This window comes from Enterobacillus tribolii (genome assembly GCF_003363015.1).
Taxonomy (GTDB): Bacteria; Pseudomonadota; Gammaproteobacteria; order Enterobacterales; family Enterobacteriaceae; genus Enterobacillus; species Enterobacillus tribolii.
In genome coordinates this window covers 459519-516158 of record NZ_QRAP01000001.1, presented here as the reverse complement: position 1 = coordinate 516158, position 56640 = coordinate 459519, and the positions used below count along the sequence as shown (strand labels likewise).

53 protein-coding genes and 2 tRNA genes (2 of these 55 running past the window's edge) are annotated in these 56640 nt (G+C 57.2%); 27 read left to right on the top strand and 28 right to left on the bottom strand.

Annotated elements, in window-relative coordinates; all coding sequences use genetic code 11:
- The 4 genes in view from C8D90_RS02225 to C8D90_RS02210 are tightly spaced (each overlapping or abutting the next) and all read left to right on the top strand, a layout consistent with a single transcriptional unit that may run on beyond the window.
- Positions 1 to 486, top strand: the 3' portion of a protein-coding gene (locus C8D90_RS02225; protein ID WP_115456778.1) for an ABC transporter permease. Its footprint begins 495 nt before the window's first position; the window shows 486 of its 981 coding nt (coding positions 496-981); its start codon lies off the left edge, out of view; it ends in the stop codon at positions 484 to 486.
- Entirely contained in the window at positions 486 to 1292 is an 807-nt protein-coding gene (locus C8D90_RS02220; protein WP_115456777.1) for an ABC transporter permease, read from the top strand. The genes C8D90_RS02225 and C8D90_RS02220 overlap by 1 nt, the downstream gene beginning before the upstream one ends.
- Entirely contained in the window at positions 1292 to 2083 is a 792-nt protein-coding gene (locus C8D90_RS02215) for an ATP-binding cassette domain-containing protein (RefSeq protein ID WP_115456776.1), read from the top strand. Before C8D90_RS02220 ends, C8D90_RS02215 begins: the two co-directional genes overlap by 1 nt.
- Positions 2077 to 2682 carry an ATP-binding cassette domain-containing protein gene (locus tag C8D90_RS02210; protein WP_115456775.1) on the top strand — a complete coding sequence of 202 codons (606 nt, stop codon included), beginning with the start codon at positions 2077 to 2079 and terminating at the stop codon, positions 2680 to 2682. The genes C8D90_RS02215 and C8D90_RS02210 overlap by 7 nt, the downstream gene beginning before the upstream one ends.
- 103 nt (positions 2683 to 2785) lie before the next feature.
- Here C8D90_RS02210 and C8D90_RS02205 read toward each other — a convergent pair whose 3' ends face one another.
- Complete coding sequence (locus C8D90_RS02205) at positions 2786 to 3430, bottom strand: transglycosylase SLT domain-containing protein (protein ID WP_162844345.1); 645 nt, start codon at positions 3428 to 3430, stop codon at positions 2786 to 2788.
- 165 nt (positions 3431 to 3595) lie between these two features.
- On the opposite strand from C8D90_RS02205, the gene ghoS reads away from it, so the two are divergent.
- Both ghoS and C8D90_RS02195 read left to right on the top strand, forming a co-directional pair.
- Positions 3596 to 3895 carry a type V toxin-antitoxin system endoribonuclease antitoxin GhoS gene (ghoS, locus tag C8D90_RS02200; protein ID WP_115456773.1) on the top strand — a complete coding sequence of 100 codons (300 nt, stop codon included), beginning with the start codon at positions 3596 to 3598 and terminating at the stop codon, positions 3893 to 3895.
- A 551-nt stretch (positions 3896 to 4446) separates the two neighbouring features.
- Complete coding sequence (locus tag C8D90_RS02195; protein WP_115456772.1) at positions 4447 to 5310, top strand: fructosamine kinase family protein; 864 nt, start codon at positions 4447 to 4449, stop codon at positions 5308 to 5310.
- 39 nt (positions 5311 to 5349) lie between these two features.
- Here C8D90_RS02195 and C8D90_RS02190 read toward each other — a convergent pair whose 3' ends face one another.
- Positions 5350 to 5895, bottom strand: a complete 546-nt coding sequence (locus C8D90_RS02190; protein ID WP_115456771.1) for a YniB family protein — start codon at positions 5893 to 5895, stop codon at positions 5350 to 5352.
- Positions 5896 to 6092: 197 nt separating this feature from the next.
- On the opposite strand from C8D90_RS02190, the gene hxpB reads away from it, so the two are divergent.
- The 3 genes from hxpB (at position 6093) to C8D90_RS02175 (ending at position 9057) form a co-directional block, all read left to right on the top strand.
- Entirely contained in the window at positions 6093 to 6755 is a 663-nt protein-coding gene (hxpB, locus tag C8D90_RS02185; protein WP_115456770.1) for a hexitol phosphatase HxpB, read from the top strand.
- 150 nt (positions 6756 to 6905) lie between these two features.
- Positions 6906 to 7451 carry a metal-dependent hydrolase gene (locus tag C8D90_RS02180; RefSeq protein WP_115457233.1) on the top strand — a complete coding sequence of 182 codons (546 nt, stop codon included), beginning with the start codon at positions 6906 to 6908 and terminating at the stop codon, positions 7449 to 7451.
- Between the two features lie 214 nt (positions 7452 to 7665).
- Positions 7666 to 9057, top strand: coding sequence for an L-cystine transporter (locus C8D90_RS02175; protein ID WP_162844344.1), 1392 nt, complete (start codon positions 7666 to 7668; stop codon positions 9055 to 9057).
- Between the two features lie 30 nt (positions 9058 to 9087).
- On the opposite strand, the gene C8D90_RS02170 is transcribed toward C8D90_RS02175, so the two are convergent.
- The 6 genes from C8D90_RS02170 to kdgR all read right to left on the bottom strand — a co-directional run bounded on the left by C8D90_RS02170 (position 9088) and on the right by kdgR (position 15485).
- Positions 9088 to 10068, bottom strand: coding sequence for a CfaE/CblD family pilus tip adhesin (locus tag C8D90_RS02170; protein WP_115456768.1), 981 nt, complete (start codon positions 10066 to 10068; stop codon positions 9088 to 9090).
- 6 nt (positions 10069 to 10074) lie between these two features.
- On the bottom strand, positions 10075 to 10212 hold the full coding sequence (locus C8D90_RS22075; RefSeq protein ID WP_162844343.1) for a hypothetical protein: 138 nt from the start codon (positions 10210 to 10212) through the stop codon (positions 10075 to 10077).
- Position 10213: 1 nt separating this feature from the next.
- A complete protein-coding gene (locus tag C8D90_RS02165; protein ID WP_115456767.1) occupies positions 10214 to 12895 on the bottom strand; it encodes a TcfC E-set like domain-containing protein in 2682 nt (893 codons plus the stop codon).
- Between the two features lie 69 nt (positions 12896 to 12964).
- Positions 12965 to 13492, bottom strand: coding sequence for a CS1 type fimbrial major subunit (locus C8D90_RS02160; RefSeq protein WP_115456766.1), 528 nt, complete (start codon positions 13490 to 13492; stop codon positions 12965 to 12967).
- A gap of 120 nt (positions 13493 to 13612) precedes the next feature.
- On the bottom strand, positions 13613 to 14332 hold the full coding sequence (locus C8D90_RS02155; protein WP_162844342.1) for a fimbria/pilus periplasmic chaperone: 720 nt from the start codon (positions 14330 to 14332) through the stop codon (positions 13613 to 13615).
- Between the two features lie 364 nt (positions 14333 to 14696).
- Entirely contained in the window at positions 14697 to 15485 is a 789-nt protein-coding gene (gene kdgR, locus C8D90_RS02150) for a DNA-binding transcriptional regulator KdgR (protein ID WP_115456765.1), read from the bottom strand.
- A 193-nt stretch (positions 15486 to 15678) separates the two neighbouring features.
- Here kdgR and C8D90_RS02145 point away from each other — a divergent pair, with 193 nt between their 5' ends.
- Positions 15679 to 17058 (top strand): MFS transporter, encoded by a 1380-nt coding sequence (locus tag C8D90_RS02145; RefSeq protein WP_115456764.1) that lies wholly within the window; start codon positions 15679 to 15681, stop codon positions 17056 to 17058.
- Here C8D90_RS02145 and C8D90_RS02140 read toward each other — a convergent pair.
- Entirely contained in the window at positions 17049 to 17705 is a 657-nt protein-coding gene (locus C8D90_RS02140) for a riboflavin synthase subunit alpha (protein ID WP_115456763.1), read from the bottom strand. The genes C8D90_RS02145 and C8D90_RS02140 overlap by 10 nt on opposite strands.
- Before the next feature lie 220 nt (positions 17706 to 17925).
- Here C8D90_RS02140 and C8D90_RS02135 point away from each other — a divergent pair, with 220 nt between their 5' ends.
- The 3 genes from C8D90_RS02135 to C8D90_RS02125 all read left to right on the top strand — a co-directional run bounded on the left by C8D90_RS02135 (position 17926) and on the right by C8D90_RS02125 (position 19607).
- Entirely contained in the window at positions 17926 to 19299 is a 1374-nt protein-coding gene (locus tag C8D90_RS02135) for an MATE family efflux transporter (RefSeq protein ID WP_115456762.1), read from the top strand.
- A 144-nt stretch (positions 19300 to 19443) separates the two neighbouring features.
- Positions 19444 to 19520, top strand: a tRNA-Val gene (locus C8D90_RS02130).
- 10 nt (positions 19521 to 19530) lie between these two features.
- Positions 19531 to 19607: transfer RNA gene (locus C8D90_RS02125), tRNA-Val, on the top strand.
- Between the two features lie 130 nt (positions 19608 to 19737).
- Here C8D90_RS02125 and mhpE read toward each other — a convergent pair.
- The 6 genes from mhpE to C8D90_RS02095 are packed head-to-tail and all read right to left on the bottom strand — an operon-like array spanning position 19738 to position 26010.
- Positions 19738 to 20748 (bottom strand): 4-hydroxy-2-oxovalerate aldolase, encoded by a 1011-nt coding sequence (gene mhpE, locus C8D90_RS02120; protein WP_115456761.1) that lies wholly within the window; start codon positions 20746 to 20748, stop codon positions 19738 to 19740.
- Positions 20745 to 21695, bottom strand: a complete 951-nt coding sequence (gene mhpF, locus C8D90_RS02115; protein ID WP_115457231.1) for an acetaldehyde dehydrogenase — start codon at positions 21693 to 21695, stop codon at positions 20745 to 20747. The genes mhpE and mhpF overlap by 4 nt, the downstream gene beginning before the upstream one ends.
- A gap of 13 nt (positions 21696 to 21708) precedes the next feature.
- Positions 21709 to 22503, bottom strand: a complete 795-nt coding sequence (gene mhpD / locus C8D90_RS02110) for a 2-keto-4-pentenoate hydratase (RefSeq protein WP_115456760.1) — start codon at positions 22501 to 22503, stop codon at positions 21709 to 21711.
- Between the two features lie 14 nt (positions 22504 to 22517).
- A complete protein-coding gene (gene mhpC, locus C8D90_RS02105) occupies positions 22518 to 23381 on the bottom strand; it encodes a 2-hydroxy-6-oxonona-2,4-dienedioate hydrolase (protein WP_115456759.1) in 864 nt (287 codons plus the stop codon).
- Positions 23382 to 23399: 18 nt separating this feature from the next.
- A complete protein-coding gene (gene mhpB / locus C8D90_RS02100) occupies positions 23400 to 24344 on the bottom strand; it encodes a 2,3-dihydroxyphenylpropionate/2,3-dihydroxicinnamic acid 1,2-dioxygenase (RefSeq protein WP_115456758.1) in 945 nt (314 codons plus the stop codon).
- A gap of 1 nt (position 24345) precedes the next feature.
- Positions 24346 to 26010, bottom strand: coding sequence for a bifunctional 3-(3-hydroxy-phenyl)propionate/3-hydroxycinnamic acid hydroxylase (locus C8D90_RS02095; protein WP_115456757.1), 1665 nt, complete (start codon positions 26008 to 26010; stop codon positions 24346 to 24348).
- 288 nt (positions 26011 to 26298) lie between these two features.
- On the opposite strand from C8D90_RS02095, the gene C8D90_RS02090 reads away from it, so the two are divergent.
- The 4 genes from C8D90_RS02090 to C8D90_RS02075 all read left to right on the top strand — a co-directional run bounded on the left by C8D90_RS02090 (position 26299) and on the right by C8D90_RS02075 (position 31051).
- The gene (locus C8D90_RS02090) at positions 26299 to 27108 is read left to right on the top strand and encodes a DNA-binding transcriptional regulator (protein WP_115456756.1); all 810 of its coding nucleotides are present in this window, start codon (positions 26299 to 26301) and stop codon (positions 27106 to 27108) included.
- 112 nt (positions 27109 to 27220) lie between these two features.
- Complete coding sequence (locus tag C8D90_RS02085) at positions 27221 to 28663, top strand: EmmdR/YeeO family multidrug/toxin efflux MATE transporter (protein ID WP_115457230.1); 1443 nt, start codon at positions 27221 to 27223, stop codon at positions 28661 to 28663.
- 435 nt (positions 28664 to 29098) lie between these two features.
- Positions 29099 to 30511 (top strand): pyruvate kinase PykF, encoded by a 1413-nt coding sequence (gene pykF / locus C8D90_RS02080; protein ID WP_115456755.1) that lies wholly within the window; start codon positions 29099 to 29101, stop codon positions 30509 to 30511.
- A 303-nt stretch (positions 30512 to 30814) separates the two neighbouring features.
- A complete protein-coding gene (locus tag C8D90_RS02075; protein WP_115456754.1) occupies positions 30815 to 31051 on the top strand; it encodes a major outer membrane lipoprotein in 237 nt (78 codons plus the stop codon).
- Between the two features lie 122 nt (positions 31052 to 31173).
- Here the strand turns inward: C8D90_RS02075 and C8D90_RS02070 are convergent, their stop codons facing one another.
- The 3 genes from C8D90_RS02070 to C8D90_RS02055 all read right to left on the bottom strand — a co-directional run bounded on the left by C8D90_RS02070 (position 31174) and on the right by C8D90_RS02055 (position 37172).
- Positions 31174 to 32205 carry a L,D-transpeptidase family protein gene (locus tag C8D90_RS02070; RefSeq protein WP_115456753.1) on the bottom strand — a complete coding sequence of 344 codons (1032 nt, stop codon included), beginning with the start codon at positions 32203 to 32205 and terminating at the stop codon, positions 31174 to 31176.
- 446 nt (positions 32206 to 32651) lie between these two features.
- Positions 32652 to 34268 carry a peptide ABC transporter substrate-binding protein gene (locus tag C8D90_RS02060; RefSeq protein ID WP_115456751.1) on the bottom strand — a complete coding sequence of 539 codons (1617 nt, stop codon included), beginning with the start codon at positions 34266 to 34268 and terminating at the stop codon, positions 32652 to 32654.
- Positions 34269 to 34535: 267 nt separating this feature from the next.
- Positions 34536 to 37172: a hypothetical protein gene (locus tag C8D90_RS02055; RefSeq protein ID WP_115456750.1), complete on the bottom strand. Its 2637-nt coding sequence runs from the start codon at positions 37170 to 37172 to the stop codon at positions 34536 to 34538.
- Positions 37173 to 37659: 487 nt separating this feature from the next.
- Here C8D90_RS02055 and mpaA point away from each other — a divergent pair, with 487 nt between their 5' ends.
- Entirely contained in the window at positions 37660 to 38361 is a 702-nt protein-coding gene (gene mpaA, locus C8D90_RS02050; protein WP_115456749.1) for a murein tripeptide amidase MpaA, read from the top strand.
- Here the strand turns inward: mpaA and ycjG are convergent.
- Positions 38352 to 39326 (bottom strand): L-Ala-D/L-Glu epimerase, encoded by a 975-nt coding sequence (gene ycjG, locus C8D90_RS02045; protein ID WP_115456748.1) that lies wholly within the window; start codon positions 39324 to 39326, stop codon positions 38352 to 38354. The genes mpaA and ycjG overlap by 10 nt on opposite strands.
- Positions 39327 to 39483: 157 nt before the next feature.
- Between ycjG and tpx the strand changes: the two genes are divergently transcribed.
- Positions 39484 to 39987, top strand: coding sequence for a thiol peroxidase (tpx, locus tag C8D90_RS02040; protein ID WP_115456747.1), 504 nt, complete (start codon positions 39484 to 39486; stop codon positions 39985 to 39987).
- A gap of 94 nt (positions 39988 to 40081) precedes the next feature.
- Here the strand turns inward: tpx and ompW are convergent, their stop codons facing one another.
- Positions 40082 to 40735, bottom strand: a complete 654-nt coding sequence (gene ompW / locus C8D90_RS02035; protein WP_115456746.1) for an outer membrane protein OmpW — start codon at positions 40733 to 40735, stop codon at positions 40082 to 40084.
- A 405-nt stretch (positions 40736 to 41140) separates the two neighbouring features.
- On the opposite strand from ompW, the gene C8D90_RS02030 reads away from it, so the two are divergent.
- On the top strand, positions 41141 to 41887 hold the full coding sequence (locus tag C8D90_RS02030; RefSeq protein WP_115456745.1) for a YciC family protein: 747 nt from the start codon (positions 41141 to 41143) through the stop codon (positions 41885 to 41887).
- A gap of 15 nt (positions 41888 to 41902) precedes the next feature.
- Here the strand turns inward: C8D90_RS02030 and C8D90_RS02025 are convergent, their stop codons facing one another.
- Positions 41903 to 43654, bottom strand: a complete 1752-nt coding sequence (locus tag C8D90_RS02025; RefSeq protein ID WP_115456744.1) for a SulP family inorganic anion transporter — start codon at positions 43652 to 43654, stop codon at positions 41903 to 41905.
- Between the two features lie 248 nt (positions 43655 to 43902).
- On the opposite strand from C8D90_RS02025, the gene C8D90_RS02020 reads away from it, so the two are divergent.
- The gene (locus C8D90_RS02020) at positions 43903 to 44490 is read left to right on the top strand and encodes a septation protein A (protein ID WP_115456743.1); all 588 of its coding nucleotides are present in this window, start codon (positions 43903 to 43905) and stop codon (positions 44488 to 44490) included.
- Between the two features lie 37 nt (positions 44491 to 44527).
- The gene (gene yciA / locus C8D90_RS02015) at positions 44528 to 44956 is read left to right on the top strand and encodes an acyl-CoA thioester hydrolase YciA (protein WP_115456742.1); all 429 of its coding nucleotides are present in this window, start codon (positions 44528 to 44530) and stop codon (positions 44954 to 44956) included.
- Between the two features lie 39 nt (positions 44957 to 44995).
- Here yciA and tyrR read toward each other — a convergent pair whose 3' ends face one another.
- Positions 44996 to 46582, bottom strand: coding sequence for a transcriptional regulator TyrR (gene tyrR, locus C8D90_RS02010; RefSeq protein WP_115456741.1), 1587 nt, complete (start codon positions 46580 to 46582; stop codon positions 44996 to 44998).
- Positions 46583 to 46826: 244 nt separating this feature from the next.
- On the opposite strand from tyrR, the gene C8D90_RS02005 reads away from it, so the two are divergent.
- Positions 46827 to 47387 (top strand): GNAT family N-acetyltransferase, encoded by a 561-nt coding sequence (locus C8D90_RS02005; protein ID WP_115456740.1) that lies wholly within the window; start codon positions 46827 to 46829, stop codon positions 47385 to 47387.
- 58 nt (positions 47388 to 47445) lie between these two features.
- Positions 47446 to 48297: a 3-mercaptopyruvate sulfurtransferase gene (gene sseA / locus C8D90_RS02000; RefSeq protein WP_115456739.1), complete on the top strand. Its 852-nt coding sequence runs from the start codon at positions 47446 to 47448 to the stop codon at positions 48295 to 48297.
- A 63-nt stretch (positions 48298 to 48360) separates the two neighbouring features.
- Here sseA and C8D90_RS01995 read toward each other — a convergent pair whose 3' ends face one another.
- The 6 genes from C8D90_RS01995 to pspA all read right to left on the bottom strand — a co-directional run bounded on the left by C8D90_RS01995 (position 48361) and on the right by pspA (position 52641).
- A complete protein-coding gene (locus C8D90_RS01995) occupies positions 48361 to 49425 on the bottom strand; it encodes a YcjF family protein (protein ID WP_115456738.1) in 1065 nt (354 codons plus the stop codon).
- Positions 49422 to 50819, bottom strand: coding sequence for a YcjX family GTP-binding protein (locus C8D90_RS01990; RefSeq protein WP_115456737.1), 1398 nt, complete (start codon positions 50817 to 50819; stop codon positions 49422 to 49424). The genes C8D90_RS01995 and C8D90_RS01990 overlap by 4 nt, the downstream gene beginning before the upstream one ends.
- Positions 50820 to 50895: 76 nt before the next feature.
- A complete protein-coding gene (locus C8D90_RS01985) occupies positions 50896 to 51126 on the bottom strand; it encodes a phage shock protein PspD (RefSeq protein WP_230472929.1) in 231 nt (76 codons plus the stop codon).
- A 31-nt stretch (positions 51127 to 51157) separates the two neighbouring features.
- Positions 51158 to 51505, bottom strand: a complete 348-nt coding sequence (gene pspC / locus C8D90_RS01980) for an envelope stress response membrane protein PspC (RefSeq protein ID WP_115456735.1) — start codon at positions 51503 to 51505, stop codon at positions 51158 to 51160.
- A gap of 131 nt (positions 51506 to 51636) precedes the next feature.
- Positions 51637 to 51864, bottom strand: a complete 228-nt coding sequence (pspB, locus tag C8D90_RS01975; protein WP_115456734.1) for an envelope stress response membrane protein PspB — start codon at positions 51862 to 51864, stop codon at positions 51637 to 51639.
- 111 nt (positions 51865 to 51975) lie between these two features.
- The gene (gene pspA, locus C8D90_RS01970) at positions 51976 to 52641 is read right to left on the bottom strand and encodes a phage shock protein PspA (RefSeq protein ID WP_115456733.1); all 666 of its coding nucleotides are present in this window, start codon (positions 52639 to 52641) and stop codon (positions 51976 to 51978) included.
- Between the two features lie 226 nt (positions 52642 to 52867).
- Here pspA and pspF point away from each other — a divergent pair, with 226 nt between their 5' ends.
- The 3 genes from pspF to sapB form a co-directional block, all read left to right on the top strand.
- Positions 52868 to 53866 carry a phage shock protein operon transcriptional activator gene (gene pspF / locus C8D90_RS01965; RefSeq protein ID WP_115456732.1) on the top strand — a complete coding sequence of 333 codons (999 nt, stop codon included), beginning with the start codon at positions 52868 to 52870 and terminating at the stop codon, positions 53864 to 53866.
- 306 nt (positions 53867 to 54172) lie between these two features.
- Positions 54173 to 55876: an ABC transporter substrate-binding protein SapA gene (gene sapA / locus C8D90_RS01960; RefSeq protein WP_115456731.1), complete on the top strand. Its 1704-nt coding sequence runs from the start codon at positions 54173 to 54175 to the stop codon at positions 55874 to 55876.
- On the top strand, positions 55873 to 56640 hold the 5' portion of the coding sequence (sapB, locus tag C8D90_RS01955; RefSeq protein WP_115456730.1) for a putrescine export ABC transporter permease SapB. The gene runs 198 nt beyond the window's last position; the window shows 768 of its 966 coding nt (coding positions 1-768); it begins with the start codon at positions 55873 to 55875; the stop codon falls past the right edge of the window. Before sapA ends, sapB begins: the two co-directional genes overlap by 4 nt.

Sequence of the window (56640 nt, the reverse complement as noted above, 5' to 3'; positions counted from 1 at the left end):
TGGCCGCTGTTCCCCGTCTGCTGCGCCTGGGAGCCGGGCAACAGTGCGGCGGAAGCCGGGCTGGGAGAGCGTATCCATCACATTGTGCTGCCCCTTCTGGCGCTCAGCCTGCTGGGCGTTGGCACAATCGCGCTGCACACCCGCGCCAAAGCGGCCGAAGTGATGGGCAGCGAATTCATCCGCTACGCCCGGACGCAGGGAGAGCGAGGCTGGTCGTTGATTCGGGTCCACGTCCTCAAACATGCGCTGACGCCGGCGTTGTGCCTGCAATTCGCCTCCGTCGGCGAACTGTTGGGCGGTTCGCTGCTGGCGGAAAAAGTGTTTGCCTATCCCGGACTGGGCCAGGCGACCGTCGATGCGGGGCTGCGCGGCGATGTGCCGCTGCTGATGGGCATCGTCCTGTTTTGCACGCTGCTGGTATTTACCGGCAACGGCTGCGCCAACGTGCTACTGCGCCGCATGAACCAGGCTTTGGAGCGTGACTGATGCTGCATAATCCCGCTCCGGCCCTGTGGCGCTTTCTGCTTTCCCTGCTGTTGCTCATTTTGCTCACCGGTTACGGTGTCACGTTGTTACACAGCGATATCGCGCTGGACCTGGGCAGCCGTCTGCAGGCGCCCTCCGCCGCACACTGGTTCGGCACGGATAATCTCGGGCGCGACCTGTGGCAGCGCTGCTTTCAGGGAATGACCAGCAGCCTGCAAATCGGCATCAGCGCCGCCCTGTTCAGCGGCATTATCGCACTGGTATTAAGCGGCGTTTCCCTGCTTCATCCGCGGCTCGACACCCTGGTCCGCCTGCTGATCGATACCCTGCTGGCGTTGCCGCATCTGCTGTTGCTGATTCTGATCTGTTTCACCCTCGGTGGCGGAAAACAGGGCGTGATCATGGCCGTGGCGTTTACCCATTGGCCGCGCCTGACGTTGATCCTGCGCGCCGAAGCGTTACGCGTGCGCACCAGCGACTATGTGATCCTGTCCCAGCGTTTCGGCAACGGCGCCTGGCAGCGCTGGCGGACGCACTATCTTCCCGCTCTGCTCCCCCAATGGCTGACGGGTACCCTGCTCATGTTTCCTCACGCCGTGCTGCACAGCGCGGCGCTCAGTTTCCTCGGCTTCGGCCTGGCGCCGCACGAGGCATCGCTGGGAATATTGCTGGCGGACGCGCTGCGCTATCTGACCACCGGCGGGTGGTGGCTGGCGCTGTTCCCCGGCCTGCTGCTGCTGGTGCTGGTTCTGCTGGTTGACCAAAGCGCCCGTATGTTGCAACGACTCTGGATTAAGGAGGGCTGATGCTGTCGTTTAAACACATCTCCATTGAGCGCGCGCACTACCGCTGGTACGGGAAAAAGCAGTGGCGTCCGCTGCTGCACGATGTGTCTTTCTCGCTGAATCCGGGAGAATTGGTGGCGCTGGTCGGCACCAGCGGCGAAGGGAAAAGCCTGTTGTTGCAGAGTGCGCTGGACCTACTGCCCGACAACCTGCGCCGGCGCGGCGATATCTGCCTTGACGGTGAAACCCTGCCGCCTCAGCAACTGCGCCGCTTACGCGGCACGACCCTGTGCTACGTCCCTCAGGGCGTTGATGCCCTGAATCCGCTGCTTACGGTGCATTCACACCTTAACCGCGCCATGCGCCTTACGAACAGCGGCGGCCAGGGCGTGCTCAGCCAGCAACTTCAGCGGCATCAACTGGCGCTGGACGTTCTGAAACGCTACCCGCGCCAGTTGTCCGGCGGCATGGCGCGACGGGTTCTGGCCTGTTGTGCCACGCTCAGCCCGGCCCGTTACATTCTGGCCGACGAAATCACCGCCTGGCTGGATAAAGAAGCCGCCGCGCAAATGTTGGATCAGCTTTGCCTGCTGCGCCAGCGGGGATGCGGCATTCTGTGGGTGACGCATGATCTGGCCCTGGCCGCCCGTTACGCCGACCGTATACTTTCGCTGCATCAGGGTACGCTGTGCGACAACCTGACCCGCCGACAGTTGACCGAGGGTGGCGGCAGCGAGCAACTGCGCGCCCACTGGCAGGCGCTGCCGGAATACCACACCCTGTTCGCGCCGGAAGGCAGCCCGTCATGCTGACGGTAAACCACCTCACCATCACGCAGGGAGAACGCCAGCTCTGGCGGGACTTCAGCCTGCAACTGCTTCCCGGCGAACGCATCGGCATTGCCGCGCCCAGCGGCTGGGGGAAAACCACCCTGGGCCGGGTACTGGCCGGCTGGCAACCCGCCCTGAGCGGCGACGTTCTGCTGGATGGCAAGGCGCTCCCACTGAATGGCTACTGCCCGGTGCAGCTGGTGCCGCAACATCCCGAACTGACCTTCAACCCTTACCGCACCACGGACCGTTCCCTGAACGACGCCTGGCGTCCGGATGACGCGCAGCTCGAACGCTTCGCCGTGCAGGCGGAATGGCTTAACCGCCGCCCGCACCAGCTCTCCGGCGGGGAACTGGCGCGCATCGCCCTGCTGCGGGCGCTCGATCCCCGTACCCGAGTGCTGATCGCCGATGAAGTCACCGCGCAACTTGACCCGCGTATTCAGCGTTCAATCTGGCAAGAATTATTACTGGAATCACGGCAACGGCCGCTGAGCATGATTATTTTCAGCCATCAGCAGGCTCTGCTGGAACAGGTATGCCACCGGATTATTCGTTTTCCGGCGGAAGGTACGGAGTAAAGAAGAAAAAATGCGCTCCCGCGCAACGGGGAGTCCGGGAAGAGATGACTGTGGTTAACCAGCAAACGGGTTGGAGCTAACCACAGTCAGGACAACGCCTGGCTTACTGCAACATCGCCAGATAAGCGTTATTCACCTTCCACAAATAGCGGGGTGCCTGCGGCGCCGGGTGCTTACGCTGGATGTGCTGGTAGAACTGTTCCGGCGTCAGCGCATTGATTTTGTCGATCGCGACCTTTCTGTTGGGCGAGAACGTCCGCAACATGGCGCCCGCGCCGTTAACGTAGGCCACAATAACCGCATAGCGCATCGTCTGAGGGTTCGAAATGTCTGCCAGTTGATCGCGCAGAATACTCAGATAAGCCGTCCCCAAATCGATATTTACCGCCGGGTCTTTCAGCTCTTCCGTAGTCGGCTCGCCGTAGCGGCCTTTCTGCCGGTAGGCGTCACGCCCCGCGGTGGAAGCCTTAAGCTGCATCAGGCCAACGGCGTTGGACTTGCTGACCGCACGCGGATTACCGCCGGACTCTACCTGGATAATGGCCTTGATTAATGTTTCATCAATCCCGTAATTATTGGATGCAGAACGGATATAGCTGTTATAACCCGTTTCCGGCGGCGTGCCCGCATTCAAATACTCCATGCTGGGCCTGTTCATTATCACTTTTGTTTGCGGCGGGGGCTGCTGCTCTTTCGCACATCCGGCCAAAAGCAATACCGCCAGCATGCAACCGATTTTTATTTTCACCGTTGCGTTACCCTCTTCTTTTGGTCTCCATGTCGGATCGACTGATGTTGCCAGATAAAAAAGGGGTTTGGCTAGTTGATTTTTACGCTCTGTTGCTTATTTCACCCTTTTTTACATATTTCTGGGCTATTCTTAGAAGGTATCTCAACTATTCCGGAGTGCCCCATGAGTCAATCAGGTATTGCCAGTTACGTTGTCATTTTCAATTATCCACCATCTTCGCTGGCAGATATTACCAAACTGAATAATCAATTGATGCTGGAGGGCTTCGCCACGACCATTGCCGACGCGGACGGCATTCCTCACCAACTGGCGCCGGACAGTTACGCCGTCACCAGTTCGCTGAGCCATGCAGACATTGCACGGTTAACCAAGGCCCTGGGCAAAACCGCGCTGGGATTTGAGCCGGAGGTTGAAGTCATTCTGCGCGATGATTATTTTTCCCGCCTGCGGGCGCAGCGCTGATTTTTCACCCGTAATTAATTGCATGAAATTGCGCGTGTAGCTGAAAAAATGGATAAACGGGACAGAATTGGTAAGAATATAGACTCAGTTCACAGAATTAATTCCCGTTTCCCTTTGTCATTATTGTTGCGCATTTTCTATGCTGCCATGACATAAATATGACTAACGAATGACAATGGCGTTCAGCAACGAAAGCGTTACTTGCAGGAAAGCAGGTTTGTATTTGTGATTTCAGACAAAAAGACAATATATGCCACAGACAAATACCCTGCACATCTGTTATGTATATATTCAAGTAAATTATTAGAACGAACATTCGACGTTCAACACATAAACAGCGATAGGTCGCGACAGGTTTAATTTGCCATCCGGCGCGGACCTTCTGAACAGGGTTCATCCAGTATGAACCTGCCGCCGTCAGCGGCGCAGAAGCCGGTTCCGTTCGCCGAGTGATGCTGAGAGTGATAGACAGTTTCGTGCGCAACACGTGGGCCGGAGAGCAGGCCCGGTGTCAATAACTGAGTCAGTCAGGCAACACAAGGGGGATTACCATGTGGCCAGTCGTTAGTCGTCTGTTAAGCGAGCATTTTGACGAAACCTTTACGCTACGCGATAAAACCGAGTTGCCCGGCGGCGAAGTTCATCAGGCCTGGCATATCAGCGACGGCGTGCGTGATGTTTTTGTAAAATGCGACTCACCTGAATTTCTGCAGGATTTCAAAGCCGAAGCCGACCAATTGGAGTTGCTGGCCCGCAGCCAGACCGTGCGGGTGCCTGAAGTTTACGGCGCCGGCAGCGACCGCGATTACAGTTTCCTGTTGCTGGAGTACCTGCCGATACGCCCGCTTGACGCACACAGCGGCTATATTTTTGGTCAGCAACTCGCCCGCCTGCATCAATGGAGCGACCAACCACAGTTCGGCCTGGATTTCGATAACCTGCTCGCCACCTCTCCCCAGCCCAACAGCTGGCGGCGGCGCTGGGCGCAGTTTTTCGCCGAGCAGCGCATCGGCTGGCAGCTGCAGCTGGCCGCTGAGCGGGGCATTTCCTTCGGCAATATTGATGACATCATCGCGGCAGCAGAGCGGCGTTTGCAGGGCCATCAGCCCCAGCCGTCACTGCTGCACGGCGATCTGTGGCCGGCCAATATCGGCCTGAGCGCGCAGGGGCCGGTGATTTTCGATCCGGCCTGCTACTGGGGGGACAGAGAGTGCGATCTGGCGATGCTGCCGCTCTACCCGCTGCTGCCGGCGCAGATCTACGACGGCTACCAGAGCGTCTGGCCGCTACCCGCGTCGTTCATCGAACGTCAGCCGGTTTATCAGCTTTATCATCAGCTTAACCAGTGCAACCTGTTCGCCGGGCCGCATCTGGAAAGCGTCATTCACGCCATTGATAAATTGATGAGTGAGTAATGCGGTGCTTCCCGCCCGGTTTTCCGGGCGGGGGAATGATCAGAGAATCCCCAGCAGACGCAGCGCGAAATACGCGGCAGCGGCAATAATGACGGGCAGAATATACAGCGGGAAAAATTGCAGGAAGATCGTATGATGCGGCAATTGCACCTTCGCCTCCAGCTGTTCACGGCTCATGCCCTGTTCTCCCTTCGCGTTCTCCAGAATCATCTGGTCGTCCAGCCCTTCACGAATGTGACGCACCTGACGGGACATCCGCGCGCCGGAAGCCTGCAGCGCCAGGCCGACGAAGATCAGCCAGTAAATAACGAAAAACGCAATCTTCACCACCGTCCAACCCTGCCCCAGCGTGGGAACCGGCGAGTTGAACCAAAATACGTTCAGGAACGACGTATTAAACTTGATCATGTCGATCATGACATGCAAGAAATCCATCATTACCGCGTTGATGCCCGCCTGTTTCTGGCTCATCTGATACAGAAACTCCAGCACAGAAACAACGGTGGACAACAGGGCGGGAATAAAAATAACCCAACCGGCAATCCGTTTGATAACCGCGATCCATCCTGCGCGCTGATATGTCATTCCTTCCCCTTAACGCCTTTTTTAAGACCTTCGGCCAAAACAGTTTTCGCAGTCTACGTGTCGATACCGCTTCCCGCAATATCCTGATACCCTTTCGTCCACTTCTAAGAAAGTATAAACGCCTTAATTCCTTCCTGAACGAATGCTACATTATGGCCCATCTCACATCGTTGATCGTTATCCAGGAGAACACGTTAATGAGCACCCACGGGCGTACCGCCGCCGCGATTTTCGACATGGACGGGTTGTTGATTGATTCCGAACCTTTGTGGACCCAGGCTGAACACGACGTGTTTTCCGCCCTCGGTCTGGACGTACACGCCGCCAACATCCCCGAAACGCTCGGGCTGCGCATCGATCAGGTCGTCAGGCTCTGGTATCAGCGCTTCCCCTGGCAGGGGCCGGCGCAAGAAGAAGTGGCGCAACGCATCATTGAGCGCGTCATTGAACTGGTGGGCATCACCCGCCCCCTGCTTCCCGGCGTGGAGTCTGCCCTGCAACTCTGCCGCGATCAGGGGCTGAAAATCGGCCTGGCCTCCGCCTCTCCGATGTACATGCTGGAGCACGTGCTGGATATGTTTAACCTGCGCCACTACTTCCAGCAGATCGTTTCTGCGGAGCATCTGCCTTACAGCAAGCCGCATCCGGAAGTGTACCTGCGTGCCGCCGGGCAACTGGAGACGGACCCGCTGGCATGCGTTACCCTTGAGGACTCCTTTAACGGCATGATCGCCACCAAAGCGGCGCGTATGCGTTCCATCGTGGTGCCGGCAGCAGAGTTTGGCAACGATCCGCGCTGGGCGCTGGCTGACGTAAAACTCAGCAGCCTTACCGACCTCCGCCCGGAGCACCTGGGCTAACCCCGCCGCCACACGCTTCCTTACATTATTTCCCCCGCGGGAGAGGTTGTTATCTCCCGCGCTTTTCCTGTATATTTTTCCAGTTATACTGTGACAACGTCACCAGCCGTATTCGCGGCGACAGACACTGACTGAAATTATGGGTTGATCATGACGGCTGAAGGCCACCTGATTTTTTCCGTTGCCTGCGCAATTTTTGCCGGAAAGGCGGAGCTGACGCCAGCCCTGACCAACGGGGATTGGTGGCATATCATCCCCGGCGCGCTGCTCACCTGCCTGCTGCCCGATATCGACCACCCCAGTTCCGTACTGGGCCAGCGGTTGCGCTGGATTTCCGCCCCTATCGCCCGCGCCTTTGGTCACCGGGGGTTCACGCACAGCCTGCTGGCGGTGTTCGGCGGCGTTTTTCTGCTGCAATGCCAGTTGCCGGCCAGTTGGGGCATTCCACCCGACGTTTTGCATGCCATGGCGATTGGCTATCTCAGCCATTTACTGGCGGATGCCCTGACGCCCGCCGGCGTTCCTTTGTTGTGGCCGGTACGCTGGCGTTTTTGCCTGCCGCTGCTGTATAACGATAAAGGAAACTCACCGCTCGAACGGTTATTCTGTCTTGCCCTGGTCGGATATTCCCTGTATTGGGACGGCGTTATGCCCGATATGACCGCGATTTTAAGACGGATAGACCATCTTTTTTAGCCAGCTATAAGTGAAAATGCTGTCTTTATCACCTTTTTGCTGATTTCTTGCCCAAAAAACGTCGGTTAGTTCTATTAAATTTCCTTTAGGTATAAGAGGAAACATTTACGCTGCGGTAACATATAACGAATCAACGCTTATCCCGTCATATTGACGTGGTATACGTGCCTGGCATGACCAAAAAAAATTTAAAAATAACATTGGAGACATTGGGATGAATCTACCGTTGGTAGTCAACATAGTGGTCTTTATCGTGCTGTTGCTGTTACTGGCGCAAACCCGCCATAAGCAGTGGAGCCTGGCAAAGAAAGTCTTGCTGGGCCTGGTGATGGGGGTAGCCTTCGGCCTGGGCCTGCAGCTGGTTTACGGCGCCGACAGCCCGGTGCTGAAAGCTTCCATCAGTTGGTTCAATATCGTTGGCAACGGTTACGTACAGCTGCTGCAAATGATCGTCATGCCGCTGGTGTTCGCCTCCATTCTCAGCGCGGTCGCCAAACTGCATAACGCCTCCTCGCTGGGCAAGATCAGCCTGCTCTCCATCGGCACGCTGCTGTTCACTACCATGATTGCAGCACTGGTCGGTATTCTGGTCACCAATATGTTCGGGCTGACCGCCGAAGGGCTGGTTCAGGGCACTCAGGAGAGCGCCCGCCTGTCGGCCATCGAGAACAACTACATCAGCAAGGTGTCTGACCTCAGCGTACCGCAGTTGGTTCTGTCGTTTATCCCGAAAAATCCGTTCGCCGATTTAACCGGCGCTAACCCGACCTCCATCATCAGCGTGGTGATCTTTGCCGCTCTGCTTGGCATCGCCGCCCTGCAATTGCTGAAAGACGATCAGGTGAAAGGCCAGCGGGTTGTGGCGGCAATCGACACGCTGCAATCCTGGGTCATGAAGCTGGTGCGCCTGATCATGCGTCTGACGCCTTACGGCGTACTGGCGCTGATGACCAAAGTGGTGGCCGGCTCCAACATGCAGGACATCATCAAGCTGGGCAGCTTCGTGGTCGCCTCTTATATCGGCCTGGCTATCATGTTCGTCGTACACGGCCTGTTGCTCTCGCTGACCGGCATCAACCCGTTTAAGTTTTTCCGCAAAGCCTGGCCGGTACTAACGTTTGCCTTCACCAGCCGCTCCAGCGCCGCCAGTATCCCGCTGAACGTGGAAACCCAGACCCGCCGCATCGGCGTGCCGGAATCCATCGCCAGTTTCTCAGCCTCGTTCGGCGCGACTATCGGCCAAAACGGCTGTGCCGGCCTTTACCCCGCCATGCTGGCTGTGATGGTCGCTCCCACCGTCGGTATTAACCCGCTGGACCCGCTCTGGATCGCCACGCTGGTCGGTATCGTCACCGTCAGCTCCGCCGGGGTTGCCGGCGTCGGCGGCGGCGCCACCTTTGCCGCGCTGATCGTGCTGCCCGCCATGGGGCTGCCGGTGACGCTGGTCGCGCTGCTGATTTCCGTCGAGCCGTTGATTGATATGGGACGTACCGCGCTGAACGTCAGTGGATCGATGACGGCAGGCACAGTGACCAGCCAGTTGCTACGCCAAACGGACAAGAACGTGTTTAACAGCGAAGAAGAAGCGGAACTGCTTCACCAGTAACTTGCGCCCGTTCCCCCGCTCACGCAGGCACTAATCCACTGTCGGCGTGGTCGGGGTGAACATCACGGTCAATGTACCGCTGTAATACCCCGCATTCTTATCCTGAACGTTAAAGCGTTTTACGATGAGCTCCAGCGACGCAGGAACGCACAAAACCGGAGTCGGCACGGTGGGCAACCGGACCGGGCGGACATGTTCCCGATCGATATCAGACCTGATGATCAACTGATTATTATGTACATCCAGCATGCCGCCGGTATGCGCATCAAGCATCTTGACGTGATAATCGATCCTGTCGCGCTCCGGCCCGATTTCGCCGCCGACCCGGTAAATGGAAAAGTCACTGTTTGCCCGCCCTTCGTGCGCCTGCAGGCTATCGTGCAAAACAATCTCATACTGCGTGCTGTTGGCGTTATAACCGTCGTACAGGCACATATCCAGCATGGTAATGTCCTGTGCCGTCACCCTGCCCGTTGGGGAGCCTGTCGGGTGCAGTTTCAACGCTATCCGCGGCGTGGCGAAGCTGAATTCCGGAAAGTAAATATCGATATTTGACGGATCGATAACGTTTAAAGTGATATCAGCATTCCAGGCCGTGGTGTTGTTTGGTCCACCAGCCCGCCAGGACGTCATACGTAAAGACGCCGTCCAGAGGCCGCCAACGGGAAGCTTTTTCAATTCGGCCGCCGGGATCCAGATATAAAGGAAGGATTCTGTCGTTGCAGCCCCGCCGCAAGACACCCCTCCTGCCGTGTTCAGGGAGCGTTTGGTTCTGTAACAACCGGGAACATTAATCCAGGCCGGTTGCCGGTATCCCTGCAACGTAAGCACCACTTTCATTCCTGAACGTTTTTCAGTAAAAAGCAGCTTAACCGGCGTATACGTGGAGGCCGATCCTCCTGCTCGCGCCGGGCAGGCGCCGGTATTGGTATTCGTCGTACTGCGGCATACGACGGTATTCCCCGTACCATAATTTCCATCATTCGCGGTTGGCGCCCTCCCCTGGCTCACATTTTGCTACACCCAAATATCCCCGCCCGGACTGGCGCGATTGATCGTGCGCTCCAGTACCCGATTATCCCCGGCCTGCGCCATCTTTAAGGGGATTGCCCAGCTAAACGCCATTAGCATCAACACTGTGATTGTCTTTTTCATTCTACTTTCCCTTACCACCGTATGCGGTTTCCAGCGCATTACGCCGTTTCAGCCCGGCTAACTCACCATCACGCACCGCCTTCGGCAATCCGTCCTCTGCGACGACCAGACACTGCACCTCTCCGACGTAGCGCACCACCGCCCGGCGTTTTTGTACCTTCAGCGGGCACCGGTAATAATGTTGTCCCGAGAGCAAATAAAGCATGCGCGGCTGACCGGTAAGCTGAGCGGTAAATCCTCCGTCCTCCGTCAATATCAACATCCGGCTGTTCAGCCCGATGATCGGATATTTCCGCGCCTGCGGCGGCAATAACAGCCGCCCGATATAACCAAAGCGTTGCTCCGCCGCCACCTGCCGCACCCGCAGTTTGCCCGGCAATAGCATGACATGACTGCTGCCGGCGCCGCTCAGCACCGTCGTCGTTGCGCCCTGTTCCGCCGAGCGGCCGTCGCTGATGTCAATCAGCCCGGACTCATACGGCATCAGCGGGAAAAGCGCGGTTCCGCCCGCAGACATGCTTACCGGGCTGTTGCCGCCAACGCGCGCCTCCAGCGCAACCCCGCTCTGTGCCTCATCCCCGTCGTCTCCCCCGGCCACGTCCACCAGCACTGCCGCAGCCGGCTCGTTAACGCCCGCCCCGCCCCAGTTCAACCCGTGCCGCGAGAGGGCGAACGAGGAACTGTAGGCGCCACTGAGTGCCGAATTGTGCGAATTACTGCGCCTGTCGTAGCTATCTGACAACGTGGCGTTCAGATTGCCGTAGCGGCCGTTGTAGCGACCGCTTAGCGCGGTGTCCACCGTATCGCTGTTGATCCCGCCGGCCTCGACCGACAGCTCCTTATGATCCTTCTCATCCCAATACCAGCTGTGGGAAACCCGGTAAGAGCTCTGAGTATCGGAGCCTTTGCCGTTACGGTAATCCGCACTGAAGCGCGTACTCTGGCTGCGGTTATGCTCATCCGCCTGCGGGTTTTTATTAAAAGAGAGCGAAAGATACATGCCGTTATCACGATGCGCATAGCCGCTGTCATCGCGGCTGAACACGCCGAACGTGCCGCTAATCGTCCACGCCTCGCGGTTCCACGCCCGTGAGGCGCTCAATTGCCAGGTACGCGAGACGGCGTTTCCCGTGGTTTGATTCAGAACGTTGTCCGTAAAGGAGTTCGTACTTTGCCAGGAACGGGTAGCGGCATAATTCTCCGTGCGCAGGAAGCTCAGCACCGTATTCCAGCCGCTGACTGATGTCGTCAGCGAGGCATTCAGGTTTTTGAGGCATCCCAGCTGTGTATAAGCGCCGTTGCCGTTATTGCCGGAATCGCAGCCCGCGTCGCCGCTGGCGTACCGATACAGGCTGAGCGACGGCAAACCTTGCGCCGTCCAGGTCAGTTGCTGACTGTCGCCGTGCCCGCCCTGAGCATCGCGATAGACGTTTACGCTCACATCCGGCCGCCCCGCGGCGCCGAAGTCCGGAGTGACGTCAACGCCGCCCTCCGCCGCCCGAACGCCCCTCGCCAGCGCGCCGCCCGCCGTTAAGGACAGCATGTTAAACAACGGAATCCGCACGCCTGCCTGATAGGCGCTGTTTTCGCCGCTATCATTGTTATCGTCGCTGATCTTCCCGCCCTGAATGAACCAATGCAGGCGCCCGTCGTCCATGCCGCCGGTTTTGGCAAACGATGTGGTATCAACGCGCATGAGCTGATTGCCTTCATAGATGTACAGGTTCAGCGTATAACTGCCGTCGGGAAACTGGGCGGTGTCCAGCGACTGATTACCGGCGGGAAGATAAAAGGAGCCCAGCAATTGGTTATTACGGTAGGCGTCCACCCGGGAGTTTTGCGAAAGCAGCACCGTAACCGGCGTACCCTGGCTGACGCGTTCGTGATTCACGTAACTCAGCGTGCTGCCGGCGCGGATGCCATCGATCGCGCCCAGCGGTAAAAAGCTGAAGCTGAAATTTCCCCCGCGGTTACTGAACAGCGTGCGGTTATCCATCCGCCCGAGTTGCAGGTAATAACGCCGGTCAATGTCATAGCGATAGTAGAGATTACTGATATCCGCGCTGTTATCGCTGGAGTCGTCGCTTTTTGCGGCGGTGAGCGACCAGTCTGCGCCGATATAACTATTCTCTGTAACGCCCAGCGCGTCTGAATTTTGCAGATAGAGGCTGCTGTAATCGGCCTGAGCCAGCATATTCAGGTCTTGCTCATGGATTAACGCGTTTTCCACGTCATTTTTGTCCGCACTCAGATACAGCGATTGCCGGCCGTTAACCGGCATCCAGTCATCGCGTAAAAATAGCGTCACGCGGGACTCTTCGCTGTCATAAATCACCGCCACGTTATCCGTTTTCAGATAACCGCATCCCGTTTGCACGAAAGCATCATGACAGGCCAGAATTTCATTACGATCCAAAGGCGCAGAAAGTGCGTGCAGGATGGCCTCATAGTCGGCGTTGCCCGGCGGTAACGGAAGTTCAAGCGCGGCAATCAACTGGTCAGGATGAGTAAACCTGACCGTTTCCGGGCTGACCGTTGCGTCGAAAGGACCGATTTTCTTCCCCGACAGCACCACTTCCACACGCTCCTCAACCCCTTGCGTTAAGTCCTCGAATTCATCCGGCGCCTTGGCCTGTGAGTTCAGCGAAACTAAAATCAACAGGGCCAGTAAGTTTTTTTTCATCACGCAGCATCCCTCCCTGCTGACCAATTAAGCGCCCGCGCACTCCGGCGCGGGCAGATAAAGTCCCTGTCACCCGCCGGTGGCGGCATCCTGGAACAGATAAATGCTGACTACGCCCTGATAAGAGCCGGCCGGCAGTGCGCCTTTCGTCGTCTGGGAGATCTTCAGCGCCCGTGATACAGAGCCGGTAGTTGCCGCGTCCGCCCCATTCGGAAAGATATCCCCCGTTTTCAGGGCCAGATCTTTCGACGTGGAAAGCACATCACTCCCCCAGGCTACGGAGAGCGGAACAGGGGTGGCATCGGCGCCCGTACTGTTTACCAGCTGCGGCTCAGCAATCAGCTTCATGTGCACGTCGCCATCGCCGGATGACGTCGAGTTCGACCAAATTTTGCTCATGATGCTGACCGGAGACAGACCGCTGCCGGGGACATACTGCATTTCGACTGAGTTCGGCAGCGCAGAACCATCCGCCTGAGTCATGTCAATAGAAGGGTCGACGTTTGCCGTAACGGTAATATCTTTCTGTATCGCTAATGCAGAGCCGGCCGTTGCCAATAAAATTGCAGCAATCACAGGTTTAATCATGTATTTCATTTAAATATCCTTATTTGAGATTTAATACGTTAACTTTTAATGAGTAAATAGAATTCCAGATACTTCTTTCCATCGGGAAGTACCACGTTTTAAATTGCCGTTTATCTTTACGATAAATTATTACAGTGAGAATGTTTGAATATCAGTTTTGTTCTTTATCCAATCCTTATAAGTAATTTCTACTTTTCTAGTTCCGGCCAAAGGCGGCAACGCATAATTACCATCCGGAAACAGGTTGTGATTATCCTTTTTATGCGAACACTGCGCACCGCTTTGTCCTTTGCGGCATAATGCAACATCAATAATTTTTACCCGCTGCGTGCCCTGATTTAATAATTGGGTGTTATCCGCAGAAAGTGAAAGGTGAATAACCGGCTGGCGCGGAGGAACGGAAACCAATACGCCCCATACCAGATTCACCGATACCTCGGAACTGATCGTTTTATCATTCACGACCAGGTTGTCATCCAGTGAAGGAACGCTCAGAAACTTCACCCGGTAAAGGGTCTCTTTCTCCTGAGGCTCCATCGCCACCATGTTGACACGTTTACCGGCGCCGCCGGGAATGGCGAACTTAGGCGGCATGACCACCAGGCCATTACCGCTGCTGTCCTTAACGGCAACTTCTTTTTCCTGCGGCGTAGCCGGGTTTTCAATCCGGAATACGTTCGTTTTTATATATTGAACGTTGCCGGACTTAGATATAACCTTGACGCTTCCTTCCCCACCTGCATTTAATCCCAGCGCCATGGGATATATTGTCATATTTGCGCTGGCGCATAGCGGCAAGGCCAACAAGCTGAATAATAACGTACGGGTTTTATTAAACCTTAATTTCATATAGCACTCCTGATACAAAAATCTCTTGGCGTTATTACTGCGTTCTGATGAAGTAAACTATATCAGTCTTTAAAAATTAAAATACCACCTAAGATCTATCCATATGTGTACAAAAGTGAATTCATAGCCCATAGTATTTGCCGGCAACAAACACATTATTTCCAATTATTCAATTTAGCTTTTTCAGGCTGAAATCATCAGTTCTCCGGCTGAATTCAAGGTATACGACATAAAACAGTTGAATAAATTTATCTTAACTAAACGGTGGATTCAGATATTAAGGCCATATCAGCGCTGCCCTTATGACGAAAAAAAGCCCTGCACATATGGCAGGGCTATTGTCATCAGGAACAACACGACCGCATCACTGCGGATAATTGTGATATCCCATCTGTTCAGAGATATTTTTTGCGGCTTTCTTCAGCATCGCCACGTAGTCGCCTTTTGCCTCTTCCGAGAAACGAATCGTCGGGAAGGAAATACTCAGCCCGGCAATCACCACGCCGAAACGGTCAAACACCGGCACGGCGATGCAGCGCAGCCCTTCTTCCTGCTCTTCGTTATCTTCGCCGAAACCCTGTGCCTTCACCTGGTCCAACGCGGCCAGCAGTTCCGCCGGCGTCATCAGGGTATTCGCGGTGCTGCGGCGGAAATCGATGTGTTCAACGATTTCGGTGACTTCCGCACGGTCACGCCAGGCCAGCAACACCTTGCCGATGGCGGTGGTGTGCAGCGGGTTGCGGCGCCCGATACGGGAATACATGCGCAGGTTGTACATGGAGTCGATTTTGTGGATGTAAACGATGCTGTCTTCATCCAACGCGCCCAGGTGGATAGTTTCCCGCGTCAGGCGGGAAAGCTCGCGCATTTCAATGTCCGCGCTGCGGATCAAATCAACGTTTTGCAGCGCATGCGCGCCCAGTTCAAACAACTTCAGCGTCAGGGAATATTTCTCTGACTCGCTTTCCTGAGAAACGTAACCCAGCGATTTCATGGTCTGCAAGAAACGGTATACCGTACTTTTGGACATCATCACCCGCTGCGATAACTCGGTAATGCCAATTTCACGCTCTTCCGTCAACGCCTGCAAAATGCCGAACACCTTCAGCACCGAGGAGACGGAGTCGGGCTGTTTATCCAGATCTGTGCTCATTCTCGTTGTCTATCCTGATTATTTGTTTTCTAACAAACCAAACCGTTGTTTCAGTATAAGAGGAACATATTACGAAATACAGCACTCATCCACCAGAGAGTGATCGGGGCAAAACATTTCGCAGCGTCCGGTATAATTGCTACACTCCGGCCGCCGCTCATCCCACGCGGTTTAACCAGCAATGCAGGCATCCATGACCGAAAAACTCACCGACGGACTCCCGTTACCGCAGCGCTACGGCGCCATCGCCACCCTGATTCTCGGCCTGATCATCGCCGTGCTGGACGGTACTATCGCCAACGTTGCGCTGCCCACCATTGCCCGCGATCTCGACGCCAGCGCCGCCGCCTCGGTGTGGGTGATTAACGCCTACCAATTGGCGGTCATCGTCGCCCTGCTGCCGCTGGCGTCGTTGGGAGATATTATCGGCTACCGGCGCATCTATCTGACCGGCATCGTGGTATTCAGCCTGACGTCGCTGGCGTGCGCATTGTCAGACTCGCTGTGGACGCTGACGCTGGCGCGCATACTCCAGGGGCTGGGTGCGGCGGCGCTGATGAGCGTCAACATCGCGCTGATGCGTATCGTCTATCCGCAGCGCTACCTCGGTCGCGGTATGGGGCTCAATGCGTTAACCGTCGCCGTCTCCTCCGCGGCCGGCCCTACCGTGACGGCGGGCATTCTTTCCGTGGCGAGCTGGCCGTGGCTGTTCGCCATCAACGTACCGATTGGCATCCTGGTGCTGTTTTTGGGATTACGCTTCCTGCCCGCCAATCCGCCTAAAGATCACGTCCAGCGTTTCGACGGCTGGAGCGCCGTCCTTAATGCGCTGACGTTCGGGCTGCTGATCGCCGCGCTTGGCGGATTCGCCCAGCGTCAGGACGTGCTGCTGACGCTGGCTGAGCTGGCCGGCGCCCTGATTATCGGCGCGATTTTCGTCCGCCGTCAGTTGCATCAGAGCTACCCGCTGCTGCCGGTGGATCTGCTGCGCATCCCGATGTTTTCCCTCTCTATCGGTACCTCGGTGTGTTCGTTCAGCGCGCAGATGCTGGCGTTCGTTTCATTACCGTTTTTTCTGCAGGGTGCATTGGGGAAAAGCGAAGTCGCGACGGGGTTGTTGCTGACGCCCTGGCCGCTGGCGACGATGGTGCTGTCACCCATTGCCGGGCGCTTGATTGAAAAATTCAATACCGGGTTGCTCAGCAGCATCGGCCTGGCGCTGTTCGCCGCCGGATTGCTGTCGCTGGCATTGTTGCCGCAACACCCGTCAGACCCGGACATCATCTGGCGTATGGCGCTGTGCGGCATCGGTTTCGGCCTGTTTCAGTCGCCCAACAACCATGCGATGATCTCATCGACGCCACGCAGCCGCAGCGGCGGCGCCAGCGGCATGCAGGGCACCGCGCGTTTGTTTGGTCAGACGACGGGCGCTGCGCTGGTCGCCCTGATGTTCAACCTGTTCGGTCCGCAGGGCACCCACGCCAGCCTGTTGCTGGGCGCCCTGTTTGCCGCATTGGCGGCTGGCGTCAGCGCCATGCGTATCCGGCGGCTGACGACGGCGGTTCAGTCGTGATGGGAAGCGGGACGATCGCCGGATACCAACGCCGCACCCTCGCGGTTTTGCAGCACGCGCTCTACGGTATCGACGATCGCCTGGGTCTGCGGATCAAGTTCGATATTCACTTTATCGCCCAGGCGACGGCTGCCGAGCGTGGTGCGTTGCAGCGTTTCCGGGATCAGGTGCACGCAGAAACGGCTTTTGGTCACTTCGCCGACGGTCAGGCTGATGCCATCAATGCCGATAAAGCCTTTGTGCAGGATATACTTCATCATATCCGGCGTCGGCAGGCGGAACCAAATCTGACGGTTGTGTTCCGACGTCAGAATCTTCACCACTTCCGCCGTGCTGACGATATGCCCCGACATCAGATGCCCGCCAATTTCGTCGCCGAATTTCGCCGCCCGCTCCAGATTCACCAATCCGCCCGCTTTTACTTCACCCAGATTGGTCAGGCGCAGCGTCTCCTTCATTAAGTCAAAGCTAACCAGATCGCCGTCAATATGCGTGACGGTCAGGCAACACCCGTTGTTCGACACAGAAGCCCCCAACTCCAGCCCCGGCAACAGCTCCGGCGGAAATTTCACCACGTGAGTCCGAAAGTTCGATTTTTCATCAATCGCCACCACGGGAGCCGTGCCCTGAACAATGCCTGTAAACATACATTTCGCCTCTGTGATTATTCGAATTCATTACTCATTGTGCTGCCAGTGTACCGAATATATGGTCAAAACCAAATCTGCTGCTGTTACGTATTATCTTCCGTAGTTTTCGTTCTCATTGTCATAATGAGCGGGTAGAATTACGGGTTCGCTTCTTTTTTTAATCCGCGCGGGTGTCCGTGCGGATTTTTATGCTCTGAATAAATTGAAAGGTGTATGCGTGCAGAAATATCTATCAGAAGCGCGTAGTTTGTTGGCTTTAGCAATTCCCGTCATTCTCGCGCAGTTTTCCCAGACAGCCATGGGCGTCGTCGATACGATCATGGCAGGCTCCGTCAGCGCGACGGACATGGCCGCCGTCGCCGTCGGCACCTCCATCTGGCTGCCGTCGATCCTGCTCGGCCATGGCCTGGTGCTGGCGCTGACGCCGGTTATCGCCCAGCTTAACGGCGCAGGGAAACGGGAAAATATCGCGCATCAGGTACGCCAGGGGTTTTGGCTGGCCGGCGCGGTTTCCGTGCTGATCATCGCGGTGCTGTATAACGCCCGCTCCGTCATCAGCCTGATGCATGACATCGACCCGAAGCTGGAAGATACCGCCGTCGGATTTCTGCATGCCATCATGTGGGGCGGCCCCGGTTACCTCTTTTTCCAGGTTCTGCGTAACCAGTGTGAAGGGTTGTCCAAGACCAAGCCGGGGATGGTTATCGGCTTTATCGGCCTGCTGGTCAACATTCCGGTTAACTACATCTTCATCTACGGGAAATTCGGCGCGCCGGCGCTGGGCGGCGTAGGCTGCGGCGTGGCGACAGCCACCGTGTATTGGGTGATGTTTTTCATCATGCGCGCCTACACCCGCCGCGCGTCGTCGTTCCGCGACATCACCCAGATGCAGCGTTTCGAACCGCCCCGCTGGGAGACCATCCAGCGGCTGATCGGCATCGGCCTGCCGGTCGCCCTGGCGCTGTTCTTTGAAGTCACGCTGTTCGCCGTAGTGGCGCTGCTGGTTTCGCCGCTGGGCGTAGTGGCCGTGGCCGGCCACCAGATCGCGCTGAACTTCAGTTCACTGATGTTCGTTATGCCGCTGTCGCTGGGCGTGGCGGCCACCATCCGGGTCGGCTTCCGTCTGGGGCAAGGCTCCGCGGCCAACGCGCGGGTTTCGGCGCTGACCAGTATTGCCGTCGGCGTAATGATGGCGGTCTGTACCGCCGCGTTCACCATCATTTTCCGTGAGCCTATCGCCCTGCTCTATAACAACAATCCGGAAGTGATCACCATGGCCTCGCATCTGATGCTGCTGGCGGCGTTGTATCAGATTTCAGACTCCATTCAGGTGATCGGCAGCGGCGTGCTGCGCGGCTATAAAGACACCCGTTCGATTTTCTTTATTACCTTTACCGCGTACTGGATCCTGGGCCTGCCGATCGGCTACCTGCTGGCGCTGACCGACTACCTGGTTCCCCATATGGGGCCGAGCGGCTTCTGGTTCGGCTTTATTATCGGCCTGACCTCCGCCGCCGTGATGATGGCATTGCGTATCCGCTGGCTGCAAAAACAGCCGGAGAGCTGGATACTTCAGCGCGCATCACGCTGACCGGCGATGTTTTTTTAGCCGCGAATGTACAGTTACTCGGCAATCGTGTGAAATACGGGGGAAATTTTACGTTTCCCCCTTGCCAGCCGTACCCTATGCCGCTAATATTCGTCCCCGTCGTCAGCTGACGGCAGGTATTCAGATGCGTTCATAGCTCAGTTGGTTAGAGCACCACCTTGACATGGTGGGGGTCGTTGGTTCGAGTCCAATTGAACGCACCATTTCTTCAGTGCGTCCGTAGCTCAGTTGGTTAGAGCACCACCTTGACATGGTGGGGGTCGGTGGTTCGAGTCCACTCGGACGCACCATGCAGCGTTAATCCTTCAGTATTATCTCCCTGAATTTCCCATTATTTTGCCTTGCCGGAATACGGCGTGATTTGCTTTTCAGACAGGAAAGTAATTGCGGGCCGAACGATGCCGGCCCGGCAGGCAACACTCACCGGTTACGCAAATCGAGCGCAACATCGACGATCATATCTTCCTGCCCCCCCACCATGCGGCGTTTGCCCAGTTCGACCAGAATATCCACCGCGTTCAGACCATATCGGGCCGCCGCGGCTTCACAATGACGCAGGAAGCTGGAATAGACGCCGGCATAGCCCAGCGCCAGCGTTTCGCGGTCGACCCGCACCGGGCGGTCCTGCAGCGGCCGCACCAAATCGTCAGCCGCATCCATCAGCGCGTAAAGATCGGTGCCGTGATTCCAGCCCATTTTATCGGCGGCGGCGATAAACACCTCCAGCGGCGCGTTACCGGCACCCGCGCCCATACCGGCCAGGCTGGCGTCAATGCGGTCGCATCCCTCCTCTGCCGCGACAATGGAGTTCGCCACGCCCAGGCTCAGGTTATGATGCGCATGTATGCCGGTCTGTGTTTCCGGTTTCAGCACGGCTTTCAGCGCCCGGAAACGGGCGCGGATATCTTCCATATTCATCGCGCCGCCGGAGTCCACGACGTAGACGCAGGTCGCGCCATACTCTTCCATCAGCTTCGCCTGTTGCGCCAGATTCTCCGGCGTGGTCATGTGGCTCATCATCAGGAAACCGACGGTATCCATGTCCAGTTCCCGCGCATAGGCGATATGCTGTTTCGACACGTCCGCTTCGGTACAATGGGTGGCAACCCTGACGACCCTGGCCCCGGCCCGGTATGCGTTTTTCAGATCGTGGATCGTGCCGATCCCCGGTAATAACAACGTCGCGATGCGCGCATTACGCACCGCATCGGCCGCCGCCTCAATCCATTCCAGATCGGTGTGCGCGCCGAAACCATAGTTGAAGCTGGAACCCTGTAAGCCATCGCCGTGCGCGACTTCAATGGAATCCACGCCGGCGTCATCAAGCGCTTTGGCGATCTGGCGCACGTTTTCCAGGCTGTACTGATGACGAATGGCATGCATGCCATCACGCAACGTCACGTCGGAGATATAGAGTTTTTTACCGTTCATGCTACCGCCCCCGCAGCCTGAGTCAGTGATTGCGCCATTCTTTCGGCGGTCGCCAGCGCTGCCGATGTCATGATATCCAGATTACCGGCGTAGGCCGGCAGATAGTGCGCTGCGCCTTCCACCTCGAGATAAATGGCCGTTTTCAGGCCGGAAAAGCGCCCGATGCCCGGCAGCGTCACCGGTTTGTCGTGCGCAATAACCTCGAACTGCACCTTTTGCTTGAGCCGGTAGCCCGGCACGTAGGCCTGCACCGCCGCGGCCATTTCGTTCACTGAGGCTTCAATTTCCGCCTGGTCAGCGGCATCGCTTAACACATACACCGTGTCGCGCATCATCAGCGGCGGTTCCGCCGGATTCAGGATAATGATCGCCTTCCCTTTTTCCGCACCGCCGACCGCTTCAATGGCTTTGGAGGTCGTTTCGGTGAATTCGTCAATGTTGGCGCGCGTTCCCGGGCCGGCGGACTTACTGGCGATAGAGGCGATGATTTCGGCGTAATGCACCCGCGTCACCCGGGACACCGCCGCCACCATCGGAATGGTCGCCTGGCCGCCGCAGGTCACCATGTTCACGTTGCCGCGATCGAGATTGGCTTCCAGGTTCACCACCGGAACGCAGTACGGCCCGATGGCTGCCGGCGTCAGGTCAATCAGGCGGATGCCCGGCTTGGCGCCCCGCAGCGCCGCGTCATTCTTCACATGGGCGCCCGCGCTGGTGGCGTCGAATACGATGTCGATCCCGGCGAACTCCGGCATACGCAGTAAACCGTCCACGCCTTCATGGGTCGTCGCCACGCCCATACGGCGCGCCCGCGCCAGACCATCAGACGCCGGGTCGATCCCGACCATCACGCTCATTTCCAGGTTACTGGCATTACGCAGAATTTTTATCATCAGATCGGTGCCGATGTTACCGGAGCCGATAATGGCGACTTTTTTCTTACTCATCATTTCATTACCTTCATTCATTTCCGCCGGAAAAAGACACCGCAACCGTACCGACGCCTTCAATCCGGGCTTCAAAACGGTCTCCCGGATTGACGCCTGCCATCGGCCCCAGCGCGCCGGTCAGAATCAAATCCCCGGCGCGCAGCGGCTCGCCCAGGCCGGCCATTTTGCGTGCAAGCCAGACGGCGGCGTTGAACGGATGACCAAGGCATTCGCTGCCCCGCCCGGCGGAAACTTCCTCGCCGTTACGCAACATGCTCATCGCGCAGTCGCGTAAGTCCAAACCGTCCGCACGACGCGCCGGGCCGCCGAGCACGTAAGCGCCGCATGATGCGTTGTCCGCCACGGTGTCCACGAAGCCGATTGACCAGTCGCGGATGCGGCTGCCCACCACCTCCATCGCCGGGAAAACCCATGCCACAGCGTCGCACAGCTCCGCGAAAGTGGTGTCGGCGTGGGGAAGATCGCGTTGCAGCACCAGCGCGATTTCCGCTTCGATGCGCGGCTGCAATACCCGGCCGAAGGGAATGGTTTCATTGTCGCCGTAACACATATCGGCAAACAACGTGCCGAAGTCCGGCTGATCGACCCCCAACTGACGCTGAACCTTCGGATGGGTCAGCCCCACCTTGCGGCCCGAAATCCGGCGCCCGTGTGCTTCGCCGTAACCGACGTTGATGCGCTGAATGGCGTAAGCCGCCTGCGCGTTATCCGCGCCGATAACGTCGCGCAGCGGCGCGATGGCCTGGCCTTCCCGCTCCGCGTCACGCAGGGCGGCCGCCAGTTGTTCGAGATAAAATTCTGTCATACTTACGTCTCCGGTTAGCGGCCCAGGAAATCCAGCACCAGGCGGTTAAAGGCGTCGGCATGCTCCCACTGCGCCCAGTGACCGCAGTCGCGGTACACATGCAGTTCGGAACCGGCGATCCCGGCCAGCAGGCGCAGGCCCGTATCCATCGGCACGAAACGGTCGTTACGGCCCCAGACAATCAGGGTCTGCGCCTTGATTTCCCCTAAACGCGGCGTAAAGTCCGGGAACTGTTTTGGGTTCGCTTCGCCGCTTTTGATGAAGTTATCCAGATGATCCCGGCGTGAAAGCATGTTTTCCAGGCGGGCGGCAAACAATTCCTCCGTCAGGGCGCTGGTGTCATAGACGAAGATGTTCATCATCTTTTTCAGGTTGTCGATGGTCGGCTCGCGGCACACGCCCTGCAACAGCTTGATGCCCTCCGTCGGCATCGGGGTAAACAGGCTCATCCCACCCGTTCCGCCGCCCATCAGTACCAGTTTGCCCACCCGCTCCGGCCAGGTCAGGGTAAACGCCACCGCACTGTGCCCCCCCATTGAGTTGCCCAGCAAATGCACTTTTTCCAGGTCAAGCGCGTCCACCAATCCCTTCAGAATGCGGGCGTTAAGATCGGAGCGGGAACCGGTGTTGATAATAGAATCACTCTTCCCCCAGCCCGGACAGTCAAGCAGGATCACCCGGTATCCGGCCTCCACCAGCGGGTCGATGTTGCGGTTGAAATTGGCCCAGCCGGTCGCCCCCGGCCCGGAACCGTGCAGCATGATGACCGTCTCATCGCCGCTGCCGCAGTCGTTGTAATGAATGTGCAGGGTTTTATCCCCTTCCTGAATATCAATGAAACGACTGGTAGCGGCTTCGCTTTGTTTCTGTTGTGTCATGGCATTACTCCTGCTTAATCAAATCTGCGTGGTCGCGCTAAGGGAACCGAATCCGGCGATCCATTGCGGGATCGGCCGGTAATAACGCCCTTCCGTACGGAAGGCACCACAGGCGGAGAGCGCCGCAAAAGCAGCGACCCAGGTTTTAATTTCGTGCGCGGAACGACCGGCCAGGGCGGAAAGTTCCTCGTTGCTGACGGCATCCAGTTCGGCCACTTTTCCCTGCTCCAGCAGCGTCATAAAGCGGTTATCCCATACCGGGTTAAGCGGATGCAGGCTGTCAGGCTCGGAAACAAACTTACGCGCCGCGTTAATTACCCGCTGCTGACGCAGTTCGCGCTCGTCGGGCGGCAGCGCGCGGCCACTGCCCAACAGCCGATCGCGCATATGCGCGTCTGCATGGACCAGCTCCGGCACCGGCGGCTGATGGGACAACCCGCCCGATCCCAGAATCAGTACGCGCTGATTCAGCGTGCTGAGAAACCTGCCGATCGCCTCGCCCATCAGGCGGGTGCGCTGAAACCCCGGCAGCGGCGGTGCAACGCCATTGATAAACACCGGCAGCACCGGCACCTTATCCAGACCGCCGAGCAAAAACTCCAGCGGCTGCGCGAAGCCGTGATCAACCTGCATACAGTAAGAAACCGCCAGATCGATACCGCTTTTCATCACCTCATGCGCACAGGCCTCCGCCAGCGCAGGCGGCACCGGCAGCACCCCGGCTGCGCTGGAGAAGTCGCCGATGGCATGAGCGCCAACACCCAGGCAAAACGGCGGCATAACGTCATAGAAAAATCCGTTGTAATGATCCGGCGCAAACAGCACCACCAGCTCCGGGTCAAACGCGGCAATACGGTCACGCGCCGCCGCAATCACGCCGTTAACCTCATCGAGCACGTCCTGCGCCGGGTCGACATACCCCACCAGCGGTGTATGTGACAGACAATGTAAATACGTGTTCATATCAGGCCACCTTCTCAACGGAAACGTCCGCGGCATGCGTTTTCAGCGCCATCGTGGCGGACAGCGCCTCCATCGTTTTACCGAGCGTCTGGGGAATGGCGGTCGCCGCGACGAAGCGGTCGGGGCGCAGCACCACGATGGAAGCGGGATAACCGGCAAACCAGGCTTTCAGCCGCCCCTGCGTATCTCCGACGCGCACCACGCCTTCGGCGTTATCCTGCGCGGCATGGATCTGTACTTCCGGCACCACCTGAATAAAGCGGGTGCCTACGCTACGCCAGCGTGCAATTTGTTGTTCGCTCAGCCCCCACAATGGGTTGCTTCCCCAGGCGATCACCGCGAATCCGGCGCCGATCACATCGTCCAGCAACAAGGTTTCAGCCCCCTCCAGAGTGACCTTCGGCTGAATGAACATTTTTCCTACCGGACTGTTTTTGGCGTTTTTATCCGCCACCAGTGCGCCGCTCTGATACTGCGGCATCGGCTTAAAGCGCATTTCAAGGAAGTAGCGTTTGACCGGCGGGAAATAATTCAGCGCCCAGGAGAGCGCATCGCGTACCGTCCCCATCCAGCGCTTCGGCGGCGCCAGCACATGGCCCGCGGTTACGGAGAGGTCGATCATCGCCCTGGCGTGATCGCGACGTTCCTGTTGGTAGGTATCCAGCAACTTGTCCCCGGCTTTGCCGTTGACCACCAGCGCCAGCTTCCAGGCCAGGTTGAACGCGTCGCGCATGCCGCTGTTGTAACCCTGCCCCTGCCAGACCGGCATGATATGGGCCGCATCCCCGGCCAGCAGGATACGGTCAACGCGGAAACGCTCCGCCAGACGGGCGTTATGGGTATACACACGCTGACGAATCAGTTCGATACGATCCGGATCGGGCAGAACTTTGCTTAACAGCTGGCGCATTGCCTGCGGCTCGCTGAGTTGCGCCTCGGTCTCTCCCGGCATGACCATAAATTCAAAGCGCCGCACGCCGTGGGGCAACGCGGCAGAAACGTAGGGACGTACCGGATCGCAACACATATAGATGTGCGGCATGCCGAGCGGGTCGTTGGCGATATCGATGACGATCCACTTGTCGGGCGCCGTTTTGCCTTCGAACGGAATGTTCAGCGTATGGCGCACCTGGCTGGCGCCGCCGTCGCAGGCCACCATCCAGCCGGCGCGCACCGTTTCGCGTTCGCCGTCCGGCCCTTTCAGGTTGAGCATTACCCGATCGTGTTGCTGGCTGAATGCTTCCACCTCGCGGGAAAACAACCAGCGCACGTTGGGAAAACGTTGCAGCCCGGCGAACAGGATTTCATCTACCTGCGGCTGAATAAACGCATTACGCCGCGACCACCCGAATTCGTCGGTCATCGGCTGAATATCCGCGAAGCAGCGCCCTTTCGGCGTCAGAAAACGCATCGCATGCCACGGCGTGGTATGCGGCAGCACTTTTTCAATCAAACCGACGGACTGCACCGTGCGCAGCGCTTCATCATCAATTCCGATAGCCCGCGGGTAATCGATCAGTTTGTCGAGCTTTTCAATCAGCAGAACGTCCACGCCCATCTGGCCCAAATAGTTGGCCATCATCAGGCCGACCGGGCCTGCCCCCAGAATCGCCACCTGCGTGGCATACTGAACGGCGGGCTGGATATCCGGAGTGGTGGTTGTCATAGTCATACCTCACTACTCGTGCGGGGCCGTTCGCCAGACAACGGGCGAAGGCCGTCCCTCTCCTGCGAGCAGGAGAAATTAAGCATCGTTGGTTGCGTCATGCAGGAATGAGAGCGACACCGGGCGCCTGATTACGTTGCACGTATGCATCCGGCTTCACGCATTCAATGTTGCTTTTATGTAAATATTTTGTATGTGAAATCAGTATATTCAGCAGCATTTACGCTACAATTAAAAAACACTTTATGTGCACTATGTGCACCCGGCTGATTTCTATGGGTTTTCAAAATGAATGCGGACTCGCAAACGGACTACAAAACGGTACGCGGACTGACCAGGGGCCTGACACTGCTGAACCTGTTAAACCGCCTCAGCGGCGGCGCCAGCGTCAGCGTGCTCGCGGATCTCAGTGGCCTGCACCGCACTACCGTGCGGCGCCTGCTGGAGACGCTTCAGGGAGAAGGTTACGTACGGCGCAGTACCTCCGACGACAGCTTTCGGCTGACCCTGAAAGTCCGGCAGTTAAGTGAAGGATTTTGTGATGAACATTGGATTTCTGCCCTCGCCGCGCCGCTGTTGGGCGGGTTGCTGCGCGAAGTTTCCTGGCCGACCGATATTTCCACGCCCGACGTGGATGCGATGGTAGTACGGGAAACCACGCATCGTTTCAGCCGCCTGTCGTTTCACCGGGCGATGGTAGGGCGACGCCTGCCCCTGCTTCAGACGGCTTCCGGGCTGACCTGGCTGGCATTCAGCCCGGAGAATGAACGCCGGCAGATTATCGAGCTGCTGGCTTCCCGGCCCGAAGAGGAATATCAGTTAGCCAGGGAACCTCTCAGGCTGGAAGAGATCCTGCAACGGGCCAGGCACAAAGGGTATGGCGAAAACTATCAGCGCTGGGAACGTGAGGAAAAAATCGCCTCCATCGCCGTTCCCGTGCGCAGCGAGCAGCAGGTCATCGGCTGCCTTAATCTGGTTTACATCGCGAAGGCAATGACCATTACGCAAGCCGCAGAGAAGTATCTTCCCGCCCTGCAGCGCGTCGCCGGACAGCTCGAGCAAGGTATAGAAGCACAGCAAATATACGCCGGCCGCTGACCGCAACGGCGTTTTCATCCTAAAATACGCCGCCGCGGCGAAATCCTTTGCAAGTCGGCGGATTCTCCCTCATCATTTGAAACGTGATTTCATTTCTATAGCGCTGATTACCTTGAACGCGTTCGTTTCTCTGCGCCGGGTCGTTACCGATACGCCCTGGTATGCCAATAAAAAGCGTTATCGCGTGCTGTTCTGGCGCGAAATTACGCCGTTGGCCGTGCCGATTTTCATCGAAAATACCTGTGTGCTGCTGATGGGCGTGCTGAGCACCTTCCTGGTCAGTTGGCTGGGTAAAGCGGCGATGGCGGGCGTCGGGCTTGCCGACAGCTTCAATATGGTGATCATGGCTTTTTTCACCGCCATTGACCTCGGCACCACCGTCGTGGTCGCCTTCAGCCTGGGAAAACGTGACCGCAAGCGGGCCAGAGCGGCGGCCCGCCAGTCCCTGGTGCTGATGACGCTATTCGCGATATTACTGACGGCGCTTATCCACCAGTTCGGCGTGCAAATCATCGACTTCGTCGCCGGTGAAGCAACGCCGGAGGTCAAAGCACTGGCGCTGACCTACCTGGAACTGAGCGCCTGGAGCTATCCTGCCGCCGCCATCACCCTGATCGGCAGCGGCGCGTTGCGCGGCGCGGGAAATACCAAAATACCGTTGCTGATTAACGGTGGAATGAACATCCTCAACATCGTGATCAGCAGCGCTCTGATTTACGGCGTATTTTCCTGGCAGGGGCTGGGCGTCGCCGGCGCGGGCCTGGGCCTGACCCTTTCCCGCTATATTGGCGCATTCGCCATCGTGGCGATTCTGGCGACCGGATTTACACCGGCGCTGCGCATCACGCTGAAGAGCTACTTTGCGCCGCTGAAATTCGCCATCCTTGCCGAAGTGCTGGGCATCGGCATTCCCGCCAGCATTGAGTCGGTGCTGTTTAACTGCGGCAAGCTGCTGACCCAGATGTTCGTTGCCGGTATGGGCACTGACGTCATCGCCGGAAACTTTATCGCCTTCTCCGTTGCCGGCCTGATCAACCTGCCGGGCAACGCGCTGGGGTCCGCCTCCACCATCATCACCGGCCGGCGGCTTGGCAAAGGTCAAATCGGTCAGGCGGAAAAACAGCTGCGCCACGTATTCTGGCTTTCCACGCTGGGCCTGACCGCTATTGCCTGGCTGACGGCGCCCCTGGCCGGCGCGATCGCCTCCCTTTATACCTCAGATGCGGATGTCAAAGAGGTCGTCAAAATATTGCTGTGGATGAACGCCGCATTCATGCCCATCTGGGCCGCGTCCTGGGTGTTGCCCTCAGGGCTGAAAGGCGCGCGCGACGCCCGTTTCACCATGTGGGTTTCCATGCTGGGAATGTGGGGCTGCCGCGTTGTTGCCGGTTACGTGCTCGGAATTATGCTCGGCATGGGCGTTATCGGGGTATGGCTTGGCATGTTCCTCGACTGGGCAGTGCGCGGCGCCTTCTTTTATTGGCGGATGATCAGCGGGCGCTGGCTGTGGAAATACCCGCGAAGAAAAAGCGATTCAGTGGCAGCAGAAAGCTGAATATTTTCAGCAAATTTTGTCATTCTCCCCGAAAACAGCCCGCTGCCTCACGGGAGTTCACCGCCGTTTGCCCGAATTTCTCCGGTGTTTTGACCTAATCTCATTGACTATACAGTAAATAGATTGTCTTTCTGGGGAGCAAATACGTATAATGCGAAACGTCATTTCAGTTGAAAGGTTTCAGCACTTGATTTGTCGCAGCGTGATACACATTCCGGCAGCTTTGCCGCACAATTTTGCCCGCCAGCGTGGGCGAAACTTTTCCACCCTCACTTCACTGCTGTCACCTATTCTTACTAAGGCTTCACCCTTTAATCGCACGGCTGCCTTCTGCACAGACAGAACGGTTCACCGGCCCGATTTTCCGGCCGGCGGTACCGCTACCGGCCGGCAACGAATTCAATCCATCACAACTTACTAGTAGAAACTAACGTCATGAAAAAGACCAAAATCGTATGCACCATCGGTCCGAAGACCGAGTCAGAGGAAATGCTGGGCAAACTGTTGAACGCAGGCATGAACGTCATGCGCCTGAACTTCTCTCACGGTGATTATGAAGAACACGGTCAGCGCATCAAAAACCTGCGCGCCATTGTGGAAAAAACCGGTAAGAAAGCCGCTATCCTGCTGGATACCAAAGGCCCGGAAATCCGCACCATGAAACTGGACGGCGGTAAAGATGTTTCCCTGGTTGCCGGCCAGACCTTTACCTTCACGACCGACCAGAGCGTCATCGGCAACGCCGAACGCGTGGCCGTGACCTATCAGGGCTTCGCCGCCGACCTGAAAATCGGCAACACCGTGCTGGTCGACGATGGCCTGATCGGTATGGAAGTCACTCAGGTAACCGAGCGCGAAGTGATCTGTAAAGTGCTGAACAACGGCGATCTGGGCGAAAACAAAGGCGTTAACCTGCCGGGCGTTTCCATTCAGCTCCCTGCCCTGGCGGAAAAAGACAAGCGCGACCTGATTTTCGGCTGCGAGCAAGGCGTGGACTTTATCGCTGCCTCCTTCATCCGTAAGCGTTCCGACGTGCTGGAGATCCGTGAACATCTGAAAGCCCACGGCGGCGAGCAGATTCAGATCATCTCCAAAATCGAAAACCAGGAAGGCCTGAACAACTTCGACGAAATTCTGGAAGCCTCCGACGGCATCATGGTCGCCCGTGGCGACCTGGGCGTGGAAATCCCGGTCGAAGAAGTTATCTTCGCTCAGAAGATGATGATCGAGAAATGTAACCGTGCGCGTAAAGTGGTTATCACCGCCACCCAGATGCTCGACTCCATGATCAAAAACCCGCGTCCGACCCGCGCTGAAGCCGGCGACGTCGCGAACGCCATCCTGGACGGCACCGATGCGGTCATGCTGTCCGGCGAGAGCGCCAAAGGGAAATACCCGCTGGAATCCGTCACCATCATGGCGACCATCTGCGAGCGTACCGATCGCGTGATGACCAGCCGCATCGACGTTCTGCAGGAAAGCCGTAAGCTGCGTATCACCGAAGCCGTGTGCTGCGGCGCGGTAGAAACCGCCGAGAAGCTGGGCGCGCCGTTGATCGTGGTAGCCACTGCCGGCGGTAAATCAGCCAAAGCTATCCGTAAATACTTCCCGGACGCCATGATCCTGGCCCTGACCACCAACCCGGTCACCGCCCGTCAGCTGGTGCTGAGCAAAGGCGTTGTGCCGCAGCTGGTGAAAGAAATCGCGTCAACCGATGATTTCTACCGTCTTGGTAAAGAAGCCGCCGTAGCAAGCGGTCTGGCTCAGAAAGGCGACATCGTCGTGATGGTGTCCGGCGCGCTGGTGCCGAGCGGAACCACCAATACCGCTTCTGTGCACGTACTGTAATAATATCGCCGTACGTTCAAAACGGGCGCCGGTCTTCCGGCGCCTTTTTTTACATTTTCACAGCAAAATAAAGCGATAATCCCACATTGTCTGCCCGGCCAATCATGTCGTCAAATAAGACTTTTCCAATGGAAGTCTCCTGTTTTCGCTCCTTTTTTTAACCAAAGATTAAAACAAGCTGCTTCTTTGAGCGAACGATCAAAATAAAGCACGTTGAGACCAAAAATTTATTCTCTTTAGAAAATGGTTTGTGTAATACTTGTAACGCTACATGGAGATTAACTCAATCTAGAGGGTTTTATAATGAATCGCACTAAACTGGTACTGGGCGCTGTAATTCTGGGTTCTACTCTGCTGGCTGGTTGCTCTAGCAACGCTAAAATCGATCAACTGTCTTCTGACGTTCAGACCCTGAACGCCAAAGTTGACCAGCTGAGCAACGACGTGAACGCAATGCGTTCTGACGTTCAGGCTGCTAAAGACGACGCAGCTCGCGCTAACCAGCGCCTGGACAACCAGACCCGTTCTTACAAGAAGTAATCTTTCTTGATACAGAAAATGGCGCACATTGTGCGCCATTTTTTTTCCTGAAAATTTTCCGTTCTTTTTTCTGCAGCAGACGTAACGCCGTTTCCGGCACTACGTCATATGCCCCGCTCATTTTACGGCTGCTCTGTGCTCTCCTGCAGTTCCGCACGCTCTGACGTCGCCTCGCTGATGGTGGCCCCGGTCGCCTCTTCCAGCAGCGCCTGAACGTTCTGCGGCTCCTGGCCCTGATTAACCAATACCGGCATGCCGGAACGGCGCTTCACGGCGGCATCGAATACGGCTTTGTCCGTCAGCGCATTGCCGGCAAACTTCTGTACGGCCTTGGTCAGCGCGATCGTCATGGTCTGCGGGTCATCGCTCTCTTTTTTCGACAGCGGCTGGTGCACTTCCACATACCGCTTGCCGTCCGGCTCAACGGCGACCTTAATCGGCTCGTTGACGATCTGAACCCGCGTATCCTTCGGTACCGTATTAAACAGCGCCTCAATGTCGTCCGGACGCAGGCGGATACAGCCGGAGCTGACGCGCATGCCGATACCGAAGTCCGCATTCGTACCATGGATCAGATAAACGCCGCCTTGCGCCGCCAGGCGCAGCGCAAACAGCCCCATCGGGTTTTCCGGCCCGGCAGGCACTACTGCCGGCAGCGTGATGCCCTGCTCTTCCAGGTAGTGTTTACGGATGTTGGCCGTCGGCGTCCATGTCGGATCCTTAATTTTGCTGACAACGCTGGTCACCATCGTGGGTGTATTACGTCCCAGCTGACCAATCCCGATCGGATAAACGATGACGGTATTGCTGCCCTTGGGGTAATAGAACAGACGCAGCTCCGCCAGGTTAATCACGATGCCTTCACGCGGCGTGTCCGGCAGCAGCATCTGCGACGGGATCGTCAGCACCGTACCCGGTTTGGGAAGATAAGGGTCAACGCCGGGGTTGGCCTCGAACATCGCCAGTAAACCTATCTGAAAACGCGCTGCCGTCGCCTCCAGCGGTTTGCCGTCGTTAGGAACGGTGTAAGTGGTGTTTTCACCTATCAGACGACTGTTGGCCGGCGGCAGCGGATATTCGACCGCCTGCGCGACAGAGATCCCTGCCAGCCATGCCGAAAGCAACATACTGAACACAGTGAGCGCACGTTTCATGCTTATTCCCCAATTAAAGGTCTTATGATGGATATGATCGTTCAATGCAGTTTGGTTGATTGAAATATAAAGCAGGCATACTAACAGCCGAAATAGTGATATCAAATTATCCGGCAGGATGCCCCCTTGGAAAAAACTGAGTTTTCTCCTATTTTTTCAACCGATTGCCACATTTTTCATTCTGTCAGAATTTACGATACCTTACGTAAAAGCGACAACGGATGCGATCGGTATAATCCGCAACTTCCTTTTCGGATTTGCTTTAATTATCCGTCTCATGAAGCTCCGTCAAGGGAAAACAGGAATTTTCTGAATTCACGAAATAATAGGGTTATTGCATTGTTCACAATATTTCAGATTCGGCTCGGAAGTATTAAGTAAAAACGGCTACCATTGGCAGCCGTTAGTGTATTAACAATTAATGCTTCAGCACTCATATTTCAAAACTAATGCTTCAAAATATACATGCTCTGGCTGTAAGCCACGTCTTCCGGGTTTGAAATGGGGTATCCCTGTACCCATGGTTTGATCAGGCGCCCGTTGGTGTACTGGTAAATCGGCGCAATCGGCGCTTGCTCCGCCAGAATCTGTTCCGCCTTATTATAGTCAGCGTTGAGTTTATTCCCGTCCGTTTCCTGACCCGCCTGCTGCAACAGACGATCGTAGGCCGGATCGCTGAATTTGGCGATATTACCGCTATGGGCGGAAGTCATCAGCGACAGGAAGGTAGAAGCCTCATTGTAATCCCCCACCCAGGATGCGCGCACCACGTCGAATTTGCCGGTGTTACGGCTGTCGATATAGGTTTTCCACTCCTGGTTAACCAGCTTCACCTGCACGCCCAGCGCTTTCTTCCACATCGACGCCACGGCAATCGCGATCTTCTGGTGATTCTCCGAAGAGTTATACAACAGCGTCAGCTTGAGCGGCTTGTTCGGCCCGTATCCCGCTTCTTTCAGCCAGGCTTTGGCCTGCTTGTTGCGCTCAGCCTGGGTCATCTTCTGCATCGCTCCCGGCTCCGGCTCAAACCCCGCCGTTACGTCAGGCGTTAAGCGCCATGCCGGTTTTTCACCGGCGCCCAACACCTTCTGCGCAATCACCTGACGATCGATGGCGTAAGAGAGCGCACGGCGCACGCGCGCGTCGTCCAGCGGCGCTTTGCGGGTATTGAAAGCGTAGTAATAGGTGCCCAACTGATCGGGCGTGTACACCTGCCCCGGAATATCCTTCAGCAGCTTCTGGTACATGTTTTTCGGGAACGATTCGGTGATATCGATATCATCGGCCAGATAGCGCTTGGTCGCCGCCGACTCCTGGTTGATCGGCAGGAAAGTCACCTTCGTCAGCACAGTATGGGCATGATCCCAATAATGGGGATTCGGCTTCAGCTCGATTTTTTCATTCACCACCCGCGCAGACATCATAAATGCGCCGTTACCGACCAGATGCTCTGGCTTGGTCCAGTCATTGCCGTATTGTTCGACGATTTTTTGCGGCACCGGATAGAGGCTGAAATTCGCCAACAGGCTGACGAAATATGGCACCGGTTTACTCAGTTGCACCACCAGGGTATGCGAATCCGGCGCGACGACGCCCAGCTTGGACGGCGGCGCTTTGCCGTCGATGATATCCTGAGCTTTGGCGATGCCCGCCATCTGCGCAAACCAGGCAAAAGGCGACAGCGTTTTAGGGTCAACCAGGCGCTGCCAGCTATAAACGAAGTCATAGGCCGTCACCGGCTCGCCGTTGGACCAGCGCGCATTTTCGCGCAGTTTGAAGACGTAGCGTTTACTGTCGGTCGATTGCCAGCTGGCCGCCACACCGGGCAACGGCTGCCCGTCCGCCCCCTGATTCACCAACCCCTCGAACAGATCGCGCACCACCTGCGCTTCCGGCAACCCGACCACTTTGGCCGGATCCAGCGAGGCCGGCTCATCTTTAATATGACGAACAATTTCCTGTTTATCCGCCAACTGCGTGCCCGGCGGCACTACGGCCGCCTGTACCGACATTACCCCCGAACCGATCAAAGCCGCCAGCGCGGCGAGACGAAAACCTTGCATGTCATCAACATCCTAAATAGAGGTTAAGCGGCACTCCCGTTTTTTTACGGCATCCATGCTGATCCGCATACGCGGCAATGATGGCCGGTGCGGATACCCGAAAAGACGAAGACGAGAGCGTAATGGTCGGAAAATTACGTATATTTTACTCTGGAGGCAAGCAGGATGAAACAATGGCCGGCATTCATTTTGGCAGAAATATTCCGGGCATCATCAAACGATGATGCCCGGAAGTGGCGGCGTCCGTGCCGCAGGCAGACGTCCTTCTTATTTACGCTTATCGGACGGGTCCGCGAACGGCACCGGGTTATTACGGTAAACATTCAGCCGGTTACGTACCCAGTTGCTGGTATCCCCGACGGCGCTGACAACGCCGGTGGTCGCACCGCCGCCCAGCTGAACATGGAAAATCCCCCTTGCCGGGAAATCCATGTACTTAGGCTCAGTCAGATCCCACGTATGGCGGGAGAACAGCTCACGGGTATCATTCCCCATCATGTCCACGAAGGCCGGGCTGAACGCCAGATCGAGCAGCGTGTCATTGATGGCGTCAACGGAGGAACCGATCTCCGCATGTCCCAGAATGTAGCTGCCGCCGCTCCCCCAGTGTTGTTCGTCGAAGGCGGCATCAACCTGATCCATCTTCGTCGCCAGGTGGCTGGCCGGGAACTGCCAGGGCAGTACCGGTTTACGCAGGTAACGGCTGACCGCGGCGCAGAAATCAAACGTGCGTGCCCATTCGTAAGGTGAATAGCAATAGCCATTGGCATAAGAGCGCAGCGTAAAGTCATCCGCCTCATAGCGGTCAATCGCCATGAAATCGGCACCTTTGGCGACATCCTTGGTGCCATCGCGACGTTCAAACGCGGTATCCTCGAAAATCCCCACCAGCAGCGCATACTCGGCGGTTAGCTGCCCAGCCCGCTGCGGCGTGATGGTCATTTTCTTGTTCTTTCCGTCTGCCGGATCGAATACCACTTCATACTCAAAGTCATGGTAAATCCACTGGGAACCCGCCACGCCCCACAGGTTGACCTGCCAGCCAAGCACTACGTCCGGCGCGACGACGCGCGTCAGCCAGTTAACCGCTTTAACATAGCCTTTGAGGGTATTGGTGATGCCCGCCGGAATAGCAATGTCAACGCCGTGATGTTCCAGCGCTTCAGCCAGCGGTTCACGTACCGGAATTGCCAGCGTCGGCGCAAAACCGCTCTTCTGACATTCGCCAAGGTAATCCGGGTTAACGATAAAACCAGCCGGCACCGGATGCTCATCATCTTTCATCGCCTGCGCCATTTGCAGCGCCTGAATGAAGTTGGCAAAGCTGTATTTATGACGTACCGGATCCTTGATGATTTTCTCTACGTCGCCGAGCGACAGGTTACAGGTGTAAGACACCATCATCGGCAGCACCGGCATAGCATCGCCCAGCTTGGCCGACACGTTGCGCGCCATCTGGATCACCTGGTTCGTCGGTTCTTTTTCCGGCGCCAGGAAAACATCCGCATCGCCCATGCCGTCATCGCCGGAGTATTTGAAGATCGACGACACGCGCGCGGCAACAAAATCATCTACGTTGGAAGGTGACATGTTGGCGCAGGCGCCGAAGGAAAGATAATCCGGGAAGCCTTTAACGCGCAGGTCCGCCCCTTCAATAATTTCCAGCGTCAGGCTCGCCGCTGCGCCGCTGACAACCGTCAGGGGGCTGGGAGTCACGTCGGTATAATGCACGATGCTGTCGAGAATGAAGGAGTCCGATTTCACCGCGTAAGTCCCCGGCGCAACGGTAAAGGGCGACACCACGCTGCCGTTTTGTGCCGGAATGGCGTCAATACGGTACTCACGCGCAACGGAGGAAGAAGTATCAACCAAACGCAGGGTCAGCGCTTTACCGGCGACGGCTTTTTCCGCACGCACGTTAACAGTGAGCTTTTGCGCGCCGGAAACACGCTCGTCTTTCTGGCTGACCTGAAGCCCGGTAAAATCAACCTGATGATATTTTCCATCCAGGTTCCCGGCACGGTCACTAAACTGATAATCGGTGTTGTTCAGCTTCAGTCCGGCGACGCTGACGGTAAAGCCCCCTGCCACCGGCAGCCCTTCCAGGCGCTGCGTCTGGCCTGACTGCAGCGTAAAGCTCATCTTCACGACATTATTTTCGGCATAGCGTACCTGCAGGTCTTCACCTGCCAGTTCAGGGATCGCGGACAAATCCAGAGTCACGTCGAGGGTCGTCCCGCGTTTGACGGCGCCGAAAGCAACGTTAAGCGCCGCAGACTCCCCTTTCTTAATCGCCACTTCGCCGCTGCTCAGCGTAGTTGAGGCACACAGCGTGGCGTCCGCGGTTTTCAGGGCATTCGCAGAGACGCTGTAAGTCCCGATGGATAGCGGGAATGAGGAAACCTGTCCGAATTTCGGCGCCAGGCGTTCAATGCTGTCACCGCGCACCAGCACCAGTTCCAGCTCTGTCCCGTCCAGCCCTGCCGGCGCCGCAGCGCAATTCACCACCAGCATACCGGCTACCGCAGGATCTTCATCAGCCGCAGCGGCAAACGTATCAGCGAAATCAGACCACTCCGGCGCCGTATCCGACGATTTATTCAGCCCGATATGTACCTTGCTCACCGCGTCGCCAAGCGGCTGGCCGTCAACCGGCGCAAGCGTAACCTTGATGTCGAATAGACCGCTGCCGACTTCGCTCGACTCCACCGTCTTTTTAAACTCGCGCCAGGGGCTGGATTCAACGTTGATATCCCCCTCTGCGACTTTCCCTGGCCCGGTAAACACCAGCACCATTTTATTATGAACGTCAGCGCTACCGCCGGATTCAGATTTAAAGCCGGTCAGTTCAGCCGTCGGATACCAGGCATTATCATTAATCGATAACGAAAAGGTGAGCTGCATGAGATTTCTCCTGAGAAAAGATTTAAGCAGGTTTAAGCAACGATGCGTTGAGCCGCCTGCAAGTATGATTTGCACCATCAGGGCGCCCGGAGAGAATAATAAGCAGCCTGAACTTCGCTTAAATCATAAGACCTGTTAAATCCTCATTTGGAAAAATGATGTTCATCACCAACACTCGCAGTGAGGTATTTACAATAAATAACAGCAGGTTATAAAGAAGCCAACTTAGCAGCGCGGGTTATTCACCGATGAGGCCATCATGATAAAAATATTTTATCACCCGCCATTGTTAATATATTTTTATGAATTTTCAGCGTTGTTATATTTTTTCTGAATATAATGACGGCGTTTTTAACGCCTGATGCAAGATTTCACCAACCTGACCTCATCCGGCGGAAAAAGAGAACAGATTAGGTATCATCATATTGATTCCGTTAGGCGCTTGAGGATTAATACAGATACGAACAGCGATGAAAGGAAATGAAAAATGACACGCCTTCTCCCGCGTACTGAGCGCGGCTGCTTCAGGCTGGAGCCGGAAACTTACGGCCGTTCGCACTTAGGCGCGCCATTGCTTTTTTTCCCGGCGCAATCGGCCGAGCGCCATGCAGGATTGATTATCGCCGGTACGCACGGTGATGAAACCGCCGCCGTCGTCACCCTGTCCTGCGCCCTGCGCAGCCTGCAACAGCCGCTGCGTCACTCCGTTATTCTGGCGGTGAATCCCGACGGCTGCCAGCTCGGGCTGCGCGCGAATTCACGCGGCGTGGATCTCAACCGTAACTTCCCGGCCGCCAACTGGCAGCCCGGCGCTACCGTTTACCGCTGGAACAGCGCCAGCCCCGAACGCGATGTGCGTCTGTCCACCGGCGGGTACGCCGGTTCCGAACCGGAAACCCAGGCGCTGTGTCATTTGATTCACCGCCTGAAACCGGCATGGGTGGTATCGCTGCATGAACCGCTGGCCTGCGTGGAAGACCCTGCGCACTCTGCGCTGGGCCAGCAGCTCGCCGCCGGTTTCGGTCTGCCGCTGGTTTCTTCCGTTGGTTACGAAACACCGGGTTCTTTCGGCAGTTGGTGCGCCGACATCAACCTGCACTGCATTACGCTGGAGCTGCCGCCTGTTTCTGCGGATGAGGCCAGCGAGAAATACCTGCCCGGCGCGCTGGATTTACTGACTTACGCCTGATCGAGACGAATAATGCCGCAGCCGAAGTCCAGCGCCGGCTGCGCATCGCCGGCCAGCCATGTCGGGCCGTCGAGATCGACGAAACGCGCCGCGGGCGCCAGCGGCAGCGCCGCCCTGATGGCCCGCGACGTGCAGATCATACAGCCCAGCATGATGCCGAATCCCCGCTGCCGCGCGTCCTGCGCCAGGCTCAGCGCTTCCGTCAGCCCGCCGGTTTTATCCAACTTAATGTTAATCATGTCGTAACGCCCGGCTAACGCGGCTAAATCCGCACGGGTATGACAGCTTTCGTCCGCGCATACCGGCAACGGGTGCGTAAAACTCGCCAGCACGGCATCATCACCGGCAGGCAACGGCTGCTCCAGCATCGCCACGCCCAGTTCAGCCAGCAGCACGCAACGCTCCGCCAGCCCATCAGCCTGCCAGGATTCATTGGCGTCAACGATCAGCGTCGCTTCCGGCACCGCGCTGCGTATCGCGATCAGCCTTTCGGCAATCAGCCGGTTATCCAGTTTAACCTTCAGCAACGTCGCGCCGGTCTGATGCAGACGTTTTGCCACCGCCGCCATCCGCTCCGGTTCATCAATGGACACAGTCTGGGCGGTTATCACCTGCGCCGGCGATTCCACGCCGCAACGCTGCCACAATGATGCGCCGCTGCTGCGGCATTCCAGATCCCACAATGCGCAGTCCAGCGCATTGCGCGCCGCACCAGGCGGTAACGCCTGCAACAGCGCTGTGCGACCGAGGCCGTTTTCAATCTGCCCGCGCATATCCGCCAGTTGCGCCAGCACCGACTCAACGCTTTCGCCGTAACGCGCATAGGGCGTACATTCGCCGTAGCCAACCACGCCGTCGTGTTCAATCTCCACAACGACGACCAGCGCTTCCGTCCGGCTGCCGCGCGCAATCACAAACGGCGTGTGTAACGGCCAAACCTCAGAATAACTCCGAATCGTTCTCATCTTCTATTTCCTTACCGTACGGGAACGCCTCTGTACCGGTATTCGCCGGGATTTACGCCCATACCGCAGAATTATTTACGGATACGGCTCTATAAATGTGACTTGTGTTGGAATAAACTCATCAAAGTGTTAACCAACTGTGAAGGAAGAACCAACAATGACTCAGACCGTTCATTTTCAGGGCAACCCCGTGCACGTTGCCGGTAAACTGCCGCAGCCGGGGGAAAAAGCCAAAGCCTTCAAACTGGTGGCCAAAGACCTTTCCGACGTCGCGCTCTCCAGTCTGGCAGGCAAGCGCAAAGTGCTCAACATTTTCCCCAGCATCGACACCGGCGTATGCGCAGCGTCGGTGAGAAAATTCAACCAACTCGCCAGCACGCTGGAGAACACGACCGTCCTGTGCATCTCCGCCGACCTGCCCTTCGCCCAGTCCCGTTTCTGCGGCGCGGAAGGGCTGAATAACGTTATCACGCTTTCAACGCTGCGCGGCGCCGAGTTTAAAAACGACTACGGCGTCGCCATCAGCGACGGTCCGCTGGCCGGGCTTACCGCCCGCGCCGTGGTGGTGATTGATGATAATGACAACGTGATTTACAGCCAACTGGTCAGCGAAATCACCGAAGAGCCGGATTACGACGCCGCACTCGCCGCCCTGAAGTAAGTTTCGCAGGCATAAAAAAACCCCACCGGGCAAGTGGGGTTTTTCATTTGTCTGTATAACGTTGTCTGTATTACCGGTTGTTCCCGGGCATCTATCAGAAGCGATAGCCTGCGCCGAACATGAACACCCACGGGTCGATACGGGTGTTAACGGTCTGGCTGTCCGGACCCGCTTTAAACTTAACGTCAGTTTCGATGTTCATCCACCAAACGGAGGCGTTAAGCATCCAGCGGTCGGTAACCAGATAATCCAGACCTACCTGACCGGCTACACCCCAGGAATCATCCAGACTCAGGTTTGACAGCCCGGCATCTTTCCCGGTGCTGTTAAACTTCTCGTCAAAGAACGTGGTGTAGTTTACGCCGATACCCATATACGGACGCAGTTTGTCTTCTTTACTGCCGAAGTAATACTGCGCCATCAGGGTCGGCGGCAGGTGTCTTACCGTCGCCAGCGTCCCCAGATCGGCACCGGGACCATTTTTCAGCGCGACTTTATGACGGAACGGCGTTGCAGCCAGCAGTTCCACACCGATGTTGTCGGTGATCATATAGCCAAAGGTCAGTCCCAACTGAGTATTGTTATCAACGTCAAAACTACCCAGCCCGCCCAGAACGCTGTCAGACCCTGCGGTCGGACGCACGGTCGCGCTCCCGGCACGCACTAAAATATCACCCGCTTCGTGTGCAGAGGCCAAAGACGGCGCCAATGCGGCGGCGATAAAAAGCGCAACTGTTAATTTTTTCATCATCCCCTTCCTTTTGTGTGGTTTTTTTCATGGGCAATATACCTATTGGGGATTATTTTTGATTTAACCCAGATCACATCTTTTTAATCAATTAATGCCATATGACTCATTTATTATTTTAATTAACAGTTTGTTCTGCATGAAATTGATTCACATCAAATTTTACCGCTAATTAACATAAAACAGGAATTTATTCAAAATAATTTTGACGCATGAAACATTGCCTTATCGTTCCGGATAAAATAATTAAAGGGTCACTATAAATACTGCGGTTACCCTAAATTGCTCAAATAAACACCGGCAGTTTTTATGACAGGATGTTCCCGCGCGGATGTTCAGGTACAATTGTTCGGGTACAATTATCCACCTGAATGATTTTCTGTTTTAACGCCAAGGAGCATTTACATGCCAATTATGGCCAGCACATTGTATCGTGACACCTTCAATTTTTTGCGCAATCAGCTGGTGACTATCCTGTTATTGGCGCTGTTAACGGCGTTCATCACGGTAATCCTGAATCAAACGTTTACTCCCGGCGCGGAGGAGCTGAAAATTCTGACGACCGGCGGTGCGGACCTGGGGAGTGGTATCGGGCTGCAAGAGATGATCCAACGGATGTCGCCGGAACAACAGATGGTGCTGCTGAAGGTTTCCGCCGCCGCCAGCTTCGCTTCGCTGATCGGCAACGTGTTGCTGCTGGGAGGTATGCTGGTGCTGATCCCGATGGCCTCTCAGGGAAATCGCGTCAGCGCGCTGCGCGCCATCGGCTTTTCAGCGCCGTTGCTGCCGCGCCTGCTTCTGCTGATGTTTCTGTGCACCCTGATGGTTCAGTTGGGTATCACGCTGTTTATCGTACCGGGCATTATTTTAGCCGTTGGCCTGGCGCTGGCGCCAATTATGATGGTGAACGATCGGATTGGGGTGTTCAGCGCCATTCGCGCCAGTTTCAAACGTTCTTTCGCCAACGTGCGCCTTATCAGCCCGGCGATCCTGCTCTGGCTGGCCGCCAAGCTGGCGTTGCTGCTGCTGGTGAGCGGTATGACGGCGCTGCATCCGACCGTCGGCACCATCTTGCTGAATACGCTCAGCAATGTGATCTCCGCCATGCTGATTATCTATCTGTTCCGGCTCTACATGCTGGTTAAAGCGTAAAAAAACATGGGGGCCTCAGGCCCCCGCTGCGATACCTTCCGTCTTTATCTCTTCCGCATCCTGCTCCGGTTCATCTTCTTTCGCCCGCTCGCTGCTCTGAATCAGCTTCAGCGCCAAGTAGAGGTCGGAGACGAAAGTCAGCCCCTTCTCCTCCCCGGATTTACGGTTTTCGCCAAACCAGCGCTTCAGCTCCGTTTTACGCCCCGCCAGCACCAGCTTGACGTTACGCAAACGCAAATCGCGCTTCAGTTCTTCAATCATTGCCAGCACGCTGATGTCGGCGTAGGTAAAGCAAGGCACCGCATCAATCACCACCCAATGGGCCTGAAACGGCATGCCGTCCACCAGGTTCAGGATGCGGCGCTTAAAATAGGCGGCGTTGAAGTAGGTCAGCGGCGAGTTAAAGCGGTACATCAGCACGCCCTCCACCGCCCGGACCTGATTGCCGTTACCCAATGAATGAATCATCCCCTCTTCATTGGTGCCCAGCAATTGCTCGGTCGGGCGGAACACGGTGCGGAAAAACTGCATCAGGCCAAGCAGCACCGCCAGCCCGATGCCGGGCATAACGCCGACCAGCAACACGCTGATAAAGGTAAACAACGCCAACCCGTAGGCAGACGGGTTACGTTTACGCAGTTGTACGATGGTTTTGATGTCCAGCAGCGACCAGGACGCATACACCAGAATGATGCCCAGCGACGAAACCGGGATATATTGCAGCGGCGAAGTAAAAAACAGCAGCACCACGCCGATGACCAGCGCGGCGATAATGGAAACCAGCTGGCTCTTGCCGCCGTTGGCGTCATTCACCGCCGTGCGGGAGCTGGTGCCGCTGATGGCAAACCCCAGCGACAGGCCGGAAACGATATTAGCGACGCCCAGCGCACGGAATTCGGTATCGGCGTCGACGTCATAACCATTTCGCGCCCCGAAGCTGCGCGCGGTCAGCATCAGGCTGACAAAGCTGATCAACGCCAGGTTAAACGAGGGAAGCACCAAATCACGCAGCAGGCCGGGCTGGAAGCTCGGCAGTTCCACGACCGGCAAACCGGCGCTGAAGCTGCCGATGGTTTCAATGCCGTGCTGAGACAGATCGAATCCCCACACCAGCAGCATCGCCACCAGCATCGCCAGCAACGGCCCCGGCCAGCCGGGGCGCAGCTTCTTCACGCCGATCAGGATCAGCAGCGTTCCGGCGGACAGCAACAGGGTCGGCCACTCGCTGTTGAGAATATCAAACGGCAAGGCAATGAGCCGTTCGATCAGTTGCGAGGCGCTGGAGTGGAAGCCGAAAATTTTCCCCAATTGAGAAACGATGATGGTGATGGTCAGGCCGTTAAGCAGCCCGGTCAGAATCGGGCGCGACAGCAGGTCTGCCAGCGCGCCGAGCCGGAAACGGCTGGCAATCAGGCACCAGAATCCGGTCATCAGCGTCATCATGATACAGAGCTGCCAGTGCAACACCTCGTTGCCCGCCGCCAGCGGCGTAACCACCGCGGCAATCACCGCGCAGGTCGCGGTGTCCGGCCCGACAATCACCTGCCGGGACGAACCGAAAAGCGCATAGGCAATCATCGGCAGCACGCAGGAGTAAAGCCCCACGATGGCATTTACGCCCGCCAGTTCCGCATAGGCGATCGCCACCGGCAACGCCACCGCCGCAACCGACAACCCCGCGCGCATGTCGCATTTCAGCCACTCTTTCTGATACCCCATCAAGTGACTAAGTCCGGGCATCCATCCCTGAACCCATTTAATTTGCATGCCAGTCCACCCGCTTTAAAAATCTTCCGCCCCGCGAAGTTAGCAGGGCAATGGTTATATCATGCGTGTTCCCCTCCAACTACGCAAGTGAGTAGCAAGCGGTATGCCAGCTTGTAATGTTATGCAAAAAAGCGGGCCGTACGCACCGGGGAGCGACATAATAAGACATACACGGGCGGCACATGTGCGGTACACTCCGCCGCCTTAATCAGGTATAGTTCCGCAGTTATCGTTTTATGGATTGATATATGAAGCAACTCCTGGATTTTCTCCCCCTGATCGTCTTCTTTGCTTGTTACAAGCTTTACGACATTTTTGTCGCCTCCGGCGCGCTGATCGCCGCGACTGCAGTGGCGCTGATCATCACCTGGGTGAAGTACCGTAAAGTGGAAAAGATGACGCTGGTGACGTTTGTCATGGTCGCGATCTTCGGCACGCTGACGCTGGTGTTCCACAACGATCTGTTTATTAAATGGAAAGTAACCATCATCTATGCCCTGTTTGCCCTGGCGCTGCTGGTCAGTCAGGTAATCATGAAGAAACCGCTGATTCAGCGCATGCTCGGCAAGGAAATCAGCCTGCCGGATATGGTCTGGTCCCGCCTCAACATCGCCTGGTCCCTGTTCTTTCTGGCGTGCGGCCTGGTCAATATCTACGTCGCCTTCTGGCTGCCGCAGAACGTATGGGTGAACTTCAAGGTATTCGGACTGACGGCGGCCACGCTGGTCTTTACGCTGCTGAGCGGCGTTTACATCTACCGTCACATGTCGCCGGAGCAGAAAGGGAGCGGCGTTGCAGAAAGCCAGGAACAGCCGCCGGCGAAAAACGACCCTTAAAAATTTACTAACCTGAAAGATTGATACAATTGACATTATGAGCGAGAAACTGCGTTTACCTCAGGGCGAGCTGGTATTGCGGACCCTGGCGATGCCGGCCGACACCAATGCCAACGGAGATATTTTCGGCGGCTGGATCATGTCGCAAATGGATATTGGCGGCGCGATTCAGGCCAAAGAAGTAGCGGAAGGCCGGGTAGTGACGGTCGCCGTTAACGGCATTACGTTCCTGAAACCGGTCGCCGTGGGCGACGTGGTGTGCTGCTACGCACGCTGCATCCAGACCGGCCGCAGCTCTATTACGATTAATATTGAAGTGTGGGTCAAGAAGGTCTCTTCCAACCCCATCGGGCAGCGCTACTGCGTCACCGAAGCCATTTTCACCTATGTCGCCGTGGACGATAATAACAAGCCGCGCAGCCTGCCGCCCGGCAAAGAAAACTTCAGGCTCGGCGCCAAAGACTAAATATAAAAATCCCGGTCAGTGACCGGGATTTTTTTCGCCCTACTCTTCAGCGTCTTCCGTCATCGCCGTATCGCCCGTCTTGCGTGCGCTCAAACCGTATTCGCGCAGTTTATTGGCGATGGCCGTATGAGACACGCCCAGACGTTTCGCCAGCTTGCGGGTGCTGGGATAGTTGCGGTACAGGCGGGTCAGCACCGAGCGCTCAAAGCGCTTGCAGATCTCATCCAGCGAACCGTCGAGCACTTCGTCGCCCATCGTCATTTCGGCTTCAAAGGCCGGCAATACGATATCCTGCGGCCGCAGCTCATAACCTTCCAGCTGCGTCAGCGCCCGGTAGATGGCGTTCTTGAGCTGGCGCACGTTGCCCGGCCAGCCGTACTGGCTGAGAAACGCGTTCAGCTCCGGCGCCAGCTTCGGCCGCGGCAGCCCCTGCTCATCGGCAAAGCGGGAAACAAACAGTTCGGTCAGCGGCATGATGTCCTGCTGACGCTCGCGCAGCGGCGGGATCGTAATGGTCAGCACGTTAAGGCGGTAATAAAGGTCTTCGCGGAACTGCCCCTGTTGCACCAGATCGATCAGGTTCTTCTGCGTGGCGCAGATAACGCGCACGTCCACACGAATCTCATGATCTTCGCCAACGCGCCGGAATGTACCGTCATTGAGGAAACGCAGCAGTTTGGTCTGCATACGCGGCGACATTTCGCCGATTTCGTCAAGCAACACCGAGCCGCCGTTAGCCTGCTCGAAAAAGCCTTTTTTTCCTTCCAGGGCATTGGGATACGCACCGGGAGCGTGGCCGAACAGCTCGCTTTCCGCCACTTCATCCGGCAACGCCGCACAGTTCAGCGCCAGAAACGGCTGTTTGCCGCGCGGGCTGCGCAGATGGCAGGCGTGCGCCAGCAAATCTTTGCCGGTGCCGGTATCGCCCGTGATCAGCAGCGGCGCATCCAGCATCGCCAGTTTGCGCGCCTGATCCAGTACCTGACGCATTTTTGCGCTGACGGCAATCACATGGCCGAACTCGCTGTCATCATTAACGCTCAGGTTCTGCAACTGCCGCCCGATGCGAATGGCCGACTTCAGCACCACGACGGCGCCGACCGGCGCATCGGCAGCCTGCCCTTCGCCCAGGTTAATCGGCGTGATGTCCATCAGGTAGTCCTGCCCGCGGATCACCACCTTCTCCGCATGCGGTTTCACGTCCTCGCTTTCCAGCCAACGCAGGAAGTTGTAGCCGCTTATCAGGTTATTTACCGTTTGATTGCTGATTTTTTCTTCGCTGGTGCCGAACAGCGTCAGTGCGGCCTGGTTGGCCAGTTCCACCTTTCCTTTCATATCGATGGAGAAAACCGGTTCCGGCAGGGATTCCAGCAGGGCGCGCATCGCACGGTGCTCGCGTTCGGAAGGCATATAAGGCACCGTCCGCACGTCCGTTACGCCCTTGATGCGGCGGATCTCCACCATCAGCTGACGGAACGTCTCAAAATCCAGTTCGGTAAAATTCAGATAGATACGACCGATGACGTCAATCTCAATACCGCGCAGGTCAATATTGCGGGTCGCAAGCAGTTCAAGCAGCTCGCGGGTCAGACCGATTCGGTCTTCACAAAACACTTCCAAACGCATCAGTTTCAACCTTACTCAGCAAATGCGGTGTGATTGTCCGTTGCAGATGATACTCTCTCACCTGCGGGGGAAGAAGCCGTCTGTCAGCAAAAGTTGACAGACCTCCATTAATTCGCAATTTTTTTACCTTCGCTCACCCGAGACAAACTGTATGTCATTCAATGATTAGTGTAAACCGCTATTAATGAAAGATATTCCAGACACTTTATCTGTGAATATCACCGTTAACCGAAAGGATATGTACATGCCCCGGACCTCACCCTTCATTCTCCGTCAGGCAACGGAAGCGGACTTTGATGATATTCTGACTTTACAGTCGCTCAACACGCCGGACCACCTGGATGCGTCGGCACGCCAACAGGGATACATCGTTTCCCGCATGGATCACCGCCAGCTGGACGTGATTAACCGGCAACTGGGCATTCTCGTGGCAGTGCATGACGGGGAATTGGCGGGGTTCGTTTGCCTGATGCCGCCAGATACCCGCCCCCGCCCGGCGGTGGTGGACGTCATGCTGGAAGCCGCCAACGGTCAGACGCTGGGACAGGATCACCTCAGTGAATTGCGCACATTTCTTTACGGCCCGGTGTGCATTGCGGCCGCCTTTCGCGGCCGGGGGCTACTGAAGTTGTTGTATAACGCGGTAAAAACGCATCTGCGCGGCGCCTACGACGCCGGGCTGGCGTTTATCGCCGATGATAATCCCCGCTCTCTGGCGGCGCACGTTCAGGGGCTGGGGATGCACGATATTGTCCGCTTCCGCTGCGCGGACAAAATGTATCACCTGGTGGCATTCCGGATTTAGAACAACGATATCCCTGACATACCGGCTTTGCCCCACTTTTATTAAGGACAGATACACTATGATGCAAAGTACTTTTGTCAGCCCGGCGTGGCTGGCCGATCACCTGCATGACGAAGACGTTCACATTCTGGACGCGCGCATGGCGCCTCCCGGACAGGGCGGTACGCGCGATATGGCTGCCGAATATCTTGCCGGACACATCCCCGGCGCGCGTTTTTTCGACATCGAAGCCCTTTCCGATCATGACACCGGCCTTCCCCACATGATGCCGGACGCCGGGTATTTCGCCCGCGCGATGGGCAACCTCGGCATCAGCGACAGGCATCATCTGGTGATCTATGACGACGGCACCCTGTTCTCCGCGCCACGCGCCTGGTGGATGCTGAAGACGTTCGGTGTGGCGCAGGTATCCATTCTCGCCGGCGGATTAGCCGCCTGGAAACTGCAACGCCTGCCGCTGCAGCTGGGTGAAATCTCGCCAGAACCGACGGCGTTCACCGCGCGCCTGAATCCTGCGCGCATCGCCTCCCTCGACGATATGCAGCTGCTGGTACAGGACGGCTCGCGGCAAATCGTCGACGCCCGCGCCGCCGCCCGTTTCAGCGGCAGCGAACCGGAACCGCGTCCCGGCCTGCGGGCAGGACACATTCCCGGCAGCTTTAACGTACCGTGGACCGAACTGACCGACTCTGGCGCCCTCAAGTCTCCCGACGCCCTGCGCGATGTTTTCACCGCGCACGGCGTGGCGCTGGACGAACCGATCACGGTGAGCTGCGGCTCCGGCGTCACCGCCTCTGTGCTGGCGCTGGCATTGCATACGCTGGGCGTTAAAGACGTGAAACTGTATGACGGTTCCTGGAGCGAATGGGGTTCGCGTCAGGATACGATCGTGGAAACCGGCAACCGGTAAAACGTGGTGAGGGGATAGTGCAGAAACCCGGCGGCGCAGTCGTTCGACGCGCCGCCTGGCGCATTACAGCGGCTTTTTCTCGTCCTTTTTGTTCGGCAACGCCCGTTTCAGCTGATCGATCAGCTCCTTACGGAAGTCGCCCAGGCGGGGTTTATCCCCGTCCATCCAGGGCAGCGGGCGGCACAGCTCCATCGCCTTGATCCCCAGCCGCGCGGTCAGCAACCCGGCGCCGATACCCTGCGCCGCACGCGCCGACAGGCGGGCCGTGATATCCTGCGACAGCCAGTCCATCCCCACTTCCCTGACCAGTTCGGAAGCCCCGGCAAACGCGATATTCAGCAACACCAGCCGGAACAGCCGGATGCGGCTGAAATACCCCAGTTCAATGCCGTACAACGTCGCGATCCGGTTAATCAGGCGCAGGTTACGCCAGGCGATAAAGGCCATGTCCACCAGCGCCAGCGGACTGACGGCGATCATCAGCGCAGACTCCGCCGCATAGCGGCTGATTTCCCGCCGGGCCTGCATGTCCAGCACCGGCTGCACCAGCTTGCCGTACAGCGCGACAACCTCACGGTCGTTATGCGTGTCATGCAGCGCCGCCTGAAAACGCTGCACCGCAGGGTGGCTGTTGTCCAGCCCGGCCTGGCGCATCAGCTTTTCACAAAACGCCTTTCCCTGCCCCAGCCCGTGGCTGTGCAGCAAATCACGCGCCACGTCGCGCTCTTCCGCACGCTGGCGCAGGCGATATAACCGCCGCCATTCCGTCACTACGGAACCGACGCCGGCGGCGACAATCAAACCTCCGGCCACGCCGCCGCCCAGCGCGATCCAGTCCTGTTGCGCCCAGGACTGATAAACCCACTGCACGCCCTGCGCCACCACGCTGACGCCGAACAACGCCAGCCCGGCGCCCACCATGCGCCGCCACAGGCTGCGCTTCGGCTTCAGCGCCGCGTTGATGATGCCTTCGGCGCGCCCTTCCTCCTGTTCTTCCTCCAGTTCCGGCGCCGCGGGAAAGAATGTTTCACTGCCGCTGTCGAAAGACTGACCGGCCTTCAGCACCGGTTCCTGAACCGGCTCAAGCGGCTGCGCGAAGTCAATGCGCGGCTTTATCGGTTCGCTCATCGCAATTTATCTCCCAGTAAAAATTCCATCACCGAATCCATCCGAATATGAGGCAGCGGCGTATCCACGCTCATCGCCTGCGGACGGAACTGTTCAAAACGGAAGCCCTGCTGTTGCCAGAACGCCGGGCCGGGCAAACGCGCGGGCACTTCACCGGGGAACACGGTGAGCGGCTCGCCGTCGTCCAGCCGGTGGCCTTTCAGCGCCGGAATTTTTTGCCCGTGATGATCGACGATGCCGCTCTGGGTAGCCTGCACCGAAGCGATGCCGGCGCAGTCCATGCTGATGCCCTCAAACGCCGCATTCTGCCAGGCGTCCTGCACCAGTTGCTGCAACAGCGACACCATATTGGCGTGCTGATCCGCGGTAATGTGATCCGCCTTGGTGGCCGCGAACATCAGCCGGTCAATGCAGGGGGAAAACAACCGCCGGTAAAGCGTACGCTTGCCGTAATGGAAACTCTGCATCAGCTGCGTCAGCGCCAGGCGCATGTCGTTGAAGGCCTGCGGGCCGCTGTTCAGCGGTTGCAGGCAATCAACCAGCACCACCTGGCGATCAAAACGAACGAAATGCTCTTTATAGAAGCCCTTCACCACTTCGCGGCAATAGTAGTTAAAGCGCGAACGCAACATGCCGATGTTGGTGCTCTTATCCGCCTGCGCCAAGCGGGTTTCCCCCAAAGCATCCACATCGGGCCAGGGGAAAAACTGCAGCGCCGGCGCGCCGGCCAGATCGCCGGGCAGCACGAAGCGACCGGGCTGGATAAAGTGCAGCCCTTCCTGCTTACAGCGCGTGAGGTAATCGGTGTAGGCCTGCGCAATCGCGGCTAACTGTTTTTCATCGGCCGGCGCCAGCGGGTCGCACTGCGCACAGAGCGCCAGCCACTCCGCCGCCCAGGTTTTCCTGTCGCCCTGCAACAGCCCGTTCATCTGCCGCGACCAGCTCAGATACTCCTGCTCCAGCATCGGCAGATCCAGCAGCCATTCGCCGGGATAATCCACGATTTCCAGATACAGGGTGGATGTATCCTTGAAATAACGCATCAGGGAATCATCGCTGCGGTAGCGCAGCGCCAGGCGAATTTCGCTGACGCCGCGGGTCGGCGTCGGCCATGCGGGCGGCGTGCCGTACAGTTGCGCCAGCCCTTCATCATAAGTGAAGCGCGCCACGCCGAGATCGCGTTGCGGAATGCGTTTTATGCCCAGCAACCGCTCCTCGCGCACGGCAGAAAACAGCGGCAGGCGTGCGCCGCTGTGAACGTGCAGAAGTTGATTGACCAGCGAGGTGATAAAAGCCGTTTTTCCGCTGCGGCTCAGGCCGGTAACGGCCAGGCGCAAATGACGGTCAATACCGCGATTGACCAGCGAGGTGATTTCGTTTTGTAGCCTTTTCATTCATATCCTTTCGCGACGGGAGGCCGGCATCAGGAAAGTGTAACGATATCCCGGCCTCCGGGCCAGATGCGCCGGTTCAGCGCGCCCCGTTTTGCGCATCACGCGCCCGGTAACGTGCGGCGGCCCGTTGAAAACCGCGCTGCAACAGCGGCTCCAGCCCCCAGACAATCAGCCAGCGCAGAGGGCGATACGTGATAAAACGCAGCGCGCCCGCGGCAATGCCGGCCGGCGCTAAAGTCAGTCCCAGCAGCAGGCCCTGGCGCAGCAAACGCGGCAGGCCGGACTTAGCGAGAGTGATAAACGACACGATATCTTCCTCCGTTAACGACGGCGATATATTACAGATCGCGGAAGCGGCTGCGGACGCCGAAGGCATCGGACGTCACGTAGCGTTCCACGCGGCGCAGGCGCTGCTCACATTCATCCAGCGTTTGCGCCGTCTCGCTCAGGCGGCGTGCGGACGTTACGCCGTCCTCCCCGCTGCGGCCCGTTTCATGGGCGACCGGCAGGAAAATAGCCAGCGCGGCGTACAGCGCCACGGGCAAAACAAACAGTCCGCAAAGCACGGCCAGCAGAGCGATCACCCGCACCAGCGCGGCGGGTACGCCGAGGTAATCCGCAAGGCCGGCGCATACGCCCTTAATCACCCCTTCTTCCGGGATACGGTACAACGTTCTGTTATTCATCGTCAGGTCTCATCCGGCATCGTTGCCATCGCGCCGTTCTGCGTCCGGCGCGGTAAAAATCGGTTGGCGGTTATTCGTTCCCGGCCCGGCTGCGGCAGTAATGCAGCAATTCCTGCCGGGATAACGGCCGTTTATGCGTCTCTCCAGTTCGGGTGTTGCGCATCCAGAATGTCTTCCAGCGCATTAATCCGCTGACGCATACGCTGGGCGTCTTCCGTCAGTCGCAGCAGTTCCTGCCGCTCTTGTACGTTCAACTGTCCGCCATTCTGTCGTTTACCCTGATAGTGCAGCCATAGCCAAACCGGCAAAACAAACAGCACAAAAATGGTCAGGGGAATCGCGAGAAACAAGGCAGCCATAGTTTTTCCTTAAATATATTGCATCGGTGGTCATTGCATCGGGCCGCTCGCCGTGAACGGCCGTGATACAGGCTGACGCTGTTGCCGAATAATTGCAACAGCGTCCGCGCCTTATTCGCTGCGATTCATCTTTTCTTTCAGCGCAGCCAGTTGCTGACTGATTTCATCGTCGGCTTTCAGATCGGCGAACTCTTGATCCAGGTTTTTCTTTTTACCCAAACTCACGCTTTCCGCTTCGGCTTCCATATGGTCGATACGGCGTTCAAACTGCTCGAAACGGGCCATTGCTTCGTCCAGCTTACCGCTGTCGAGCTGACGGCGTACATCGCGTGACGACGCAGCGGCCTGCTGACGCAGCGCCAACGCCTGCTGGCGAGCGCGGGTTTCCGTCAGTTTAACCTCCAGTTCGCTGATTTCACGCTTCATGCGCGCCAGCGTTTCCTCAACGGCGTCCACTTCGTGCTGCAATGAATCAGACAGACCGCTGACACGCTGCTTTTCCACCAGCGCCGCACGGGCCAGATCTTCTTTTCCTTTGCGCAGGGCCAGTTCCGCCTTTTCCTGCCATTCGCTGACCTGCGCCCTGGCCTGCTCAATACGGCGCGTCAGCTGTTTTTTCTCCGCCAGCGCACGCGCGGACGTGGAGCGGACTTCCACCAGCGTGTCTTCCATTTCCTGAATCATCAGGCGCACCAGTTTCTGCGGATCCTCTGCTTTATCCAGCAGCGCGTTGATGTTGGCGTTCACAATGTCGGCGAAACGAGAAAAAATACCCATCTTTAGCTTCCTCTTTTTGAATTGCGGAATCTCATCCTGAAATGACACTCCGCCGGTAGTCATCGTTAGTCCCTTACGTATAATCAATTCCCGTGCCAACTTTTCAAAAACAGCTATTAGATTGATTTTAAAATAATTATAAAAATAGTATGGCGCAACGAAGCATTTCATGGTGTGATTAACTTAACCAAAATATGGTGAATTTCACCAATATCAGGATATTTTTATGACGGACAGCCTTGATAACATCCTGGGCGAAGACAATGCGTTCCTTGAAGTGCTGGAACAAACCTCGCAGCTCGCCAGGCTGAACAAGCCGGTGCTGATTATCGGCGAACGCGGCACCGGCAAAGAGTTGATCGCCCACCGCCTGCACTACCTCTCCGAACGTTGGTCGGGGCCGTTTATTTCCCTTAACTGCGCGGCGTTAAACGACAATTTGCTGGACTCCGAGCTGTTCGGCCACGAAGCCGGCGCCTTTACCGGCGCCCAGAAGCGCCATCTGGGGCGCTTTGAACGGGCAGACGGCGGCACGCTGTTTCTCGATGAACTGGCGACGGCGCCGATGCTGGTACAGGAAAAACTGCTGCGCGTTATCGAATACGGGCAGTTGGAGCGCGTCGGCGGCAGCCAGCCGCTGCGGGTGGACGTGCGCCTGGTGTGCGCCACCAATGCCGACCTGCCCGCGCTGGCGGCGGAGGATAAATTCCGCGCCGACCTGCTTGACCGGCTGGCTTTTGACGTCATTCAGATCCCGCCGCTGCGCGAACGGCGCAGCGATATCATGCTGATGGCGGAGCACTTCGCCATTCAGATGTGCCGGGAACTGGGCCTGCCGCTGTTCCCGGGTTTCAGCGACCGCGCACAGCAAACCCTGCAAGCCTATCCCTGGCCCGGCAATATCCGTGAACTGAAAAACGTGGTGGAGCGTTCGGTTTACCGGCACGGCAACGCCGTAACGCCGCTGGACGCCATCGTGATCAACCCGTTCCGCCGCAGCGATGCGCCGCCGCCGGTCACGCCCCCCGCGGAACAAACCCGTGCGTTGCCGGCCCTGCCCCTGGACCTCAAGGCATGGCTGGCGCAAAGCGAGAAGCAACTGGTGGAGCAGGCCTTGCAGGAAGCACGCTTTAATCAGCGTCGTGCCGCCGTGTTGCTGAATCTGACCTATCATCAACTGCGCGGCATCATGAAAAAACTGGAAATCGGCGGCGACGGGGAATAAAAAAAGCCAGCGGAATCCGCTGGCTGAAATAATACTGGAAGCAATGTGAGCAATGTCGTGCTCTTTGAATCATGACGACGGGTACCGGCGCTGTCCAAAGAACGATTGGATGATAATGGTTATCACTAGCACTTGTAAAGCAGTTTATTGCATCACGTTCTCATTCTCATTAAATAGAACATCAATGCCGGTCATGAAAAATGTTCAATTCCCCCGCAGACGGCAGCAACGCAACGCGGGATCGATTGGGCTAAATGTTAATGTAAGTTACACTACACACTTTGCTTGATAACGTATGAGCCTCCGATGCGTGGTTTAAAAAGCCTGGCGCTGATGCTGGGTTGTTTTATCGCCCCGGTTAACGCGGCGGAACAGTCAGCCCCTCACAGCCCCGGACCGTTGCCGGATATCCGGCAGAGCGGCTTTATTTATTGCGTCAACGGTATCCTGAATACCTTCAATCCGCAGATGGCCAGCAGCGGCCTGGCGGTGGATACCCTGTCCGCCCAACTCTATAACCGCCTGCTGGATGTCGACCCCTATACCTACCGGCTGATCCCCGAACTGGCGCAGAGCTGGGAGGTTCGCGACGGCGGCGCGACGTACATTTTCCACCTGCGGCGCAATGTTTCATTTCAGCGCGCCGACTGGTTTGCCCCTACACGCAAGATGAACGCCGACGACGTGGTCTTCAGCTTCGGACGCGTCTTTGACCCGCAGCATCCCTACCATGAGATCAACGGCGGGCATTATCCCTATTTCGACAGCCTGCGTTTCGACGACGCGGTGGAAAGCGTACGCAAGCTGGACAACTACACCGTAGAAATGCGGCTGAAAACGCCGGATGCGTCATTTCTCTGGCACCTGGCGACCCACTATGCGCCGGTGCTGTCCGCCGAATACGCCGACACACTGAGCAAAAGCGGTAATCAGGAGCAAATCGACCGCCTGCCGATAGGCACCGGCCCCTTTACCCTGAGCGAATATCACACCGGCCAGTTTATCCGCCTGGCGCGCAATGACGCATTCTGGAAAGGAAAACCGCGCATGTCGCAGGTGGTGATCGATCTCGGCGCCGGAGGCACCGGTCGTCTGTCTAAACTGCTGACCGGTGAATGCGACGTACTGGCCTACCCGGCGGCCAGCCAGCTCAGCATCCTGCGCGACGACCCGCGCCTGCGCCTGACGTTGCGACCGGGCATGAACGTCGCCTATCTGGCGTTCAACACCCGCAAGCCCCCGCTGGATAACGTCGACGTACGCCGCGCCATCGCCTATGCCATCAATAACCAGCGCCTGATGCAGTCCATATATTACGGTACCGCGGAAACCGCCGCGTCGCTGCTGCCCCGCGCTTCCTGGGCCTACGACGACGATGCGCGCATCAGCGAATACAACCCGCAAAAATCGCGGGATCTGCTGCGGCAATTGGGCCTGACCAACCTGAGCCTGCAACTGTGGGTGCCCAGCGCCTCGCAGGCTTATAACCCCAGCCCGCTGAAAACCGCGGAGCTGATTCAGGCGGATTTGGCGCAGGTGGGCATCCGCGTCAACATCATTCCCGTGGAGGGGCGTTTCCAGGAGGCGCGGCTGAGCGATCTGAGCCACGATATGACGCTTTCCGGCTGGGCCACCGACAGCAACGATCCCGACAGCTTCTTCCGTCCGCTGCTGAGCTGCGCGGCGATTCAGTCCCAGACTAACCTGGCACACTGGTGCGAACCGGGATTTGATTCCCTGCTGCATAAGGCGCTGTTGTCGCAGCAACTGTCACAACGTATTGAGGACTATCAGGACGCGCAAAAAATCCTGGAAGAACAGCTTCCCATTTTGCCGCTGGCTTCCTCGCTGCGTTTGCAGGCTTACCGCTATGATATTAAGGGACTGGTGCTCAGCCCGTTCGGCAACGCGTCCTTTGCCGGCGTTTATCGCGATGCGGGTGAACAGGACGGCACCAACGATCCCGACGCCGGGCCGAAAACACAACCGCAAACGGAGAGCACGCCATGATCATCTTCACCCTGCGCCGTCTGTTGTTGTTGCTCATCACCCTGTTCTTCCTGACGCTGGTGGGCTTCAGCCTGCTCTATTTCACGCCGCATGCCCCGCTGGAAGGCGTTTCCCTGATGGACGGCTACCTTTTCTTCATTAAGGGCGTACTGTCCGGCGACTTCGGCGTTTCCAGCATCAACGGCCAGCCCATCAGCCAGCAACTGATGCAGGTATTTCCGGCAACCATGGAACTGTGCGTGCTGGCCTTTATCCTGGCGCTGGTGCTGGGGCTGCCGCTTGGGATTATTGCCGGCGTCATGCGCGGTAAATGGCCGGACGGCATCATCAGCACGCTGGCGCTGCTCGGCCTGTCGATGCCGGTCTTTTGGCTGGCGCTGCTGCTGATGCTGTTTTTCTCCCTGCATCTCGGCTGGCTGCCGGTTTCCGGCCGTTATGATCTGCTGTACCCGGTGCAAAATATCACCGGGTTATCGCTGGTCGATACCTGGCTGTCAAAATCGCCTTACCGGGATGAAATGCTCTACAGCGTGCTGCGTCATATGGTGTTGCCTATCGCCACGCTGGCGCTGGTGCCGATGACGGAGGTCATTCGCCTGATGCGCCTGAGCACCGATAACGTGACCAGCCAGAACTACATTAAGGCGGCGGCGACCCGCGGCCTGTCGCGTTTTACCATTATCCGCCGTCACGTGCTGCACAACGCCCTGCCGCCTATCATTCCCAAACTGGGGTTACAGTTCTCCACCATGCTGACGCTGGCG

Bases quoted from the DNA above. Each gene is read 5' to 3' on its own strand.
- yciA (WP_115456742.1), top strand. From the start codon at position 44,528: ATGAGCGAGAAACTGCGTTTACCTCAGGGCGAGCTGGTATTGCGGACC.
- mhpE (WP_115456761.1), bottom strand. From the start codon at position 20,748: ATGAACGGTAAAAAACTCTATATCTCCGACGTGACGTTGCGTGATGGC.
- C8D90_RS01990 (WP_115456737.1), bottom strand. From the start codon at position 50,819: ATGAAAAGGCTACAAAACGAAATCACCTCGCTGGTCAATCGCGGTATT.
- C8D90_RS02160 (WP_115456766.1), bottom strand. From the start codon at position 13,492: ATGAAATACATGATTAAACCTGTGATTGCTGCAATTTTATTGGCAACG.
- sapA (WP_115456731.1), top strand. From the start codon at position 54,173: ATGCGTGGTTTAAAAAGCCTGGCGCTGATGCTGGGTTGTTTTATCGCC.
- C8D90_RS02055 (WP_115456750.1), bottom strand. From the start codon at position 37,172: ATGCAGCTCACCTTTTCGTTATCGATTAATGATAATGCCTGGTATCCG.
- C8D90_RS22075 (WP_162844343.1), bottom strand. From the start codon at position 10,212: ATGAAAAAGACAATCACAGTGTTGATGCTAATGGCGTTTAGCTGGGCA.
- pspC (WP_115456735.1), bottom strand. From the start codon at position 51,505: ATGAATAACAGAACGTTGTACCGTATCCCGGAAGAAGGGGTGATTAAG.
- C8D90_RS02145 (WP_115456764.1), top strand. From the start codon at position 15,679: ATGACCGAAAAACTCACCGACGGACTCCCGTTACCGCAGCGCTACGGC.
- kdgR (WP_115456765.1), bottom strand. From the start codon at position 15,485: ATGAGCACAGATCTGGATAAACAGCCCGACTCCGTCTCCTCGGTGCTG.
- C8D90_RS01995 (WP_115456738.1), bottom strand. From the start codon at position 49,425: ATGAGCGAACCGATAAAGCCGCGCATTGACTTCGCGCAGCCGCTTGAG.
- mhpD (WP_115456760.1), bottom strand. From the start codon at position 22,503: ATGACAGAATTTTATCTCGAACAACTGGCGGCCGCCCTGCGTGACGCG.
- C8D90_RS02095 (WP_115456757.1), bottom strand. From the start codon at position 26,010: ATGACAACCACCACTCCGGATATCCAGCCCGCCGTTCAGTATGCCACG.
- C8D90_RS02190 (WP_115456771.1), bottom strand. From the start codon at position 5,895: ATGACATATCAGCGCGCAGGATGGATCGCGGTTATCAAACGGATTGCC.
- mpaA (WP_115456749.1), top strand. From the start codon at position 37,660: ATGACACGCCTTCTCCCGCGTACTGAGCGCGGCTGCTTCAGGCTGGAG.
- tpx (WP_115456747.1), top strand. From the start codon at position 39,484: ATGACTCAGACCGTTCATTTTCAGGGCAACCCCGTGCACGTTGCCGGT.
- mhpF (WP_115457231.1), bottom strand. From the start codon at position 21,695: ATGAGTAAGAAAAAAGTCGCCATTATCGGCTCCGGTAACATCGGCACC.
- C8D90_RS02140 (WP_115456763.1), bottom strand. From the start codon at position 17,705: ATGTTTACAGGCATTGTTCAGGGCACGGCTCCCGTGGTGGCGATTGAT.
- sseA (WP_115456739.1), top strand. From the start codon at position 47,446: ATGATGCAAAGTACTTTTGTCAGCCCGGCGTGGCTGGCCGATCACCTG.
- hxpB (WP_115456770.1), top strand. From the start codon at position 6,093: ATGAGCACCCACGGGCGTACCGCCGCCGCGATTTTCGACATGGACGGG.
- C8D90_RS02025 (WP_115456744.1), bottom strand. From the start codon at position 43,654: ATGCAAATTAAATGGGTTCAGGGATGGATGCCCGGACTTAGTCACTTG.
- C8D90_RS02165 (WP_115456767.1), bottom strand. From the start codon at position 12,895: ATGAAAAAAAACTTACTGGCCCTGTTGATTTTAGTTTCGCTGAACTCA.
- pspB (WP_115456734.1), bottom strand. From the start codon at position 51,864: ATGGCTGCCTTGTTTCTCGCGATTCCCCTGACCATTTTTGTGCTGTTT.
- pspF (WP_115456732.1), top strand. From the start codon at position 52,868: ATGACGGACAGCCTTGATAACATCCTGGGCGAAGACAATGCGTTCCTT.
- C8D90_RS02195 (WP_115456772.1), top strand. From the start codon at position 4,447: ATGTGGCCAGTCGTTAGTCGTCTGTTAAGCGAGCATTTTGACGAAACC.
- C8D90_RS02220 (WP_115456777.1), top strand. From the start codon at position 486: ATGCTGCATAATCCCGCTCCGGCCCTGTGGCGCTTTCTGCTTTCCCTG.
- C8D90_RS02155 (WP_162844342.1), bottom strand. From the start codon at position 14,332: ATGAAATTAAGGTTTAATAAAACCCGTACGTTATTATTCAGCTTGTTG.
- ghoS (WP_115456773.1), top strand. From the start codon at position 3,596: ATGAGTCAATCAGGTATTGCCAGTTACGTTGTCATTTTCAATTATCCA.
- mhpB (WP_115456758.1), bottom strand. From the start codon at position 24,344: ATGAACACGTATTTACATTGTCTGTCACATACACCGCTGGTGGGGTAT.
- pspA (WP_115456733.1), bottom strand. From the start codon at position 52,641: ATGGGTATTTTTTCTCGTTTCGCCGACATTGTGAACGCCAACATCAAC.
- ycjG (WP_115456748.1), bottom strand. From the start codon at position 39,326: ATGAGAACGATTCGGAGTTATTCTGAGGTTTGGCCGTTACACACGCCG.
- C8D90_RS02210 (WP_115456775.1), top strand. From the start codon at position 2,077: ATGCTGACGGTAAACCACCTCACCATCACGCAGGGAGAACGCCAGCTC.
- C8D90_RS02090 (WP_115456756.1), top strand. From the start codon at position 26,299: ATGAATGCGGACTCGCAAACGGACTACAAAACGGTACGCGGACTGACC.
- pykF (WP_115456755.1), top strand. From the start codon at position 29,099: ATGAAAAAGACCAAAATCGTATGCACCATCGGTCCGAAGACCGAGTCA.
- C8D90_RS02175 (WP_162844344.1), top strand. From the start codon at position 7,666: ATGAATCTACCGTTGGTAGTCAACATAGTGGTCTTTATCGTGCTGTTG.
- C8D90_RS02215 (WP_115456776.1), top strand. From the start codon at position 1,292: ATGCTGTCGTTTAAACACATCTCCATTGAGCGCGCGCACTACCGCTGG.
- ompW (WP_115456746.1), bottom strand. From the start codon at position 40,735: ATGAAAAAATTAACAGTTGCGCTTTTTATCGCCGCCGCATTGGCGCCG.
- mhpC (WP_115456759.1), bottom strand. From the start codon at position 23,381: ATGACACAACAGAAACAAAGCGAAGCCGCTACCAGTCGTTTCATTGAT.
- C8D90_RS02020 (WP_115456743.1), top strand. From the start codon at position 43,903: ATGAAGCAACTCCTGGATTTTCTCCCCCTGATCGTCTTCTTTGCTTGT.
- C8D90_RS02060 (WP_115456751.1), bottom strand. From the start codon at position 34,268: ATGCAAGGTTTTCGTCTCGCCGCGCTGGCGGCTTTGATCGGTTCGGGG.
- C8D90_RS02070 (WP_115456753.1), bottom strand. From the start codon at position 32,205: ATGAAACGTGCGCTCACTGTGTTCAGTATGTTGCTTTCGGCATGGCTG.
- C8D90_RS02180 (WP_115457233.1), top strand. From the start codon at position 6,906: ATGACGGCTGAAGGCCACCTGATTTTTTCCGTTGCCTGCGCAATTTTT.
- C8D90_RS02005 (WP_115456740.1), top strand. From the start codon at position 46,827: ATGCCCCGGACCTCACCCTTCATTCTCCGTCAGGCAACGGAAGCGGAC.
- tyrR (WP_115456741.1), bottom strand. From the start codon at position 46,582: ATGCGTTTGGAAGTGTTTTGTGAAGACCGAATCGGTCTGACCCGCGAG.
- C8D90_RS02075 (WP_115456754.1), top strand. From the start codon at position 30,815: ATGAATCGCACTAAACTGGTACTGGGCGCTGTAATTCTGGGTTCTACT.
- C8D90_RS02030 (WP_115456745.1), top strand. From the start codon at position 41,141: ATGCCAATTATGGCCAGCACATTGTATCGTGACACCTTCAATTTTTTG.